This is a genomic window from Flavobacterium sp. MMLR14_040 (assembly GCF_033657265.1).
Taxonomy (GTDB): Bacteria; Bacteroidota; Bacteroidia; order Flavobacteriales; family Flavobacteriaceae; genus Flavobacterium.
On the sequence record NZ_JAWVWO010000003.1, the window covers coordinates 403,701 to 461,371 of the forward strand.

The 57,671-nt window shown below is 33.5% G+C and carries 53 protein-coding genes, 3 tRNA genes and 1 pseudogene (1 of these 57 only partly in view); 31 read left to right on the forward strand and 26 right to left on the reverse strand.

What is annotated here, in order from left to right:
- The 3 genes from SD960_RS06905 to SD960_RS06915 form a co-directional block, all read left to right on the forward strand.
- Positions 1 to 666, forward strand: the 3' portion of a protein-coding gene (locus SD960_RS06905) for a bifunctional UDP-N-acetylmuramoyl-tripeptide:D-alanyl-D-alanine ligase/alanine racemase (RefSeq protein ID WP_318801766.1). 1,803 nt of this gene lie to the left of the window's left edge; the window shows 666 of its 2,469 coding nt (coding positions 1,804-2,469); the start codon falls outside the window, past its left edge; the stop codon is at positions 664 to 666.
- 67 nt (positions 667 to 733) lie between these two features.
- Positions 734 to 1,117, forward strand: a complete 384-nt coding sequence (gene mscL / locus SD960_RS06910) for a large conductance mechanosensitive channel protein MscL (protein WP_318801767.1) — start codon at positions 734 to 736, stop codon at positions 1,115 to 1,117.
- Positions 1,118 to 1,291: 174 nt separating this feature from the next.
- Complete coding sequence (locus SD960_RS06915; protein WP_318801769.1) at positions 1,292 to 2,281, forward strand: aspartate-semialdehyde dehydrogenase; 990 nt, start codon at positions 1,292 to 1,294, stop codon at positions 2,279 to 2,281.
- A 171-nt stretch (positions 2,282 to 2,452) separates the two neighbouring features.
- Here SD960_RS06915 and SD960_RS06920 read toward each other — a convergent pair whose 3' ends face one another.
- The 4 genes from SD960_RS06920 to SD960_RS06935 all read right to left on the reverse strand — a co-directional run bounded on the left by SD960_RS06920 (position 2,453) and on the right by SD960_RS06935 (position 5,013).
- Positions 2,453 to 2,770, reverse strand: a complete 318-nt coding sequence (locus tag SD960_RS06920; protein WP_042563328.1) for a 2Fe-2S iron-sulfur cluster-binding protein — start codon at positions 2,768 to 2,770, stop codon at positions 2,453 to 2,455.
- Between the two features lie 62 nt (positions 2,771 to 2,832).
- Positions 2,833 to 3,318, reverse strand: a complete 486-nt coding sequence (locus tag SD960_RS06925; protein ID WP_318801770.1) for a hypothetical protein — start codon at positions 3,316 to 3,318, stop codon at positions 2,833 to 2,835.
- A 213-nt stretch (positions 3,319 to 3,531) separates the two neighbouring features.
- Positions 3,532 to 3,771, reverse strand: a complete 240-nt coding sequence (locus tag SD960_RS06930) for a NifU family protein (protein ID WP_026982674.1) — start codon at positions 3,769 to 3,771, stop codon at positions 3,532 to 3,534.
- Between the two features lie 111 nt (positions 3,772 to 3,882).
- Complete coding sequence (locus SD960_RS06935; RefSeq protein ID WP_318801771.1) at positions 3,883 to 5,013, reverse strand: Mrp/NBP35 family ATP-binding protein; 1,131 nt, start codon at positions 5,011 to 5,013, stop codon at positions 3,883 to 3,885.
- Positions 5,014 to 5,436: 423 nt separating this feature from the next.
- On the opposite strand from SD960_RS06935, the gene SD960_RS06940 reads away from it, so the two are divergent.
- Entirely contained in the window at positions 5,437 to 7,062 is a 1,626-nt protein-coding gene (locus SD960_RS06940; protein ID WP_318801772.1) for a L,D-transpeptidase family protein, read from the forward strand.
- Between the two features lie 278 nt (positions 7,063 to 7,340).
- On the opposite strand, the gene SD960_RS06945 is transcribed toward SD960_RS06940, so the two are convergent.
- The 3 genes from SD960_RS06945 to SD960_RS06955 all read right to left on the reverse strand — a co-directional run bounded on the left by SD960_RS06945 (position 7,341) and on the right by SD960_RS06955 (position 12,030).
- Complete coding sequence (locus SD960_RS06945) at positions 7,341 to 9,767, reverse strand: ABC transporter permease (protein ID WP_318801773.1); 2,427 nt, start codon at positions 9,765 to 9,767, stop codon at positions 7,341 to 7,343.
- A gap of 104 nt (positions 9,768 to 9,871) precedes the next feature.
- Positions 9,872 to 10,579 (reverse strand): ABC transporter ATP-binding protein, encoded by a 708-nt coding sequence (locus SD960_RS06950; protein ID WP_318801774.1) that lies wholly within the window; start codon positions 10,577 to 10,579, stop codon positions 9,872 to 9,874.
- Positions 10,580 to 10,782: 203 nt separating this feature from the next.
- Positions 10,783 to 12,030 (reverse strand): efflux RND transporter periplasmic adaptor subunit, encoded by a 1,248-nt coding sequence (locus tag SD960_RS06955; protein ID WP_318801775.1) that lies wholly within the window; start codon positions 12,028 to 12,030, stop codon positions 10,783 to 10,785.
- A 155-nt stretch (positions 12,031 to 12,185) separates the two neighbouring features.
- Between SD960_RS06955 and SD960_RS06960 the strand changes: the two genes are divergently transcribed.
- Entirely contained in the window at positions 12,186 to 13,529 is a 1,344-nt protein-coding gene (locus SD960_RS06960; RefSeq protein WP_318801776.1) for a sigma-54 dependent transcriptional regulator, read from the forward strand.
- A gap of 138 nt (positions 13,530 to 13,667) precedes the next feature.
- Complete coding sequence (locus SD960_RS06965) at positions 13,668 to 14,993, forward strand: HAMP domain-containing sensor histidine kinase (protein WP_318801777.1); 1,326 nt, start codon at positions 13,668 to 13,670, stop codon at positions 14,991 to 14,993.
- A gap of 176 nt (positions 14,994 to 15,169) precedes the next feature.
- Here SD960_RS06965 and SD960_RS06970 read toward each other — a convergent pair whose 3' ends face one another.
- From SD960_RS06970 to SD960_RS06990, 5 genes are all read right to left on the reverse strand, one after another.
- Positions 15,170 to 15,499 carry an MGMT family protein gene (locus SD960_RS06970; protein WP_115844119.1) on the reverse strand — a complete coding sequence of 110 codons (330 nt, stop codon included), beginning with the start codon at positions 15,497 to 15,499 and terminating at the stop codon, positions 15,170 to 15,172.
- Between the two features lie 157 nt (positions 15,500 to 15,656).
- On the reverse strand, positions 15,657 to 16,295 hold the full coding sequence (locus SD960_RS06975; RefSeq protein ID WP_073394716.1) for a LysE family transporter: 639 nt from the start codon (positions 16,293 to 16,295) through the stop codon (positions 15,657 to 15,659).
- Between the two features lie 41 nt (positions 16,296 to 16,336).
- The gene (gene trmB / locus SD960_RS06980) at positions 16,337 to 17,014 is read right to left on the reverse strand and encodes a tRNA (guanosine(46)-N7)-methyltransferase TrmB (RefSeq protein ID WP_318801860.1); all 678 of its coding nucleotides are present in this window, start codon (positions 17,012 to 17,014) and stop codon (positions 16,337 to 16,339) included.
- 165 nt (positions 17,015 to 17,179) lie between these two features.
- The gene (locus SD960_RS06985) at positions 17,180 to 18,562 is read right to left on the reverse strand and encodes an ammonium transporter (RefSeq protein WP_318801780.1); all 1,383 of its coding nucleotides are present in this window, start codon (positions 18,560 to 18,562) and stop codon (positions 17,180 to 17,182) included.
- A gap of 262 nt (positions 18,563 to 18,824) precedes the next feature.
- Positions 18,825 to 19,316: a nuclear transport factor 2 family protein gene (locus SD960_RS06990; RefSeq protein WP_318801782.1), complete on the reverse strand. Its 492-nt coding sequence runs from the start codon at positions 19,314 to 19,316 to the stop codon at positions 18,825 to 18,827.
- Positions 19,317 to 19,667: 351 nt separating this feature from the next.
- Here SD960_RS06990 and SD960_RS06995 point away from each other — a divergent pair, with 351 nt between their 5' ends.
- Positions 19,668 to 20,345 (forward strand): hypothetical protein, encoded by a 678-nt coding sequence (locus tag SD960_RS06995; protein WP_318801784.1) that lies wholly within the window; start codon positions 19,668 to 19,670, stop codon positions 20,343 to 20,345.
- A gap of 248 nt (positions 20,346 to 20,593) precedes the next feature.
- Here the strand turns inward: SD960_RS06995 and SD960_RS07000 are convergent, their stop codons facing one another.
- The 3 genes from SD960_RS07000 to SD960_RS07010 all read right to left on the reverse strand — a co-directional run bounded on the left by SD960_RS07000 (position 20,594) and on the right by SD960_RS07010 (position 21,758).
- A complete protein-coding gene (locus SD960_RS07000) occupies positions 20,594 to 20,908 on the reverse strand; it encodes an HPF/RaiA family ribosome-associated protein (RefSeq protein ID WP_115844109.1) in 315 nt (104 codons plus the stop codon).
- Between the two features lie 370 nt (positions 20,909 to 21,278).
- Positions 21,279 to 21,464: a hypothetical protein gene (locus tag SD960_RS07005; protein WP_318801787.1), complete on the reverse strand. Its 186-nt coding sequence runs from the start codon at positions 21,462 to 21,464 to the stop codon at positions 21,279 to 21,281.
- 24 nt (positions 21,465 to 21,488) lie between these two features.
- A complete protein-coding gene (locus SD960_RS07010; RefSeq protein ID WP_318801789.1) occupies positions 21,489 to 21,758 on the reverse strand; it encodes a hypothetical protein in 270 nt (89 codons plus the stop codon).
- Between the two features lie 80 nt (positions 21,759 to 21,838).
- On the opposite strand from SD960_RS07010, the gene SD960_RS07015 reads away from it, so the two are divergent.
- Entirely contained in the window at positions 21,839 to 22,045 is a 207-nt protein-coding gene (locus SD960_RS07015; RefSeq protein WP_078006399.1) for a helix-turn-helix domain-containing protein, read from the forward strand.
- Entirely contained in the window at positions 22,038 to 24,017 is a 1,980-nt protein-coding gene (locus SD960_RS07020) for a DUF2075 domain-containing protein (RefSeq protein WP_318801791.1), read from the forward strand. Before SD960_RS07015 ends, SD960_RS07020 begins: the two co-directional genes overlap by 8 nt.
- 79 nt (positions 24,018 to 24,096) lie before the next feature.
- On the opposite strand, the gene SD960_RS07025 is transcribed toward SD960_RS07020, so the two are convergent.
- Together SD960_RS07025 and SD960_RS07030 are read right to left on the reverse strand one after the other, a co-directional pair.
- Complete coding sequence (locus tag SD960_RS07025; RefSeq protein ID WP_318801792.1) at positions 24,097 to 24,567, reverse strand: hypothetical protein; 471 nt, start codon at positions 24,565 to 24,567, stop codon at positions 24,097 to 24,099.
- 247 nt (positions 24,568 to 24,814) lie between these two features.
- Entirely contained in the window at positions 24,815 to 27,274 is a 2,460-nt protein-coding gene (locus tag SD960_RS07030; RefSeq protein WP_318801793.1) for an AsmA-like C-terminal region-containing protein, read from the reverse strand.
- A 242-nt stretch (positions 27,275 to 27,516) separates the two neighbouring features.
- Here SD960_RS07030 and trxA point away from each other — a divergent pair, with 242 nt between their 5' ends.
- Positions 27,517 to 27,834 carry a thioredoxin gene (gene trxA, locus SD960_RS07035; protein ID WP_042563349.1) on the forward strand — a complete coding sequence of 106 codons (318 nt, stop codon included), beginning with the start codon at positions 27,517 to 27,519 and terminating at the stop codon, positions 27,832 to 27,834.
- Positions 27,835 to 28,184: 350 nt separating this feature from the next.
- On the opposite strand, the gene SD960_RS07040 is transcribed toward trxA, so the two are convergent.
- Both SD960_RS07040 and SD960_RS07045 read right to left on the reverse strand, forming a co-directional pair.
- Entirely contained in the window at positions 28,185 to 30,260 is a 2,076-nt protein-coding gene (locus SD960_RS07040) for a HAMP domain-containing sensor histidine kinase (RefSeq protein ID WP_318801794.1), read from the reverse strand.
- The gene (locus SD960_RS07045) at positions 30,257 to 30,964 is read right to left on the reverse strand and encodes a LytTR family DNA-binding domain-containing protein (RefSeq protein ID WP_318801795.1); all 708 of its coding nucleotides are present in this window, start codon (positions 30,962 to 30,964) and stop codon (positions 30,257 to 30,259) included. Before SD960_RS07045 ends, SD960_RS07040 begins: the two co-directional genes overlap by 4 nt.
- A 203-nt stretch (positions 30,965 to 31,167) precedes the next feature.
- Between SD960_RS07045 and SD960_RS07050 the strand changes: the two genes are divergently transcribed.
- The 12 genes and pseudogenes from SD960_RS07050 to SD960_RS07105 form a co-directional block, all read left to right on the forward strand.
- Complete coding sequence (locus tag SD960_RS07050) at positions 31,168 to 31,713, forward strand: hypothetical protein (RefSeq protein ID WP_318801797.1); 546 nt, start codon at positions 31,168 to 31,170, stop codon at positions 31,711 to 31,713.
- A 70-nt stretch (positions 31,714 to 31,783) separates the two neighbouring features.
- Entirely contained in the window at positions 31,784 to 32,377 is a 594-nt protein-coding gene (locus SD960_RS07055; protein WP_318801799.1) for a hypothetical protein, read from the forward strand.
- A gap of 299 nt (positions 32,378 to 32,676) precedes the next feature.
- Positions 32,677 to 35,247 carry a M1 family aminopeptidase gene (locus SD960_RS07060; protein ID WP_318801800.1) on the forward strand — a complete coding sequence of 857 codons (2,571 nt, stop codon included), beginning with the start codon at positions 32,677 to 32,679 and terminating at the stop codon, positions 35,245 to 35,247.
- Complete coding sequence (locus tag SD960_RS07065) at positions 35,244 to 36,170, forward strand: DUF58 domain-containing protein (protein WP_318801801.1); 927 nt, start codon at positions 35,244 to 35,246, stop codon at positions 36,168 to 36,170. The genes SD960_RS07060 and SD960_RS07065 overlap by 4 nt, the downstream gene beginning before the upstream one ends.
- An 86-nt stretch (positions 36,171 to 36,256) precedes the next feature.
- Positions 36,257 to 36,330: transfer RNA gene (locus tag SD960_RS07070), tRNA-Asp, on the forward strand.
- A gap of 525 nt (positions 36,331 to 36,855) precedes the next feature.
- Positions 36,856 to 36,929 (forward strand) — tRNA-Asp (locus SD960_RS07075).
- 66 nt (positions 36,930 to 36,995) lie between these two features.
- Positions 36,996 to 37,259 (forward strand): GIY-YIG nuclease family protein, encoded by a 264-nt coding sequence (locus SD960_RS07080; RefSeq protein WP_318801803.1) that lies wholly within the window; start codon positions 36,996 to 36,998, stop codon positions 37,257 to 37,259.
- 225 nt (positions 37,260 to 37,484) lie between these two features.
- The gene (locus SD960_RS07085) at positions 37,485 to 38,306 is read left to right on the forward strand and encodes an AraC family transcriptional regulator (protein ID WP_318801805.1); all 822 of its coding nucleotides are present in this window, start codon (positions 37,485 to 37,487) and stop codon (positions 38,304 to 38,306) included.
- Positions 38,307 to 38,572: 266 nt separating this feature from the next.
- Complete coding sequence (locus SD960_RS07090) at positions 38,573 to 39,928, forward strand: TolC family protein (RefSeq protein ID WP_318801806.1); 1,356 nt, start codon at positions 38,573 to 38,575, stop codon at positions 39,926 to 39,928.
- Between the two features lie 92 nt (positions 39,929 to 40,020).
- Positions 40,021 to 41,073: an HlyD family secretion protein gene (locus SD960_RS07095; protein ID WP_318801807.1), complete on the forward strand. Its 1,053-nt coding sequence runs from the start codon at positions 40,021 to 40,023 to the stop codon at positions 41,071 to 41,073.
- A gap of 1 nt (position 41,074) precedes the next feature.
- The gene (locus SD960_RS07100) at positions 41,075 to 42,658 is read left to right on the forward strand and encodes an MFS transporter (protein ID WP_318801808.1); all 1,584 of its coding nucleotides are present in this window, start codon (positions 41,075 to 41,077) and stop codon (positions 42,656 to 42,658) included.
- A 256-nt stretch (positions 42,659 to 42,914) separates the two neighbouring features.
- Positions 42,915 to 43,442, forward strand: a pseudogene (locus SD960_RS07105) (HAD family hydrolase); the annotation flags it as partial.
- A 255-nt stretch (positions 43,443 to 43,697) separates the two neighbouring features.
- Here SD960_RS07105 and SD960_RS07110 read toward each other — a convergent pair.
- A complete protein-coding gene (locus SD960_RS07110; protein WP_318801810.1) occupies positions 43,698 to 44,150 on the reverse strand; it encodes a hypothetical protein in 453 nt (150 codons plus the stop codon).
- 308 nt (positions 44,151 to 44,458) lie between these two features.
- Complete coding sequence (locus SD960_RS07115; protein ID WP_318801812.1) at positions 44,459 to 44,689, reverse strand: helix-turn-helix transcriptional regulator; 231 nt, start codon at positions 44,687 to 44,689, stop codon at positions 44,459 to 44,461.
- Between the two features lie 86 nt (positions 44,690 to 44,775).
- On the opposite strand from SD960_RS07115, the gene SD960_RS07120 reads away from it, so the two are divergent.
- Both SD960_RS07120 and SD960_RS07125 read left to right on the forward strand, forming a co-directional pair.
- The gene (locus SD960_RS07120) at positions 44,776 to 45,009 is read left to right on the forward strand and encodes a hypothetical protein (protein ID WP_318801814.1); all 234 of its coding nucleotides are present in this window, start codon (positions 44,776 to 44,778) and stop codon (positions 45,007 to 45,009) included.
- Positions 45,010 to 45,081: 72 nt separating this feature from the next.
- Entirely contained in the window at positions 45,082 to 45,348 is a 267-nt protein-coding gene (locus SD960_RS07125; RefSeq protein WP_318801817.1) for a hypothetical protein, read from the forward strand.
- A gap of 489 nt (positions 45,349 to 45,837) precedes the next feature.
- On the opposite strand, the gene SD960_RS07130 is transcribed toward SD960_RS07125, so the two are convergent.
- From SD960_RS07130 to SD960_RS07140, 3 genes are all read right to left on the reverse strand, one after another.
- Entirely contained in the window at positions 45,838 to 46,107 is a 270-nt protein-coding gene (locus SD960_RS07130; protein ID WP_318801818.1) for an STAS-like domain-containing protein, read from the reverse strand.
- Positions 46,108 to 46,189: 82 nt separating this feature from the next.
- Positions 46,190 to 47,092 carry a hypothetical protein gene (locus SD960_RS07135; protein WP_318801820.1) on the reverse strand — a complete coding sequence of 301 codons (903 nt, stop codon included), beginning with the start codon at positions 47,090 to 47,092 and terminating at the stop codon, positions 46,190 to 46,192.
- A gap of 130 nt (positions 47,093 to 47,222) precedes the next feature.
- A tRNA-Leu gene (locus SD960_RS07140) sits at positions 47,223 to 47,304 on the reverse strand.
- 109 nt (positions 47,305 to 47,413) lie between these two features.
- On the opposite strand from SD960_RS07140, the gene SD960_RS07145 reads away from it, so the two are divergent.
- From SD960_RS07145 to SD960_RS07165, 5 genes are all read left to right on the forward strand, one after another.
- Positions 47,414 to 48,802 carry a dipeptidase gene (locus SD960_RS07145; RefSeq protein ID WP_318801822.1) on the forward strand — a complete coding sequence of 463 codons (1,389 nt, stop codon included), beginning with the start codon at positions 47,414 to 47,416 and terminating at the stop codon, positions 48,800 to 48,802.
- Between the two features lie 491 nt (positions 48,803 to 49,293).
- The gene (locus tag SD960_RS07150; RefSeq protein ID WP_318801823.1) at positions 49,294 to 49,716 is read left to right on the forward strand and encodes a hypothetical protein; all 423 of its coding nucleotides are present in this window, start codon (positions 49,294 to 49,296) and stop codon (positions 49,714 to 49,716) included.
- Positions 49,717 to 49,736: 20 nt separating this feature from the next.
- Positions 49,737 to 50,702, forward strand: coding sequence for a DUF6624 domain-containing protein (locus SD960_RS07155; protein ID WP_318801824.1), 966 nt, complete (start codon positions 49,737 to 49,739; stop codon positions 50,700 to 50,702).
- An 89-nt stretch (positions 50,703 to 50,791) separates the two neighbouring features.
- Positions 50,792 to 51,163 (forward strand): BlaI/MecI/CopY family transcriptional regulator, encoded by a 372-nt coding sequence (locus SD960_RS07160; protein WP_318801825.1) that lies wholly within the window; start codon positions 50,792 to 50,794, stop codon positions 51,161 to 51,163.
- Positions 51,160 to 52,386, forward strand: a complete 1,227-nt coding sequence (locus tag SD960_RS07165; RefSeq protein WP_318801826.1) for a M56 family metallopeptidase — start codon at positions 51,160 to 51,162, stop codon at positions 52,384 to 52,386. Before SD960_RS07160 ends, SD960_RS07165 begins: the two co-directional genes overlap by 4 nt.
- A 182-nt stretch (positions 52,387 to 52,568) precedes the next feature.
- Here SD960_RS07165 and SD960_RS07170 read toward each other — a convergent pair whose 3' ends face one another.
- Positions 52,569 to 53,933, reverse strand: coding sequence for a saccharopine dehydrogenase family protein (locus SD960_RS07170; protein ID WP_318801828.1), 1,365 nt, complete (start codon positions 53,931 to 53,933; stop codon positions 52,569 to 52,571).
- 193 nt (positions 53,934 to 54,126) lie between these two features.
- On the opposite strand from SD960_RS07170, the gene SD960_RS07175 reads away from it, so the two are divergent.
- Both SD960_RS07175 and pckA read left to right on the forward strand, forming a co-directional pair.
- On the forward strand, positions 54,127 to 54,513 hold the full coding sequence (locus tag SD960_RS07175) for a DUF423 domain-containing protein (RefSeq protein ID WP_318801829.1): 387 nt from the start codon (positions 54,127 to 54,129) through the stop codon (positions 54,511 to 54,513).
- 204 nt (positions 54,514 to 54,717) lie between these two features.
- Positions 54,718 to 56,322 carry a phosphoenolpyruvate carboxykinase (ATP) gene (gene pckA / locus SD960_RS07180; RefSeq protein WP_318801830.1) on the forward strand — a complete coding sequence of 535 codons (1,605 nt, stop codon included), beginning with the start codon at positions 54,718 to 54,720 and terminating at the stop codon, positions 56,320 to 56,322.
- A 288-nt stretch (positions 56,323 to 56,610) separates the two neighbouring features.
- On the opposite strand, the gene SD960_RS07185 is transcribed toward pckA, so the two are convergent.
- Entirely contained in the window at positions 56,611 to 57,666 is a 1,056-nt protein-coding gene (locus SD960_RS07185) for a phytase (RefSeq protein ID WP_318801831.1), read from the reverse strand.
- Positions 57,667 to 57,671 lie beyond the last annotated feature (5 nt).

Sequence of the window (57,671 nt, forward strand, 5' to 3'; positions counted from 1 at the left end):
ATTGAAACCTTAAAAGGAAACACAACCGTTAAAGTGCAAAGTGTTTTATCACATTTGGCAACAAGTGACGATATGAATCATTATGATTTTGTGATTTCTCAAATTAAGTTATTCGAAAAATTATCATCAAAATTAATTTCAGAATTAAATATTAATCCCATTCGTCATATTTTGAATACCTCTGGAATTAGCAATTTTCCTGAAGCGCAATTTAATATGGTTCGTTTAGGAATTGGTTTATATGGAGTTTCAAACGATCCGGCAGAACAAAAATATCTGGAAAACGTGGGGACTTTAAAATCGATTATTTCTCAGGTTCGCACAATTCCTGCAGGCGATAGCGTAGGTTACGGGCGCCGTTTTATGGCGGATAAACCCACTAAAATCGCGACAATCCCAATTGGTTATGCAGACGGAATTTCACGTTTGTGGGGAAATGAAGTAGGTTATGTTGTTATTAAAAATCAAAAAGCCTCAATTGTAGGCAGTGTTTGTATGGATATGTTAATGGTGAATGTGACCGAAATTGATTGTAAAGAAGGAGATTCAGTTATTATTTTTGGCGAAAGCCCAACCGTAACAGAGATCGCAGCTGCGTTAAAAACAATTCCGTATGAAATTCTGACCAGTATTTCGCAACGCGTCAAAAGGGTATTTTTCAGATAATTTTGAGGGATTTTCAGGAATATTCCGTATTTTCGATATCTATTAATTACAAATAAAACGAACAGTTATGGGATTTTTTTCAGAATTTAAGGAATTTGCGACCAAAGGCAACGTAATTGACTTGGCTGTCGGTGTGATCATTGGAGCTGCTTTTAATAAAATTGTAGGTTCATTAATTGACAATGTAATAACGCCTTTAATATTGAAACCCGCTTTGGATGCCGCACATTTATCTTCTATAGAAGAGCTTACGGCTTTTGGAGGTGTAAAGTATGGAGTTTTTATTGCTGCAGTAATTAACTTTGTAATTGTTGCATTTGTTTTATTTTTAATTATTAAAGGAATTAATAGTATTAAAAAGAAAGATGTTCCGCCACCAGCTGCTCCGGTCGGACCAACGCAGGAAGAACTTCTTATTCAAATCAGGGATTTATTAAAAAATAAACAATAATATACTATACCGCTACACTAAGTCTAACTTAACCGCTTCGTAATGGAGGCGGTTTTTTTTGCTTTTGTTTAATTTGTAACATTTTGTTATTTTTTGTGAAGCGCCTTGTTTTGACTTTTATTATGTATACTTTTGCATTATAATTTAGATTTAATTCATACTAAAAATATAAAAATGAGAATAGCGGTTGTAGGTGCCACTGGTATGGTTGGCGAAGTAATGCTTAAAGTGTTGGCAGAAAGAAATTTTCCTGTTACAGAATTGATTCCTGTTGCATCTGAAAAATCAATAGGAAAAGAAATTGAATATAAAGGAACAAAATATAAAGTTGTAGGAATGCAAACCGCAGTAGATATGAAAGCAGATATTGCTGTTTTTTCTGCCGGTGGAGATACATCATTAGAGTGGGCTCCAAAATTTGCTGCAGCCGGAACAACCGTTATTGATAACTCATCGGCATGGAGAATGGATCCTACTAAAAAATTAGTAGTGCCGGAGATCAATGCTTCATCATTAACAAAAGAAGATAAAATTATTGCAAATCCAAACTGCTCTACTATTCAAATGGTTTTGGCATTGGCTCCTTTGCACAAAAAATACAATATTAAAAGAATCATTGTTTCTACTTACCAATCGATCACCGGAACGGGTGTAAAAGCGGTTAGACAGTTAGAAAATGAATACGCAGGAATTCAGGGAGAAATGGCTTATAAATATCCAATTCACAGAAATGCGATTCCACATTGTGATAGTTTTGAAGACAACGGGTACACTAAAGAAGAAATGAAATTAGTTCGCGAAACTCAAAAAATCCTGGACGATAAAACGATTAGAGTAACTGCAACAGCAGTTCGTGTGCCGGTTGTAGGCGGACATAGTGAAGCGGTAAATGTTGAGTTTACAAATGATTTTGATGTAAACGAAGTACGCGAAATTTTACATAATACTGATGGAGTAACGGTTCAGGATAATCTGGATACATTTACTTACCCAATGCCATTGTATGCAGAAGGAAAAAATGATGTTTTTGTGGGTAGAATTCGTCGTGACGAAAGCCAGGAAAACACATTAAACATGTGGATTGTTGCTGATAACTTAAGAAAAGGAGCTGCGACAAACACGATTCAAATTGCTGAATATTTAATTCAGGCAGGTTTGGTATAAGTTAGAGATTAAAGAAAATTGTTATAAAGAAAAGACCGTAATTGCAGCAATGTAATTACGGTTTTTTTGTTTAGAAATCCAGTGTTAACTACCAGAAATAAAAAATTCCAAATTACAATAGAACGACCAGCACTATTGGAATTTGGAATTAAAATATTGGAATTTTATTCTTTAATATTCAGGTGCCAGTTCTAATTCCAGACCTTCTAATTGCTCAGTAATTGGAATCTGACAGCCCAAACGGCTATTAGATTTAACATAAAATGCTTCCGAAAGCATGGCTTCTTCCTCATCTCCCATTTCAGGTAATGCAACATCATTTAGAACGTAACACTGGCAAGAAGCACACATGGCCATTCCTCCGCAGGTTCCCTCAACAGGAAGTTCGTATGCCTTGCATAACTCCATTATATTCATTGCCATATCAGTTGGAGCTTGTAACTCGTGTATAACTCCTTCTCGATCTTTAATCTTTATTAATACATCCATTTTTAATGTTGGAATTTTTCTGATTTAGGATTTAATAACGTGAAAAAATCCTTTTGTTTATTTTAACTGCCTGGTTTTGTACTAAACGCGTATTCTTTTTTGTTTCCTTCTTTTTGGCGCATTTTTACACCGAGAATATAACCGTTTTTTTCTAATAAAGTTACAACAGCTATCACTGAGTAATAATCTCTATCAGCCTGGAAAACTAGCGTTCCTTCATAAGTTGAGTTTACAACACCTTGTTTGTCGGTGCTAACAGAAACTTTTCTTGGATGTGAAAATTCTGCAGAGCTGTAAGTTGCTTTATTTGCAAATTTAGCTTTTCCATCGCAGAAATCATATAAAAAGTCATAATTACCAATTCTTAAAGTTCCTTCTTCTTCATTTGAATTTGTCGAGAACACAATTTTTCCTGAATAGGTAAAATCAGACCATTCTTCTGCTTCGTTCAGATAAGCTTTGTCAACAACAAGTGTTGTTACATTTTGTTGAGCATAACTCGCTGAAACAAAAAACATTAATAAAAGTAGAGCGTAAAAATTCTTCATATATTTCGGTTTAAGGGGTTACGCCACAAATTTAAGTTAAAAATGTAACAATACCTTGCTGAAATATCTTAAAACTTTACATACTTTTTTGATAAAATCGCAAAAACACGCATTTTTTTGAATGTTTTTTGAGTTTTTCGGAATCAAAATCATTAAAGGTCAAATATTCTTGTTAAATCAGAATTTTCTTAGCGACCCATAAAATTTTATTTATTACATGATATTTACCACAGTTTCTATTTGTGGGGCATATTTTTTTATAGTGGTTTCAACGCCTGCTTTTAGTGTCATTTGATTTACGCTACAGCTAATGCACGCACCTTCCAGACGAACTTTAACATGTTTGTCATCGTCTATAGATATAAGTGTAATGTCTCCCCCGTCAGAATTTAAAAAAGGTCTGATTTCGTCAAGAGCCAATAATACGTTGCTTGTTAATTCTTCTGTTGTCATAATTTTTATCAATTAGAAAATATGTCAATTAGATAATTAGAAAATTTACTTTGCGTAAAATTGTCTAATTATCTAATTATCAAATTATCTGATTAGTCTTATCTCGATTATCTAATTTTTCTTTACTGCTGAACAACCTGCCATTGTTGTAATTTTAATAGCTTCGGTAGCAGGTAAACTATCATTTCTGTTTACTGTTTCCTGTACAACATTACGGGTAATTTCTTCAAAAACAGTTTCAATTACTGATGCTGTTTGTAAAGCCGCCGGACGACCATAATCTCCCGCTTCACGAATTGATTGTACAATTGGCACTTCTCCTAAGAAAGGAACATCTAAATCTTCTGCAAGGTTTTTAGCTCCTTCCTGACCAAAAATATAATATTTATTGTCAGGTAATTCTTCTGGTGTAAAGTAAGCCATATTTTCTATAATTCCCAAAACAGGAACATTAATATTGTCCTGCATAAACATGGCAACTCCTTTTTTAGCATCGGCAAGAGCCACAGCCTGAGGTGTACTTACGACTACGGCACCCGTAATTGGCAATGACTGCATGATCGAAAGATGGATATCTCCTGTTCCCGGAGGCAAATCGATTAACATAAAATCTAATTCTCCCCAATCTGCATCAAAAATCATTTGGTTCAATGCTTTTGCTGCCATTGGTCCTCTCCAGATTACAGCCTGGCTTGGCGCTGTAAAAAATCCGATAGAAAGTATTTTGATCTCATAACTTTCGATAGGTTTCATTTTCGATTTTCCATCAACCATAATCGAAACCGGTTTTTCGTTTTCGACATCAAACATAATTGGCATCGATGGCCCGTAAATATCGGCATCAAGAACTCCAACAGAAAATCCCATTTTTGCTAATGTTACCGCTAAATTTGCCGTAACAGTAGATTTTCCAACTCCACCTTTACCAGAGGCAACGGCAATTATATTTTTGATTCCCGGAATGGCACGACCTTTAATTTCGTTTTTCTCAGGTGTTTCAATTTTAATGTTTACTTTAATTTTTGCTTCTGGATATACCAATTCATGAATTGTTTTTTTGATATCATCTTCAGCTCTTTTTTTAATGTGCATTGCAGGAGTGTGTAATACTAAATCGACTACAACTTCATCACCAAAAGTTAATACATTGGCAACAGCTCCACTTTCAACCATATTTTTTCCTTCTCCAGCTACGGTAATTGTTTCCAAAGCTTTAAGAATTTCTTTTCTGTCTAATTTCATTTTATTGTCGTGTTTGTATGGACTGAAATTAATTCAAATACTGTTTTTATTTAAACTCATTTCAGACTGCAAAGATAAATGATTCTGTTCGGATTTTGGCTTTTTTGTATTGGATTTGTTGATATTGAGATTATTCAAACTAATGAGAATTGTTTTTTGATTTTTTAGGTTTTGTGTTATAAAAAAAAGAAGAAGGCAACTTATTTTAATTTCAATTGAATAATTGGTATTAATAAATCTGAATTTTCGTATAATTTTATGTATTTCATTAAAATAACTTCCATTATAATTCCTTATCTTTGAGTACCCTAAATTTTGATTTCTACTATTTTTAAAGATAGACGAAGGCATGTTTTATGGTATCTGATAGAGTTTTCGCTATTTTTTAAATAAGATTTATTTCTAAAATTTAAAAAGAAAATTATGCGAAATTCTACTTTTTTATTTCTCTTTATCATTACAGGCTTTTTAATGTCTACTCTTGGTTTTGCCCATACCGAAAAACCATTTTTGTCTCACAAATCATTTTTAAACGGAAATATTATACTTCAGGAAAAATCAACTTCAGGGTTTTCAGTTGATAATGAAGCTATTATTAAATTTTTTACGACTTATCCGAAATTAAAAAAATACCAAAATGATGTTTTGGATCTCTACAAAAAAAGAGAATACAATACCATTTGGTACGATGAGAAAAGCATTAGTGAATTTGGTCATTTACTCTACGAAAAAGTCGATTTGCTAAAAGAGCAGGGGATAAATAAAAAAATGCCTTATAAAGATGTGATCGACGAAATTTTTAATGAAAGCGTTACCGAAAAACCGTCTCAAACAGATACAGAATTATTGCTGACAAGCATGTATGTGTTTTATGCCAGCAATGTTTACTCTGGAGAAGATGCGGCAACCTTAAAAAAAATAGGCTGGTATTTGCCTACCAAAAATATTTCTTATTCAAGAATATTAGATTCCCTTATTCAGGATCCAAATCGGCTTAATAAGGACAGTCATCTTTTGTATAGCCAATATTATAAACTTCAGGATGTTTTGAAGAAATACAGAACGATCGAAAAAAATAATTTATGGAAGAAAATCGATATTGACAGCACCACTTACAAAGAACTAAAACCTATGGACAGTTCAGCAATTGTGGGTCAAATCAGGGAACGTTTGTTTGTAGTGGGAGATTTAAAGCAGAACTCTAAGCGAAATGTGTATGATGAAGAAATGATGGCGGGCATATTAAATTATAAAAAAAGATATGGCCTTACACCAAATTATACCTTAACCAGAGAACATATTAACCAAATGAATGAACCTATTGCAAATAGAATCAGAACTATAATGATTAATATGGAACGTTGCCGCTGGATACCTACAAAATTGGCAAATGCAGACGAATTGGTTATGGTTAATATTCCTTCCTTCAGATTGTTTTATGTTAAAAATGGAAAGTATGAATTGGTATCTGATGTTTTTGTGGGAACCAGAATGACCGAAACTGTTATTTTTAGCGGAATGATAGACAGAATCGTTTTTAGCCCGTATTGGAATGTTCCGCAAAGTATTATCGATAATGAATTAAAACTCAAAATTGCTGCAGATAAAAATTATCTGGAAGAAAATAATATGGAGTGGAACGGAGGAAGAGTAAGACAAAAACCAGGTCCTAAAAACTCGTTAGGTCTGGTGAAATTTATGTTTCCAAATCCGAATGATATTTACTTGCATGATACGCCTGCCAAAACTTTATTTGGATTTGCAAAACGAACTTTTAGTCATGGCTGTATCAATGTGCAAGAAGCAAGACAATTGGCAATTTCTATTTTAAAAGATAATCCCGACTGGTCTGTAGAAAAAATAGATAAAGCAATGAGCGGTGAAAAAGAAACAACGTGTATGCTCAAAAATAAAATCCCGATTTATATCTGTTATTTTACCACTTGGGTAAATGATGAAACGGGCGAAATTAGCTTTTTTCCAGATGTATACGACAGAGACAAACAACTCGATAAATTGCTTTATTCTGATGATGTTGTGATGAAATAAAACAAAATTTAGTTTTAATAACCTTTTGAATGAAATGCATAAAAAATTTAATTAAACACATAGAAACATAGATTTTATGTTTAAAAAAGAATTAAAAAAGGAACTCTTTTCTCACACATAGCTATGTTTATTAATGCAAGTGAAACGTCTTTTTTTGGACTTTAATAATGCTATGTTTCTATGTGTTAAAAATAATTACACTCAACAGCTTTTTAATAATAAAAAATACCCGTTAGACTTTATATCTAGCGGGTATTCAAAAAAATGGTCTACAAGTATTATTCGTATTTTAAATACTTTAAAATATCTATTTTAGTTACCTGATAGGCTTTTGCCGAAACAATTAGTAAGGTCAGAACCAATAATGAAATAAGCGCAATAGTAAACGGAACTACTGAAATTCCAATCCTGAAAGCAAAATTCTCCAGCCATTTTTGCAATAAAATATAAGCAGGAACAACGCCAATTGCAAAACCAATTAAGCAGAAAATAATATATTGTTTTGATAATTCCTTGAGCAAAGCATCAGTTTCTGCACCAAGAGTTTTTCTGATGGCGATTTCTTTCAATCGTCTTTCCATAGAGAAAGAAGCCAAGGCAAATAGTCCAAAAATGGCAATAATAATCACAATCAGATTCAAAATAAAAAACAAATCTTTTTGTTTTACTTGTTCCTGATACGTTTTGGCAAATCCTTTATTTACAAATTCATAATCAAAAGGGTAATCAGGATTTACGTTTTTCTCCCAATAGGCTTTTAATTTAGCTAAAGTTTCGGTTAGGTTATTTGGCGAAACCTTTACATAAATATTCTGAAAATTATTCCATTTTAAAGTTTTCATATTGATAAAAACCATTGGAGGTACTTTACTTTGCAATCCCGTAATGTGAAAATCCTTTACAATTCCGACAACTTTGAATTTTAAATTCCCTTTTTCATTTCCCCAACCAGAACTTATTATAGTATTGATAGGGTTTTTTAACCCTAGTTTTTTAGCCAGAGTTTCGTTAATCAACCAGTTGTCAATAGTGTCTGAAGCGAATTTCGGTGACAAATTTCGACCTTCTACAATCTTAATTTTCATCATTTCCAAAAAGCCAAAGTCCATTTCAACATTTCTTGGCTGTACAAAAACACCGTTGTGTGTAAAACCAGAGCTGGAATTAGTACTGTTTCCAAAAGTGCCGGCAAAAGTAGAAGCGTCCTGAACTCCCGAAATCTTAAGGATTTCTTGTTTTGTAGTGTGGTACTTTTGCCCTTTTGTTTCATGATCCTGATAATTAAAAGGAATTCGTATCACCTGATCGCCACTAAAGCCAAGGTCTTTATTCATCATATAACTAACCTGATTATTGACAATCAAAGCGCCTATGATAAAAAACGCGGCAATGCCAAACTGAAAAATCAACATTGAGTTTCGAATCCAGATTCCGCTTTTACTTCTCGAAAAATTACCTTTAAGCACTTTTAAAGTTTCGAAATTTGAAATATAAATGGCAGGGAAAATACCCGCAAGAATAATTACTAATCCAAATATCCAAATAAGCTGCAGGTAAAATTCGCCGCCATTCATAGTCAAATTTTTCTTCAAGAAGTCATTATAATAAGGCAATGAAAACTCTACAATTGCCAAAGCAAATAAAATAGCCAGAGTTACAACAATGGCCGTTTCAAAAATAAATTGGTAGGTAATCTGATTTTTTGAAGCACCTACAATCTTCCGAACACCTACTTCTTTTGCACGTTTTATAGCGGAAGCTGTTGCTAAATTAATATAGTTTACTAATGACAAAACAAGGATTAAAGCAGATAATCCTGCCATGATATAAAGAAGCTGTAAGTTTCCTTTTCCTTCAGGAGTCGATTGTCCGGAAGTTTTTGTGCCATGCAGGCGTAACGTTTTTAGCTGATCGAGAATAATTTTAATTTCACCATTCTCTTTGATATATTGTTCCGGCGTCTGGCCGCTTTCTTTAGCATCTTTTAAAGTTCTGTTTACATAATTTACGTTATGCATTTTCTTTAAAACTACAGCGATGTCACTATCTTTTTTGGTTTTAATCATAAAACCATAATTAAAGTTTCCCCATTGGTTATTATCCTGTTCACGAACAACTCCTCCAAAAACATAATTAGGTTCAAAAGTAGATGGTTTTACAAGACGGTAAACCCCTTTTACAGTATAAGATTGATTTTCGTAGGTTATAGTTTTTCCAATAGGATTTTCATCATTGAAGAGTAATTTTGCCTGCTCTTCTGACATGGCAACGCTATTTTTCTCTCTTAAAATGTCTTTTTTCGAACCTTTTACTATTGGAAATGGAAAAAAATCAAAAAAGTTATTATCAGATACCGTGATCTTTTTATCTATTAATTTTTTATTTTGATATTTAATTACAGATTCATTGTACCAAATATTCAAAAAGCAAATCTGTTCGATTTCAGGAATTGTTGCTTTACAAGTGTTTCCAAAAGGAATAGAACTTGTTGCCCATGTATCACCGGTTGCACCTATCACATTAAGAACCTGATATACATTGTCTTTTTCAGGATTCCATTGGTCGTAGGCATTTTCATTATTCCAATATAAAATGGCAAAAATTACTCCGGCAATCCCAATGCTTAATCCAAAAACATTTAAAAACGAAAACAATTTGTTTTGCCTTAAATGATAAATAAATATTTTAAACCAGTTAAAAATCATAGTTTATTTTTTTACAAACGGTTAGTTAGATAATTGACAATACTTTGCAAACAAATCCCACCAGAATTACGATTGCGGTTACAATAAATTTGATCATTTTATAATTATTTAGCGTCCATAAAAACATCTACATTTCTCTGGTTTAGTTTTTCAGAGAATATTAGACCATCTTTCATATGAATTGTTTTCTGTGAAAACGAAGCATCATAATCAGAGTGCGTTACCATCAAAATTGTGGCACCTTTAGCGTGTAAATCGGTTAAAAGTTCCATTACCTCGTTACCATTTTTACTGTCCAGATTTCCCGTTGGTTCATCGGCCAGAATAATTTTCGGGTCGTTTACCAAAGCTCTTGCAACGGCAACACGTTGTTGCTGACCTCCTGAAAGCTGTTGCGGATAATGTTTCAATCGATGTGAGATATTCAGTTTCTCAGCAATCGCTTCGATTTTTTGTTTCCTGTCAGATGCTTTTACGTTATTATAAAGCAAAGGCAATTCGATATTATCGTAAACCGAAAGTTCATCGATTAGATTGAAATTCTGAAAAATGAATCCGATATTTTCTTTACGAACATTAGCTCTTCCTTTTTCTTTTAAACCCACCATTTCCTGGTCTAATAATTTATAACTTCCGTCAGTAGCACTGTCAAGAAGCCCAATGATATTTAATAAAGTAGATTTCCCGCAACCGGAAGGTCCCATGATCGTTAAAAAATCTCCTTTTTTAATTTCTAAAGAAATCCCGCTTAAAGCAGAAGTTTCTACTTCTTCGGTTCTAAAAACTTTGGTTAAATTTTGAATGGTTATCATATTTTTTAAGGTTTTAAGTATTGTTAATTATGTTTTTTGATTGATGATTGAAACTTTTTATTTTTTTTCGCCACTTAATTATTATCCGTTTTTTTGTCATTTCGACGAAGGAGAAATCTTCGCAAGTAGCTCCGCAACGAAAATCCAATCTTTGTCGAGTTTCTCGTGGAGATTTCTCCTTCGTCGAAATGACAAGATTGCGTTTACTGTGAGTTGTTAATCGACAACTCCTCAATATCTTTATAATCAGAATACGATGAAGTAATCACAGATTCGCCTTCTTTTAAACCTTCCAGAATTTCATAATACGAAGGATTTTCTCGTCCTAATTTTATATTTCTTCTTTCGGCTTTATTTCCTTTTACAACAAAAATCCATTTTCCAGCGGTTTCCTGATTAAAACTTCCTTTAGGAACAACCAGCGTTTTATTTTTCTCCGATAAAATCAACTTCACGCCAAAACTAAGTCCGTCCTGCAAAGTGATATTTTCTTTTGATGTAAAAGCAAGTTCCACTGTAAAATGACCGCTTTTTACTTCCGGAATTACTTTGGTAACCAAAACTTCAAGTATTTTTCCTTTAAATTCTACCTGACCTTTTAAGCCTTCTCTTAATTTTTCCAGATAAAATTCATCTACTTCTGCTATCAGTTTATAACCTTGTTTAGAGTCGATTTTCCCAATGCTTTCTCCCGCCTGGAATGTTTTTCCCAAAACAGGTTCAAATGATGTTAATCGGCCAGATTCAGGAGCAGTAATCAAAAAATTCTTTTTGTTATTTCTCAAAATATCCAGACTCATTTCCATTGTCTGAATAGAACGGTTGATTTGAGAAATTTGCAATTGATTAGATTGTTTTTCTTTTTGAATACTTTGTTGAATCGTTTTTTTGCGTTCTTCCTGAAAACGTAAACTTTCCTTAAACGTATTCCAGTCATTTTTCGAAATCACATCTTTAGCAAACAATTTCGAATTCATATCGTACAATCTTTTCGCGTCATTATAATCGTGTTCGATCAAAACCCAGTCTTTGGTTAAGTTCAGTTCCTGATTTCTAATGTTCAGTTTTCCGGTATTCAAGTTGTTGATTTGCTCGATAATAGCCGTTTCCTGAGTCAGGTAATTCAGTTCTGTATTCGGATTATACAACCGGGCGAGCGATTGTCCTTTCGTTACCGTGGCGCCATTTTCTACAAAAATCTCTTTTACAGAACCACCTTCTGTAACGTTGACAAGCATTACATTCAAAGGTTCTACTTTGGCCTGAAAAACCACAAAATCTTCAAAAAAATCTTTTTCAATTTTTTGAATGGTAAGTTCTTCTGCTTTTACATTTAAACTTCTTTTAGTGCTAAAAGAAAAAAAGACGATCACAGCCAAAACTAAAAAAACAGCAATTGCTATTGTCAGATACCTAAATTTTCTATTTTTACGAGGAATTACCTTGTCCATTTTTAAATAATTTACTGATAATCAATAGGTAAATATTGTGCCACAAAAAGTATTATTTGTAAAGTATTGATTTTAAAGAGGCTTTAAAAAACAATCAAAAAAAGAGTGTTCAATAATGAACAGTTGACCGTTCAAAATCGGACAAAAAAGACAACATGCGAAAAAAACAAGCCCAAATATTAGTCGTTGACGATCAGGAAGAAATTCTTTTTTCGGCAAAAATGATTCTCAAAAAACATTTTGAAACCATTTTTACAGCGAATAGCCCCAAAAAGATTATTTCTATTTTAAATGAAAATGAAATAAACGTGGTTTTGTTAGACATGAATTACCGAATTGGTTTTGAAGACGGGCGCGAAGGAATTCATTGGCTAAAAGAAATAAAAACACTTTCGCCGCAAACCATTGTGATTTTAATGACCGCTTTTGGTAAAATTGATACCGCAGTTGAAGGCATAAAAATTGGCGCTTTTGATTATGTTTTAAAACCTTGGCACAATGAAAAATTACTGGAAACTATTGATAAGGCTGTCGCCGAAAGCAGAAAGAATACAAAAAAGACAATAATTGAAAAAACAGAAAAACGTTATTTTACCGGAACTTCCACTAAAATAAAACAAGCGTATTCTATGGCAGAAAAAGTAGCCAAAACAGATGCCAATGTTTTGATTTTGGGTGAAAACGGAACAGGAAAATATGTTTTTGCTGAGTTTATTCATCAAAATTCAGAACGAAAAAGCCAGCCTTTTGTGCATGTTGATTTAGGTTCTTTGAGTGATAATTTATTCGAAAGCGAACTTTTTGGTTATGCCAAAGGCGCTTTTACAGATGCCAAAACTGATACGCCCGGAAGATTTGAAACCGCGCAAAACGGAACTATTTTCTTAGATGAAATTGGAAATATCCCTCTGCATTTGCAATCAAAACTATTGCATGTTTTGCAAACCAAAACCGTAACACGTTTAGGCGAAAGCAAAGCCAGACCTTTAAATGTTCGCATTATTGCGGCCACGAACAGTGATATTAAAGCTGAGGTAAAAAATAAAACCTTTCGGGAAGATTTGTTGTACCGAATTAATACAATGGAAATTCATTTGCCATCATTACGCGAGCGAAAAGATGATATTGTGCCAATGGCGCATTTTATATTAGGGCAAACGGCTGAAAAGTACAATCAGGAAAACTGGCATTTTGAAGAAAATGTTGCGCCATATTTAGAAAAATATCCATGGAAAGGGAATATTCGAGAAATGGAAAATAAGATCGAACGAGCTTTGATTTTGGCCGATAACAATACAATTTCTGTACACGATCTGGATATTCTCGATTTTGAAGAAATTCAGGAAAACGACGAAAATCCATTATCAGAAATGGAAAAAACCGCCATCGAAAAAGCATTATTCAAACACCACGGAAACATCAGCAAAACTGCCGAAGAATTAGGTTTGTCAAGAGCTGCTTTGTATAGAAGAATTGAGAAATACGATTTGAAAAATTAATTTTACCGCAAAGCACGCAAGGTATTTTTTAGGACTGTTTGCAATTGTCTTTATTAAGTTCGCAAAGCTATGTGTAGCGAACCTTGCGTAAAACCTTTGTGAACCTTGCGGTTAAGTTTAAGCATAAAAATTAAAACAATGAAAAATTGGAAGTTTTATAACGCCTTGTTTGTTAGAATCTTATTTGTTATGATTCTCTTTCTCATTTGCATTTTTCTGATTTATAAAATGTTTTATTACAATGCTGTTTTGGTTGGACTTTTTGCTGTAGTAATGCTTTTTGAAATGTATTTTTATGTCAAAAGTCAATTGCTTTTTTACGACAGAACATTACTCTCGATGCTTCAAAACGATTTTTCGACCAATTTTCCGGAAGAAAATAAAAACGAAAATTTTAAAAGCATGTATCTTTTATATGAAAGTTTAAAAGTGCAGCAACAGGAACAAACATCTAAAGAAATTGTTTACCAATCGATTTTAAATAATATCGAAACAGGCGTTTTAATTCTCGAAAAAGACAATGATGAATGGAATATTTTTTTGATGAACGACTGTTTTTCAGATCTATTCAAAGTTCCAAAAGTGAGTCATTGGAAATACCTTAAAAATTACCTTCCATCGCTTTGCAGCGAAATTGAAGAAACAGAATTTTCAGAACTAAAATCGGCGATTTCGATAAAAATTGAAGAACAGGATATGCAGACTTTTATTTTGCAAACCTCTCTGACAAAAACCTATAACAAAGAATATTTTATCATTTTATTGGATAGTATTCAGCGTGTAATCGAGAAAAAAGAAAAAGAAGCCTGGATCAATTTGATGAAAATTATTTCGCATGAATTAATGAATTCCTTGACGCCAATACGCGCACTTTCGCAGAATTTGCTCCAGATTGTAGATCAGGAGAAACTGGAAGAAGATGATTTTGATGATATTAAAAGCAGTATTTCGACCATAATAAACCGAAGCGATCATTTACAGGTTTTTGTAGAAAACTATCGTAAATTGGCCATGCTGCCAACGCCAACAAAAGTAATGACGCCAATAAATGCTCTTTTTGGAGATTGTTTACGAATAATGAATCCGATTCTGAAAGCAGAAAATATTGAATTGGTAAATGAAATTAATAGTTCGCGTTCTATTTTAATTGATAAAAACCAAATGGAACAGGTTATTATCAATTTGATTACCAATAGTATTTATGCCTTAAAAGAAAAAACTGAAAAAAAGATGTTTCTGTCAACTTATACAGAAAACAACCGTTTTTTCATCACCATCTCAGACAACGGAAAAGGAATCGATTCTGAAATTCGGGACAAAGTTTTTCTGCCCTTTTTTACCACCAGAAAAGACGGCGCAGGAATTGGTTTAACACTTTCTAAAAACATCATAGAAGCGCACGGCGGTTATTTAAGCTACCAAACCGATGAAGATAAAACGAGCTTTGTTATTTGTTTGATTTGATTTTTTTCTTTTTTCACCATATAAGTGATATAAGTTCATATTAAGCATTACGCATAAAACCTCTCGCAAAGACGCAGAGTCGCAAAGCAAAACTTAAAAAAGAAAACTTTGCGACTCTGCGTCTTTGCGAGATTAAATGATAAAGTAAATCAAAACTTAATATGAACTTATATCACTTATATGGTAGAAATTTCCGGCTGCCAAAAATGCTTCTCAAAATCTATAATTTGATTATCGACAACTTCAATACCTTCGTTTTCCAAAAGCTGCTGCATTAAATTAGTTCCGTCAAAATGATGTTTTCCGGTAAGAAGCCCTTTTCTGTTGACAACGCGGTGTGCCGGAACATCATCCATATTATGGCAGGCGTTCATGGCCCAGCCCACCATTCGGGCAGAGCGTGCGGTTCCTAAAGCTTTTGCGATAGCACCATAAGAAGTTACTTTTCCGTAGGGAATTTGTCTTGCAATAGCATAAACCTTTTCAAAAAAATTATCCTCAGCCATAAGTTTAAATTATTTACCATTAAGACATTAAGTTTCATTAAGGCGAAACCTAAATTTTGTCTAAAAGATAATTAAGAAAGCGAAGTTACAAAGCGAAACTTAATTTTTCTTAATCTCTTAATGGTTCAATTTTATAAAACCTAAATTTAAATTGTAGTTATCCGAAATAGTAATTCAAAATATTAAACAGCGTTACAACCGCAATTAAACCGGTAATGCTTCCAATAATTGTATTCATGTTGCGCATTAGATAATCGGTTTTCTTTTCGATTCTTCCAAAGAAAGCAACATAGCTGTAAAGAGCTGCGAAAGATCCTAAAACAGATCCTAAAACAAAAGTAAAAATAATGTTGTTTTCAAACACAAAAAGATGGTAAGAAGCCAAAGTAACGCTCACTACAACGTAATACGGAATCGGGAAAAAGTTCAATCCCGAAAGTAACATTCCTAAAAAGAAACGGCTTTTTTTGCTGCTTTTTTTAATCTTAGATTTCTTTTTGGTTTTTGGTTCTTTGGCAAGAAATAAAAAGTAAATCGTTAAAAAAGCAAAAATTACAAAACCAACCTCACGTAATAAAGTTACAACATCTGGTCGGTTATCAATTACCTGCGCAAATAAAACCGCTACAAAAACTTGAAAAAATATGACTAAAACAGCACCAATAACAAACCACAAGGCATTCTTTTTTCCTTCTTTCAAATTTATTTTGGCTGCCGTCATGTTAATCAAACCAGGCGGGATAATTCCAATGAAAGCTGCAATAAAACCTGAAAGTAATGGAGTAAGTAAGGCCATTCAGTTATTTGTGGGTTCGTAAATTTGTTTTCAAAACTAAATTAATCTTTAATTTTGAAGCGAATATACGTAATTGCCTTATTAATTTCTAAATATTGTTTCTCATAAAATGTTTGAAAAGCAGTAACTTCTTCCGGACTTCCTTCATTTTTATACACATTATGATTCGCATATAAAACCTCATGTCCTTCTCCGTGAAGCAATCCCAGTGTATAACCGTGCATAAATTCACTGTCGGTTTTAAGGTTTACAACACCATCTTTTTTAAGGATTTTTTTATACAATTTCAAAAATTCAGAATTCGTCATTCTGTGTTTTGTTCTCTTGTATTTAATTTGAGGATCCGGAAAAGTAATCCAGATTTCGTCTACTTCATTATCAGCAAAAATATGATTGATTAATTCGATTTGAGTTCGAACAAAAGCAACATTGTGTAGTCCGGTGTCAACAGCGGTTTTCGCACCTCTCCAGAAACGCGCGCCTTTAATGTCAATTCCGATAAAATTTTTGTTTGGATATCTTTCTGCCAATCCAACAGAATATTCTCCTTTTCCACACCCTAATTCTAAAACTAATGGATTATCATTTTTGAAGAAATCAGAGTTCCATTTTCCTTTTAAAGGCATTAAATCGCCTACAACTTCTTCTCTGGTTGGTTGAAAAACGTTTTGAAATGTTTCGTTTTCTCTGAATCTTTTTAGTTTATTTTTACTTCCCACTTTTACAAAAATTTTCAGCAAAATTAAGGAATATAAACGAATGAAAATAGCGCAATTGGGTTTTAAAGTTTTTTGCCACGAATTACACTAATTTTCGCGAATTAATTTTTATGTTTTGAGCGAAAAAAATTAGTGAAAATTAGTGTAATTCGTGGCAAACCTTTTTTACCCGTAATGCGCTTCCGTAATTGGTTTTAATTTTGGATCGAGCGTTTCATCGTGTTGCGATAAATCCAATCCGATATGTTCGTTTTCTTCAGAAACTCGAAGCGGAATAATAAAATTCGTTACTTTAAACAAGAAATAAGCGCCAAAGAAAGTAAATATCGAAACCAAAACCAACGCCATCATATGATGTGCAAATACGTTCCAGCCACCGTGAAGTAAACTCGCATCTTCGCCGTGAGCGAAAATCGCAGTTAAGATCATTCCCATAATTCCGCCAACACCGTGGCAGGCAAAAACGTCAAGCGTATCGTCAAATCTCTTTGATAAACGACAATTTACAACCGAGTTTGAAACTAAAGCAGTGATGAACCCGAAAAACATACTTTCTGGAACAGATACAAAACCTGCAGCGGGCGTTATGGCAACCAGACCCACAACAGCTCCAATACAAGCACCAAGGGCCGAAACTTTTCTGCCGTTCATTCGGTCAAAGAAAACCCAGGTTAACATGGCTGCAGCCGATGAAGTTGTAGTCGTTGCAAAAGCCATTGCAGCCGTTCCATTCGCGGCAAGCGCAGATCCGGCGTTGAAACCAAACCAGCCAAACCATAACATTCCGGTTCCTAATAATACAAACGGAATATTGGTTGGGATATGATCGCTGTTTTTTCTTTTTCCTAAAACCAGAACTCCTGCCAAAGCAGCAAATCCAGAACTCATGTGTACAACGGTTCCTCCGGCGAAATCTTTTACACCAAAATAACTTCCTAAAACGCCTGTTGGATACCAAACAGAGTGGCACAAAGGCGCGTATATGAAAATCGTGAATAAACTAATGAATAATAAATAGGAGATAAATCGAACACGTTCTGCAAACGAACCCGTAATAATAGCCGGAGCAATTATCGCAAATTTCATTTGGAACAAAGCAAAAAGCATAAACGGAATCGTGTTTGCCAATTGTTTATGAGGCAAAACGCCTACATAATCCATAAAAGCAAAAGTGGTTGGGTTTCCGAAGAAACTATAAAAATGATCTCCTGAACCAAAACCAACCGGTTCTCCAAAAGCCAGACTAAAAGCAACCACAACCCATAAAAGTGTAACAACGCCCAAACAAATGAAACTTTGCAACATGGTCGAAATCACATTTTTTCGGCCTACCATTCCGCCATAAAAAAACGATAATCCAGGCGTCATGATCAAAACCAGACAGCACGAAGTTAACATCCAGGCAACATCGGCAGGAACTATATGGTCTGTTGTTCCAAATTCTGAAAGAACATAATTATTTTCGGCAACAGTTGGCCAAAATGCACCTGTAATACAAACAATACTTATAATAATAAAGGAGATGACCCAGCGTTTTTCTATTTTCATTTTTCAAATACTTTATTGAACCCTATTTTTTTTGGGGTCAAAGTTAAAAAAAAATCAATATTTAGATTTTCAAGGCTGAAAAAATAGAGGTTTGGCTTTTATTTTAGTTGATTTTGTAAAATTCGATCTCTTTTTTTGAGACAATCTTATTTTGAACTTCTAATTTACAACTAAATTTGTCAATTATATTATAATTAATTTGATATCGTATTTTGTAAAACGCTAGAAAAGTTAGGATTATAATAAGAAACCCTAAAATTGTTTATTTTTTCTTAAGCTTGTCAATTAAAACATCTTCAACCGGAGATTTTAATTTCGTTACAGCATCCACTTCGTCATTCGGAATCGTCATGGATAAAACATAATGTTGAATTTTCCATTCTTTACCCTCTTTAACCAGAACGCCAGATCCGCGGCAGATTTTCATTTGTGTATTTAGCAATTCATCAAACCAGGCAATTTTTCCGGATTTGTCAAAAAAGATATGACGTTCTAGAGCCGTAAAATTCCAAGTTGTGCCTTTATCGAAAAAGGGTTTTGCCCAAATCTGAAATTCTTTTTTGGTCCAGTTTTCCGTAGCATCTGTCCCGATATAAATGGCGTCATCGCTTAATGCAGAAAAATAGGCGTCGAATTTTACATCGGCAGCGGCTTTGTGCCAAGCGTTAAGGGTCTGATTGATTTTGTCTTTTTCGGTGTTTTGTGCGTTGGCAAAAACGGTAACAAATAATAGGAGCAGGATTGATTTTTTCATATAAAGTTTGTTTTGGCTAAAGTTAGCAAATATTGTAATTTTTTTTCACCATATAAGTGATATAAGTTCATTTTAAAAAGTATCACATGCTTTGTCATCCCGAGGAACGAGGGATCACACTAGAAACTCCAATCAAAATCGACAATCTTTGTCGAGCCTCGTGTGTGATCCCTCGTTCCTCGGAATGACAAAAATGGGCAATCAACTAGGCGCAAACCTTTGTCAAAGTTTAAAACTTTGACAAAGGTTACAATGAACTTATATAACTTACATGGTGAAAATTTTACCACAATCATAAGTTCTCTTATATGGTTTAATTACTATATTTGAGAGCTTTTAAAATCTACAATCATGAATTCAAAAATACTTATCAGTTCGTTAGTTCTTACTTCAATACTTTTTACTTCTTGCAAAAAAGAATTAGAACCTCAGGAAAATACACCAACATCAGAATTGGTAAAATTGGGATTGATGAAAGATACTGCTAAAGTAAATTCGGTGGTTCAAAATCAAACTCCGGTTCAGACAAATCCAAATACAGTTTTGAGTTCAAATGCCGGACTAAATCCTGCACATGGACAACCCGGACACCGATGCGATATTGCAGTTGGCGCGCCACTAAATTCGGCTCCAACGCAAGGACAAACCGCAACGGCTCAGCCAGCGCAAACTGTTCAGGTAAACCCGACTCAGCAACAAAATGTGGTTACGACTACAACAACAACTGCAGCGCCTGTAAAAGTAGGAAAGGGAATGAATCCGTCGCACGGACAGCCCGGACACCGATGTGATATTCCGGTTGGAGCGCCTTTAAATTCTCCAGTTGCAGCAAAACAAACAACAACGACAAATACAGCACAAAGCGGAACGACTTCGAAAACTTTTACCGTTACGCCGCCAGCAAATACTAATGTCCCGGCTTTATTAAGCACCGAAACCCCAGCCGTAGCCGAAGGAATGAATCCTGCTCACGGACAACCCGGACACCGTTGCGATATTGCCGTAGGAGCGCCTTTGCCAAAATCTTAATTTTTTTTTCACCATATAAGTTATATAAGTACATATAAACTTTTTGGTAAGTTAGCTTTGCGCTAAGTTGTGCTAAAAAACAAACCATATAAGTCATGTAAGTTCAAATTAGCTTGCTTTTAAGCATTACTAAATTTAAATGAACTCATATGACTTATATGGTTTAAAAACTTACCGGTTTGTTATATAAGCAAACTTTAATATGTACTTATACAACTTATATGGTGAAAAAAAACGCTCAGTATATATTAGTGCGCCTTCATTTTTTCGAAAGTAGTAGTCAATGATTTTTTTGCTTTTGCCAAAGCGCCGCTAAAAGCTTTTTCTAAAGTATCAGCGTGTTCTGTAACCGTTAGAGGCTGTAAGTTAGCGATACGAACTTCGATTACACATTTTTTATCGTTAAGGCTGAATTTTTCTCCATTTTCATCTCCGAAATGTACTTCAACGCGGGTAATTTTTTCTTCAAAACGAGTTAGGCCTTTTTCTAATTCTTCAGAAAAATAAGTTGCTAATCTTTCGTGTCCTTCTATGTTTTTGTCTGTATTGATTTGAATTTTCATATTGGTTTATATTTAATGATTATTCTCAAAGCTATTTTATTTAAGATGAAAACCCAAGTGAGTTAATAAAACATTATGAATTTTTTTTCCGAAAAATTAATCGCATTTTTTGTTGGACTTAGCAGATGTCGAAATGTTATTATGGAACGCGGATTTAACGAATTAACTTCGTGAAAACGCGGATAAGGACGGATTTTTTTATTTTGTGATTTTTCCGCCTGCTTTGTCATCCTGACGGAGGAAGGATCACACACGGAACTCGACAAAGATTGACGATTTACTTTATGGAATTTCTAGTGTGATCCTTCCTCCGTCAGGATGACAAATAAGAATTATGTCTTTCTTTAATTGCGTTTTGAATTTCAAGAATTCAAATTCTTTTAATTTTTAATTTCGTTATGTGATCACAACTCTCACATTTTACAAAACTATTATCATCTACAAACATATCTATTTCAATTTCGTAATCACAAACAGGGCAATTGTAAATAACGTCTGTAATTTTTATAGGCGGATGAAGCACAGTTGGAATTTCTAAAATTGAATATTCTGTCATGTTTTTTCTCTTAATATTTTCAATTCAGCCAAATTGTATATAATCATATATAAAATCATTTATTTCTTCTCCTTCAGAATCAAATTTCAAAACAATTCGGGAGCACAAATTGTCTACCCAATTTTCAATTTCTTCTAAAGAATCAATTTTATTTAGAAAAGCTAAAAGTTCATTTTGATCTGTAAAATCATCTATGAACATTACAATATCTTCTTTAAAACTATCAGCATAATTTTCATTTGCTTGCGATAAGTAATTTTCTAAATACTGAATTTTTTCATTTAAGCTTAACATAGGAATTTTATTTCAAAGATAAACAAAACCCCGACTATACTCCGTTGTTTTAGAGTCTACATTTTGCAATTTTTGTTAACATGGATATTAAGCAAAAATTCGGACTTAAAATTAAGGAGCTTAGAAAACTCAAAGGACTGTCTCAAGAAAAGCTAGCCAATTTAGCAGAGATAGACCGAACTTATTTACCGACAATTGAAAAAGGAGAAAGAAATGTTTCTATTGAAGTTGTTGAACGATTAGCGAATGCTTTAGAAGTTAAAGTAAGAGACTTGTTCGATGAATAGGGCTTATTATGCCAATTCTATTTGCGATTTCTGTATCGAAGATGGAGATAATATTTACGGGAAAATCTCTGGTGGATATGATTTAAATAAATTGACAATTCAGCAAGCTAATGCATGGAAAAGTCAAATTAGAATTTTAAAACAAACAATCTTAAACTTTAATGGGAGAGTTTATTTTGAATTTACGATTCCTAGAATGGGTAAAAGAGTTGATAATATTTTAATTATTGACAATTGCATTTTTGTGTTGGAATTTAAAATTGGCTCAAGTTTATATGATAAATATGCAAAAGATCAGGCTTTTGATTATGGGCTAGATTTGAATAATTTCCACGAAGGAAGCCATAATAAAATTATTATCCCAATTTTAGTTGCCGATAAAGCAAGCAATTTTAATAATATCTACAAAAAGTCTTTTGATAACCTGTATGATACAATTGTAGCGAATGAAAATAATTTATCTGAAGTCATATCTGAAACTTTAGAAAACTTTAAAAACTTTGAAATTATAAGTGTTGAAAATTGGGAAAACTCAATATATAAGCCAACACCAACAATTATAGAAGCAGCTACAGCTTTGTATAAAAAACATAATGTTTCTGAAATATCTAGAAGTGATTCGGGTGCAGAAAATTTATCTGTTACTTCAGAATGTATTTCCGAAATTATAGATTATTCGAAGAAAAAAAGCAGAAAATCAATTTGTTTTATCACTGGAGTTCCGGGTGCAGGAAAAACATTAGCAGGATTAAATATTGCCAACTTACGTTCAAATTATGAAGAGGAAGAACATGCCGTTTTTCTTTCGGGAAATGGTCCTTTAGTAGATGTTTTAAGAGAAGCTTTAGCAAGAGATAAAGTTAAAACTGCTAGAGAGGAAAATTTAATTATTGCAAAATCTTCGGCAATATCTCATGTAAAATCTTTTATCCAAAATATTCATCATTTTAGAGATGCTTCTATAAGAGATGAAAAAGCTCCAATTGAAAAAGTAACCATTTTTGATGAAGCTCAAAGAGCATGGACGAAAGAACAAGCTTCAAGTTTTATGAAAAGAAATAAAGGGATTTCAGATTTTAATAAATCAGAGCCCGAATTTCTTATTGAAGTAATGAATAGACATGAAGATTGGTGTACAATTGTTTGTTTAATTGGAGGAGGACAAGAAATAAACACAGGAGAAGCAGGTTTAGAAGAATGGATTCGACCATTTTCAAATAAGTTTCAAGATTGGGATATTTATTATTCTTCAAAAATTGTTGAAGATGAAAATTACATTAAAGACAAAGAAGCTTTGGTAATTTTAAATGACAAGAAAGCTATAAAGAAAGATGAATTGCATTTATCAGTTTCTTTAAGATCATTTAGAAGCGCCCAATTATCAAGTTTTATTCAGGAAATAATAAATAATAATATCGAAAACGCTAAAGAAATCTATGAGTTATTTATTAAAGAATTTTATCCAATAAAAATAACACGTGATTTAGAGAAAGCTAGAAACTGGTTAAGAATTTCTGCTAAAGGATCTGAAAGAATTGGTGTTGTAGCTTCATCTGGAGGAATTCGTTTAAGACCTTTTGGATTAAATGTAAAAGCTAAAATAGATGCGCCAATTTGGTTTTTAAATGATAAAGATGATATTCGTTCATCTTATTTTCTTGAAGAGGTAGCTACCGAGTTTGACATACAAGGATTAGAATTAGATTGGACTTGCGTTGCTTGGGATGGAGATTTATTTTATGATCAAAATCAATGGAATTATAGAAAATTTAAAGGAACAAAGTGGCAAAATATAAATAGTCCAGAAATTACAAATTACTTAATTAATTCTTATAGAGTTTTGTTGACTAGAGCAAGACAAGGAATGGTAATTTATATTCCGTTTGGGAATAATGAAGATGTTACCAGGCAAGAATTTATGTATGATGGAACTTTTGAATTTTTTAAGCTATTAGGAATTGAAGAGATTTAATTATAAAACTATAATTGACTTAAAATGCCTCAAATAGTGTCTAACTTTTTGAGGCATTTTTGCGAAAGCAGTTTTTTATTTAAGAACTAAGATTTTCAGGATAAGCAATATTGAAATAATTTTCAAATGCCTTACAAAGTAATTCTTTATCTACTTCAAATAATCTATTTCTGATATTCCAATCTTTAATATATTCTTTATCACTTTCGCAAATTTCTTCACCTACAAGTTTTCTAGTTAATATATCACTTAGTAAAACATCATCACAATGAGAATATTTTGGATAGTATTTCTCAATGAAAGACCAATAATCAAATTTATCTTCGTCTTCTTTTTCTGGAGTTGTTTTTTCTTCGAATTCTTTGATTAATTCAAATTCACGCCAACCCATTGCTTCTCCAATTCCTTTATAAAATGCATTTCTTTCTGCCCTAGACTCAAAATTGTATTTTTTTAGATTGATGATTTTTTCACAATCATTTAAAGGTTCATTATTATGAAATTTTCTTACTTGATCTTTTCCAAATATTATTTCTGCTAAATATTTCATTTTTTTGATAATGGCTTTTTGTTACTATTCTGAAAATACTTTTAAATCATGATTAATTCAAATTTAGCTTTTAAACAATAATTGACCCGCGTACAATTGACCTCATTAAAAAAATAGTTTTAAACTTGGATTTTATCCATAAAAAAACGCCAACCATTTCTGATCAGCGTTTTTATAATCTTTGTCGATTTTGCGCGTGAGATTGCTTCGTTCCTCGCAATGACAATTGTGTGAAATGACTTTGTTATTATTTCTCTTTATCCTTCTTCCCCCACTTAATTTTCATTTTCCCTTCATCATCCACCGCAATCAAATGCAGCACAATTCCGCGATCGCGAACGGCGTCGCGTTCTTCCTGACTGGCAAGTTTGGCGTCGTTTTTAGAGTTTCGGAGTGGGATGGTGAGGGCGAGATTGGTGCCTCGGCCGAAGGAATAAATTCCATTAATGTCTAAGTTTAATACACTGGAGCTGATGATGAGGTTGTTCACATCGATTTGTTCTCCGCGCATGTTGAGGTTTCCGGACAAATCGCTGAAGGTTATGTTCTGGACATCGCGAAACGGAAAAGCAAATTTGCCCACTTTTACAATGGGTTCAAAATTGAGCAAAGCGCCCTGAGTGACATTAAAATCGAGTTTTCCGTGCATAGAATTGGTCAGTAATTCGCCCCGGCTGTTGATAAAACCGCTCACATTGGCGTGACTGCTCAATCTGCCTTTTATGTTTTTGGGATTAAAAGAAGTGATTCCGAAATTGTTGAACGACTTTAAAAAACTCGCAATATCAACACGGTTTACCTGTGCGTTGGAGACAAAATTATAGTTCTTGCCATTGGGCGAAATAGTGGTATTAAAAGTAATGCTTCCGCCAGAAGTTTGCAGTGAACCATTTTTAATTACAAGCCTTGAATCAATCATTTGTACCGTGGCTTTTGTGTTGGTGGCGGTCAGTTTATTGTAGTTTATTTTATTGGCTTTGATGTTGATGTCTACAACGCATTTTTCGATAGCGTTTCGCAATTGATCAGACATAGTGGCTTTTTTGGCTGTGATTTTCTTTTTTTGAGAACTTGCCAAAACACCCAAAAACTGTTTTAAGTCGATATTGGGGCAATAAATATCCCAGTTTACAATCATTTTTTCGGGAGCGTCGTAATATAAGTTTAGGAAATTATCGATTTTGCCTTCCAGATAAATGATGTTTTTATTGTGTTTGTAAGCAATTTTTTTAATCAGCAGCGCTTTTTCTGTAAAGTCAAGCTGAACGTTGACTTTTTCGGCGTGAAGATTCTTTGGAATAAAATGAAAAGAGACATTCTGCACATTTACATTGCCAATAAATCGGGGTTTTGTAATGTACAAATCGACAATATCAAACTGAAATTTTAAGTTGGCAGAAGCGTGACCTTCGGTAAAATGAATCCATTTTTCGGTGTTTTCTTCGTTAAGGTTTTCAATGTCGAAATCAGAATTTACGATTCCGGTTGCCAATGGTTTTTCAAGATTGTTGATTGCCAATTGCGGAATTTTTAGCGGAATATTTTTGTATTTACCTGAAAATCGGGTTAAAATAACGGCAGAATTTGCATCGTTATAACCTTCTTTTGGCTTGAAATTATTGGTAAAAATTCCTTTAAAATTACAATTGGTAATCAATCCGTCTGGAATACTGAGTTCGTTGTTTTGTACTTCTGCCTGAACCACAATTCTCGGGTCGCCTTCTGCATTAAAATCGCCTTTGATGTCGCAATTAACGTCTATTTCTTCTTTCAAATTAAATCGGTTCAGCTTCGAACTAATGTTTGCCGATAATAAATTGGATGCATTTTGCCATAAAATCGTTGTTGAAATGTTGATTCCGAAAAGAGCGTTTCCTTTGGCAAGATTAAAAAAAGCAACAATATCAAAGGAGTCGGTTCCTATTTTTAAGTTTTTGGTCACAACATCAATTTTTTCTTTTTCGGCAGAATAGGAAACAGCAAAAGTGCCTTCTAGAATTTTTTGTTCGGCAAAACTTCCGTGTACGGTATTAAATGCCAGACTTTTGATATCGGTTTTCAGGAAAACATCGGTTTGCCAGTCTTCATCGTCAAAATCAACTTTCGATTTTAAACTTGCAATATCAAAATCAAATAATTTGTGACCAATATGGTTATCCAAAATAAAATGAACATCGTTAAGGTCGATTTGGTCAATACTAGTTTCGGTTTCGGATTTATTCTTGGGAGATTTTTTCTTTTTGGGTTTAAAAATATCCGCGTTCGAATATCCGTTTTCGGCTTTATAAACATAAATTTCGGCGTCGTTAATCAGCATTTTATGAATGTTGATTTCGTTTTGCAGTAAACTCCAAACGTTTAAACGTGCCTCGATTTCTTTGGCTTTCAATAAAGTATGTTTGTGAATATGCCATTGGTTGTCTTTGATTTCGACATCTTTTAGCGCAAGCGTAAAATTCGGGAAACCGGTTAAAAACTTATATTGAAAATCACCAACATGAAATTTTCCGTTTATATTTTCATTGATCTTTGTATTTATTTTCGCAATAATTTCGGTTTTATTCCGATTAAAATAGAATGATAAGGCACCCGAAGCAATAATCACAAACGCAATGCATCCTAAAATAAAATAGCCAAACCATTTGGCATATATTTTAAAAGGAGAAGATTGTAAGAAGCTTTTTATGTGGTGTAAAATTGCTTTCATATAAATGAAGTTTCCGGAACATTAAAGATAGCATAAAAAACTGACCTTATTTTTAAAATACCTTATTCTGTACTTTAAGTTAAATCTCACAATTTTGAAACATGGGATTAATATAATAAATGACAATGCATTTATAATGAAAACTAATTTACTAATGGTGTTTGAATGGTTTTTAATTTTTAAATTTGTACTCTAGTTTGATACTTTAGTTAATCAGACGATAATTTTAAAAAACCGATATTATGGCATTAGCAATAACAGATGCTACTTTTGATGAAGTAGTTTTAAAATCAGATAAACCAGTAATGGTTGACTTTTGGGCAGCATGGTGCGGTCCTTGTAGAATGGTTGGTCCAATCATTGACCAAATCAGTGAAGAATATGCAGGTAAAGTAGTTGTTGGTAAAGTTGATGTAGATGCTAACCAGGAATTTGCTGCAAAATATGGTGTGCGTAACATACCTACCGTTTTGGTTTTTCATAACGGTGAAGTAGTAGGTAAACAAGTAGGAGTTGCTCCGAAACAAACTTACTCTGATAGCTTAGACGCTTTGTTGTAATCGTAAGATTATGATTTATATAAAAGAGGTTTGACGAAAGTCAAGCCTTTTTTATTGGGATAAATTCAGTTACATATTTTTTTAAACACATAGAGACATAGATTTTTGTAAGCTTGAAAAGGCATTTCATTTGTTTAAACAAACATAGCAGACTGAAAAGAAATTTCCTCTTTTATTCTTTAAAAACTTTCTGCCTGCTCTTTGTGCGATTTAAGTATACAAACATAGATTGCGTAAACAAAGAATTCATTGTCTTTTTACACAAACATAGCTATGTTTGTTTATGCAAGTGAAACGACTTTTTTAAAGATCCAGCATAACTATGTCTCTATGTGTTTAAAAAATTAAGTTTAGAATATTATTGTAAAAGTAGTTCCCAATTCAGGTTTTGAACTGACTTCGATTTTGCAATTTATGGCTGTAGCCAAATCCCGAATGAGATGTAATCCCAAACCTGATTTAATTCCGATCACTTGAGAATCGTCATAAAGCGCTTTAAATTGTTCCTGTGTTCCGCCATGACCATTGTCTGTAATCGAAAGAAAGGTTTGGTTGTTTTCCTGCCAGGCTTTCCAGATTATTTTTCCGTTTTGAGTTTTTTCTAATGCTTTTATGGCGTTTCCGGTTAAGTTTCGGATGATCGTTTTGAGGTAATTTTCATCAGTATTCAGAATTATATTTTCCGGATTTTCGAATGAAAGCTGAATGTTTTCGGCGCTTTCAAAGTGTTTCTGAGTTTCTTCGAATACATCAGCAATGGCAATTTTTTGAAGATGAGGTTTGAAGTTATCCATTTGGCCTTTGCTCCACAATAAAATATCTTCCATGGATGTTAATAGATTTTCTGCGCCTGAAATCACTTTTGTCTGCATTCTTAAAGCAGTCGCTTCGTCAATCAATTCCGGGTTTTCTTTTTGAAGATGTAAAAAGTGAATCAAATTCGAAACCGGACTTCGTAAATCATGATTTAAAATACCAAAAAAACGTGCTTTTACTTTATTGGCTTCGTCGAGTTCCTGATTTAAAAGCTGTAATTTTTGATTGGTTTTCTTTCTGTTTTGGTTTTGCCTGAAAAGCAATAATCCAATAATTCCAACCAAAATCATTCCTGAAATTAAATAGAAACGCTGTTTTTTCGCATCGGCAATCTGAATATTTTTAATGGTATTTTGAGCCGAAAGATTTTTAATTTCCTGACCTTTTGTTTTGTTTTGATAACGGGCTTCTGCATTCGCAATATTCTGTTTTGCCGATTCCTGCATCATTTCGTCATTAGCTTTGCTGTAAATTTCGTTGTATTGATAGGCTTTCTGCCAAAGTCCTAATGCAGCATAACTTTGCGATAGTTTTTTGTTGATATTTACAAACGATTCCTTATCATACGTTAAAGCATTTTTTGAAGCCAATGTCAGGATTTCGATTGCTTTTTTATAATCCCGTTTTTCATATAGAACCCTTCCCAAAACGGTATTGGCTTCCATAATTATATCATCGTCATTTGATTTTTTGCCCAATAAAACTGCTTTTTCAGCATAATTATGTGCTGTATTTAGCTCACGTTTATCTACGTAATACTCCGACATACTTCGGTTGGCAAAACTTAAATTAAGAAACAGGGAGTCTTTTTCTGAAGGATAAGTGTAAATTAATCTATAATATTTTTGAATGCTGTCTAATTTTTTTTCGGCTACAAAACACTGAATATAGTAATTGCTGCAAAAAGCCATTATATACGGAGAGGTTTTTATGTAAGGTTTAGAATAATTTAGATATTCAATTGCCTTATCAAATTGTTTCATTTTGATATAAGCACTTGCAATCTGACAGTAAGAAACTCCAATATTCTCATTGTTTGCAACGCTTTTTGGAATTTGTTTTTTGTAAACTATCGCTTTTAACTGATATCCGATAAAAGTTTCATATTGTGCATAATCCAAATAATATTCTCCCAGACTTCCATAAAGAACGGCTTTTGTATAAACGCTTTTTGTGGTGTCAACTACATTTTTGATATAAAGCATTAAAGATTTTCTTTTAGTGGTATCATTTAATGCATAATAAATATAGTTAAGTCGCATCAAAGCAGAAGTTTCGTTCTTGAGATGTCTCGCTTTTTTAGCATATTTCCAGGCCAATTCATAGTTAACCAATGCTTCCTGATATTGGTTGTTATTGAATTCATAAGCCATTCCTCTAAAAAAATAGAATTTACTTAAGTAAGCAGGATAGTTTTGAGAGAGATTAATGCCTTTTTCCGTGCTTTTTATAACTTTAGAATATTCATCTAAATTTAAGATATCACGCGTGTAATTTAATTGTGCCTGCAGCTTTTCGGCAGTAGTTTTATAGCGGGATAAATTAGGTTCTTGTTGTGCAAAAACAGAGAAAGTGATAAAACACAAAAACAAAATCCCTGTTCGTTTCATGCCAAAAGGTTTAGGTTGTCTTTGTAACTTCTGCCAACAGGAATTGTAATGTTATTATGAAGAAGAATTTCAGAAGAATTTATTTTTTGGATAAACTGTTTCTGAACTGCAAAACTTCTGTGAATTCTAATAAAAGATTGAAAATGGTTTTCCTTCAAAAGATTTCCGATACTCGATAAAACACAATGTCTTTTTTTATCGGTAATAATTAAGGTATAATCCTTTAAAGCTTCGAGATATAAAATTTCATGCAGTTTAACTTTTGTTTGTTCGTGACCTTCTTTAATATAGATCGTATCACCGCCAATGCTGGCTTCAAAAAGAGACGCTTTGAGTTTTATTTCCATAAACTCCTCAATTCTGCTTACGGTTTGTGCAAAGCGATCGAGTTTTAAAGGTTTTACGATAAAGTCGAGTGTTTCAATTTCAAAACTTTCTACAGCATGCTCAGGATGTGCGGTGATAAAAATACAAACCGGAATTTCAAGTGCTTTTTTTCTAAACTCAATACCGCTTAAACCCGGCATATCAATATCCAGAAACAAAACATCGATTTTTTCTTTTTCAATAATCGAAAGCGCTTCTTCTGCAGATTCAAAAACACCCAAAATATCCAGAACAGGAAATCTCTTGGCAAACGAAACCACCGTTAACCTGTCAATTTCGTCATCATCGATAATAATACACGTGTATTTGTTGGTCATTTAAATTGATTTTACGTCGTCTGTCTATTTAAAATGTCGTCTGTCTATTAGCTGTTTTCAGGCCTGTTTTAATCGCGCAAATTTGTCCTGTAAATAATTCATCAGCCAAAAATAAACAAATTTTTTACTTGGCTGACTTTTACAAAAATAATGTTATTGAACTAAATAAGAACCTTTTAATAAATTATTAAACCAAAATTATTATGAAAATTTTAAAAACCATTTTTACACTTTTACTAGTTTCTCTTTTTACAATTTCCTGCAGCAGCGATGACGGAACAAACGGAACAAACGGAGTTGATGGACAACCTGGAGCAACGGGCGCAACCGGAACCGCAAATGTTATTTACAGCGCATGGCTGACTGCTCCGGTAGCTGCCGCAGAAACAGTTGATGGAACTTCTGGAATGTCTACAAGTCTTGTTGTTCCTGAATTAACAGATGATATTCTTTCAAAAGGAACTGTATTAGTTTATGTGTCTTTTGGATCCGGTACATTTTCATTGCCTTATACATCAACAGCGGGTGGATTTGTCAATACAATTACAGCTGTTTCTACGCTAAAGAAAATCAAACTTTTTAGATTCAGACATGATCAGGGAGGAACAGTAAATCTTCCCACATCACTTAGCTGGCGTTACATTTTGATTCCCGGAGGCGTTGCCGCTGCGACATCAAAAACAGCAAAACTGGATTATTCTAAAATGAGTTACCAAGAAGTTTGTGCGCATTTTAATATTCAGCAATAACCAAAATAAGGCATCATTTAGCTTTTAAACCAATAAAAAACCAATCCAATACAATTTTAAATCCGATAGTATGAAAACTTTAAAAACCATTTTAACTCTTTTTACAATTTCAATTTTCGCAATTTCATGCAGTAGTGATAATGATAAACCAGATCCTGTAAAATATAACGAAGAAAACCCCCTTGAGGCTTATATGTCGACTTCAGGATTTTATCAAAAAGCAGTAGATCAAAAAAATGCAGGAATTTATGAATACGGTTTCAGCTTTAAACCAACTGTAACCGGAAAAATCAACGCTATTATTGTAAAAATTCCGGATGTAAATTCAGCGTTGAGAGTGACTTTGTGGGATGCAGCGACTAAAACAGTAATCAAGTCTGAAATTGTAAATGCAGCTACAGCGAATGTTACAGTCGAAAAAACGATTACAGCAATCCCGCTGACCAAAGACAAAGAGTACTTTTTTACGGTAAACAGCGATGACTGGATCAACAGAACAAAAGCCGACGGATCTGCCGCAACTTATCCTATCGTAGCTGGAAATATTACCATTACAGGTTATGCTTTCATTTCAAGCACTGCTGCAGAAACACTTTTTCCAACGAATGCACGTAACACGTATTATGCTGGAGACATGACATTTAAATTTCAACAAACAGAATAATTTTGGAATAGTTTGATTTAGTATGTTTGAAAAGGTTTGGCGATAGTCAGGCCTTTTTTGTTTTTTCGCCACGAATTCCACGAATTTTCACTAATTATTGTTTCACGCAGATTTGGCAGATCTTGCAGATAAAACGAATTTAATTAATCTGCTCAATCTGCCAAATCTGCGTGAGAATTAGACAAAGTAAAGAAATCATTTTAATCCTTTAATGTGTGGCAAAAAAAAATTAATTCGCGAAAATTAGTGAAATTCGTGGCAAACTTTTTTATTTTTACGAATCAAACATTCTTCGAAAAATGAAAATCTTCTACAGCTTTCTTTGCATTTTTACGATTGTAACAATTGGTTTTTCTCAAAAACAAAAAGAAAGCGTTGTCTTAGAAAATGGAGTTTCTGAACAACTGGCTATTTTTAGAAAACAGCAAATCTCTGATGTTTCTTATGATTTATTATTCGAAATTCCATATCAAAAAAATGAAGATATTCAAGCGGAAATGAAACTGCATTTGACTTTGTCAGATATAAGTCAGCCTTTGTATTTGGATTTTAAAGAGAAAACGCAGAACATAAAATCAATTGAAGCAAACGGAAAAAAAATTCCCATTTTACACGAAAAAGGACATATTATTATTGCTAAAAATTTGATTTTAGGAAAAAATAAAATTGAAATTTCATTCATCGCCGGTAATTTATCCTTAAACCGAAACGATGATTATTTATACACTTTATTAGTTCCGGATCGTGCGAGTACTTTATTTCCATGTTTAGATCAGCCGGATATTAAGGCCACTTATAATATGACTTTGCAAGTTCCCAAAGATTGGTCAGTTTTGGCTGGAGCCGATGTAAAAAACAAATCTGAAAAAGGTGATTTTGTTAATTACACTTTTAAAGAATCAGATAAAATGAGTACCTATTTGTTCTCCTTTGTTGCCGGAGAATTTAAAACGGCTACGCAAAAGCCTAGCAATCGTGAAATGACAATGTTATATCGAGAAAATAATCCCGAAAAACTTCAGACAAGTACCGATACCATTTTTAAACTGCACCAACAATCTTTAGAATTCTTAGAAAAATATACTAATTATCCGTTTCCGTTTCAAAAGCTGGATTTTGCTTCGATTCCTGAATTTCAATATGGTGGAATGGAGCATGTTGGGGCGATTCAGTACAAAGAATCGGCTTTATTTTTAGACAATACCGCAACTGATGAATTAAAATTAAGCCGGGCCAAATTAATCGCGCACGAAACTTCGCATATGTGGTTTGGCGATTTGGTTACCATGAAATGGTTTGATGATGTCTGGATGAAAGAAGTGTTTGCGAATTTTATGGCAGACAAAATTATGAATCCGATTTTTCCGAAAATCAATCATAATCTGCAATTTTTTACCACGCATTATTTCGGGGCTTTCGCCGAAGATCGATCGTTGGGCACACATCCTATAAGACAACATTTAGCCAATTTAAAAGACGCCGGATCACTTTACGGAAGCATTATTTACAACAAAGCCCCAATTATGATGCGTCAGTTGGAAGCAACAATGGGCAAGGAAGCTTTTCAAAAAGGAATTGAAAAATACATTCAAAAATACGCCAACGATAACGCCGACTGGAATAATCTCGTAGAAATCCTGGATGCTGAAACGCCGCTCGACATGAAAAAATGGAGCGAAGTCTGGGTGAATAAATCGGGGAGAGCCATTTTCTCAGATAAAATTAAATACGATACTAAAAACAGAATTACAGCCTTTGAAATTAATCAACAAGCCGAAGATAAATCAAATAATATCTGGCCTCAGGTTTTTCAAATAGGTTTGGTTTATGCTGATAATATCAAAGTTATTGATGTTGCTGTAAACGACAGAAAAACAGTCTTAAAGGAAGTAATCGGGCTTGAAAAACCATTGAATATTATTTACAATTATAACGGTTTTGGATACGGCGTTTTTCCGCTTGACGGAAATAATTTAAATACTATTTCAAGTTTAAAAGATGAGGTTGCAAGAGCATCGAGTTATAGTAATCTTTATGAAAATACCTTAACGGGAAATATTAGACCAATAAAAGCTTTTGATTGTTTTTTAAAAGGAATTCAACTCGAAGAAAACGAACTGGTTTTAAAAATACTGACCAATAATGCAAGCAGTGTTTTTTGGAAATTTCTAACCGAAAAACAACAAAACGCCACTCAAAAACAATTTGAAGACATTGTTTACAATCGTTTGCAGGCAAATTTGCCGGGAAACATTAAAAAAACTTTATTTAATTTATTCAGTTCAATCGCTTATTCTGATTCGGCGAAAGCCAAATTATATCAGATCTGGAATAAGGAGATTGTGATTGCAAATTTAAAATTAAACGAAGATGATTTTACCAATATCGCTATGAATTTGGCTATCTTTAAACATGAAAAAGCAGATGAAATTTTAGATAAAGCACAAAAAGCGATCACAAATCCGGACAGACAAAAGCGTTTTGAGTTTTTATTACCTTCATTATCAAAAGAAGAATGGGTTCGTGATGCTTTTATTCAATCATTAAAAGAAGAGAAAAACAGAGAAAAAGAATCCTGGGTTTCGTCGGCTTTGGGAAATGTTTTCCATCCGCTGCGTCAGGAAAGTGCGCAAAAACATTTGAGATTTTGTTTAGATTTGACCGATGAAATTCAGCGAACCGGAGATATATTTTTTCCGAAAGACTGGCTAAGCGGAACAATCGGGCGTTATACTTCGAAATATGCTTTTGATGAAGTGCAGCAATTCTTAAAAGAAAACCCTAATTTTAGTCCGATATTAAAACGAAAATTATTTCAGGCGACAGATGCTTTGTATCGCGCCCAAAATATTAAAAAAGAAACCGAATGAAAATTGAAACGGAAATAGAGAAAGTCTCGAGTTTTCAGCATCTCGAAATGTTGGCAAATCAGGTTGTGGAAGGTTTTATATCCGGAATGCATAAAAGTCCGTTTCATGGATTTTCTGCCGAATTTGCTGAGCATAAAGTCTATAATGCCGGAGAAAGTACCAAACACATCGACTGGAAATTGTTTGCCAAAACCGATCGTTTGTACACCAAACGTTTTGAGGAAGAAACCAATATGCGCTGTCATATTATTGTCGATAATTCGTCGTCGATGCATTATCCCGAACTAAAATCGAATCAGCCTTTTTATGAAAAAAAGATTGGTTTTGCCGTTTTGGCTTCGGCAGTTTTGATGAATATTTTAAAGAAACAGCGTGATGCAGTTGGTTTAAGCGTTTTCTCGGACAATTACGAATATTATGCTCCCGAAAAAGGAAGCGATCGTCACCATAGAATGCTGCTCAATAAATTAGAGCAATTATTAGAACAGCCAAAAGTGAAGAAAACAACCGATACGATTACGTATTTGCATCAAATTGCAGAAAAAATGCACCGTCGATCGATGATTATTTTGTTTACAGATATGTTTCAGTCTGAAGATGATGAGAAATTGTTTAATGCTTTGCAGCATTTAAAACACAACAAACACAGGGTGATTTTGTTTCATGTGGTTGATAATGAAACGGAACTAAAATTTGATTTTGACAATACACCAAGAAAGTTCATCGACTTAGAATCTGGAGAAGAAGTATCGATTTTTGCCGATAATGTAAAAGCAGAATATGAAAAAAGGGCAGAAAGTTATTTTAAAGAACTTGCTTTAACCTGCGCAAAAAACCAAATTAAGTACGTTCCGGTAAATGTGGGCGACAATTTTGAAAAAATATTGACTACATATTTAGTTGAAAAACAAAACTTTGGCTAAGGAATTAAAAATATATTTAATTTTTTTTATCAAAACACTTGCAGAAATGAAATTCTGTACTATCTTTGCAACCGCAATAACGCAGAGGTTTGGTAGTTCAGTTGGTTAGAATACATGCCTGTCACGCATGGGGTCGCGGGTTCGAGTCCCGTCCAGACCGCAATATTGGGAAAAGCCTTTCTTAACGGAAAGGCTTTTTTGCCCAAATACGGTATCTAAGATTAGTTGTGTTGTTTTGCTACGAATTTGTAACTCGTAGCTGGTTTAGTAGTTAGACCAATGAAAAGCTTTCCACTTTTGTGGATGGCTTTTTTGATTTATAGCCATTCGGCAAATTCCAAATTTTTAAAAAATTCCAGTTTTATATTCTAATGATTTATTGAATTGGATTTTAAACATAGCACGTGGTTTCAACCACGGGTACGCAATCATGATCACAATCTGTATCCCCATGGTTGAAACCACGGGCTATGTTTGACAAGAAAATACATATTTATGTACGAAAAACCTTTGTCAAAGTTCTGAACTTTGACAAAGGTGAAGACCATCAATCGGAATTTTAAATTTTAAAAGGATTGGAATTTCTTTAAAATCAGTTGATTAAATTTTTTTCAATTTTTATTCGCAAAAACCCTTGCAGAATCCAAGTTCTATTGTATTTTTGCACTCACAATAACGCGCAATTGGTTTGGTAGTTCAGTTGGTTAGAATACATGCCTGTCACGCATGGGGTCGCGGGTTCGAGTCCCGTCCAGACCGCAATATTGGGAGAAGCCTTTCTTAACGGAAAGGCTTTTTTTATGATTCATATTTAAGTTTAATTTTATGTTTTACGTTTATATCATTTATTCTAAAGAATTTGATGTGTATTATAAAGGCTTTAGCGAAAATGTTGCTCAAAGATTAATTTATCACAATGAAAACAGAAGTAAGTATACTTCTAATAAAGGTCCTTGGGTATTAGTTTATTCAAAAGCATTTGAAACTAAAAAAGAAGCATTAGTAGAAGAATTACGACTTAAAAAGCTTAATAGAACGTCCATTGAGATTCTAATCCAAAATTTTAAAGATAATATTTCAGTTGTTTAGAATACATGTCTCTCATCTCGTCTATTGACGAGACGGGTTCGAGTCCTCTCGTTTCAATAACGAGACAATATTGGAAGAAGCCTTTCTTAACGGAAAGGCTTTTTTGTTTTTAACCGCAAAGAGCGCCAAGATTTACGCAAAGTTCGCAAAGTTTTTTTAAGCTTTGCGAACTTTGCGTTTTTAACCCTGTGAACTTTGCGGTTAAATTTCTCCTATCTTTATATTATGGAACAATCAACTTTTAAAGTAGACAAGTATTACATCAAAAAAGTAGATACCGATAAAAAGAGTATTTACTGTCATCATGATTTGATGGGAGAATTGCTTGTTCCGACACATAAACATGATAAAGCACAAATGCTATATGCCGAAGGTGACGTTGTTTTTGTTACCACAGAAACCAAAACCTATTTCTTGCCGGCACGACATTTTATCTGGATTCCGGCAAATGTTGCGCACAGCATTCATCCAAAATCTGAAAATGTGATGATGCGAAACCTGTATTTTCCGGTTGAGAAAAATGAAGATGAATTTTATCAAAACGAAGGTATTTATCCGGTGAATAATTTACTGCTTCAAATGATGCTTTTTACCAATCAATGGAATGGTGATTTAAAAAAAGGAAGTCCAAATTTTGTAATTGCAAAAGCGATTAAAGCCATTCTTCCGCAAATATGCCTGACCAATTTACCGCTTGAATTGCCTTTGCCAAAAGATCCGCGTTTGGGTAAAATCCTGCGATATATTGAAAATAATCTCGGAGAAACAATTCTGTTTGCTGATGTAGCGCATGAATTTGGGTATAGCGAACGCTCTTTGTATCGCTTGTTTCAAAAAGACCTCAAAATGTCCTTTATTCAATATTATACTATTCGCAGAATTTTAAAAGCGATTGAACTTTTGCTTGACAGAAAACTTTCGGTCAAAGAAGTTGCTCAGGAAGTAGGTTACAGCAGTGTTCCGACATTTAGTAATACTTTCTTTAAAATCTTGGGACAAAGACCTTCGGATTATTTAAATGGGGAGGATGTTTTGAGGAAAAAATAGAAAGTGAATAATGGTACACGGATTTGACGGGTTTGAACGGATCTACACAGGTTTTGTTTAAAAATCTTGCAATTATGTGAAGACCAAATCTACTAGATAACTTTATTTACTAAAAAATAATCCGTGTACATCTGTCTAAATCCGTAAAATCTGTGGGCAATCAAAATAAAATATTCTTGTCCGAAATGAATATGTTATTGACTTTTTAGAATTATCAGTCAACAGAAAAATGAAGGAACTTTGCAGTATCAAATATTTATATATTCATGTTCCTTAAAACAACAAATTCTACAGAAGATTGTTTTCTCAAAATCGCATTACTATTTCTAATTGTATTGACATTTAATAGTTTGCAGGCTCAGGAAATTCATTCGGTTTCTTTACAAGAGGCTATGAAACTGGCGAAAGAAAACAATAAAAAAATCCTTAGATCTCAATTAGAGACGACGCTTTCTGAACAAAATATCAAAGAAAGAAAAGAACTCCGTTTGCCGGATATCGAATTAAACGGCGAGTATTCCAGAATTACTAATATTACCGAATTTAAAGGCAATGGTTTTTTGAATGGTAAAGAAGTCACCAAGGCAATTCCTGAAATTTATCAGGTCAATTCAAGTTTTAAAATGCCAATTTATGCTGGAAATAAAATCAATAACGCCATCAAAATTGCCAATCAGGAAAACGAAATTGCTAAAATAAAAACAGAAAAAACTGAAAATGATATCGAGCTTGAAGTGGTCGCCAATTATTTGGCGATTTATAAAATGATGGAACTTCAAAAGATTTTCGAAGAAAACATTAAAGAAGAAAAAAGCCGATTAAAAGAAGTTCAGTCACTTCAAAAACACGGAACAATAACTAAAAACGAAGTTATTAGAGCCGAATTACAGCTTTCTGACCGTGAATTAAGTGCGCTTACAAATTCTAAAAACATAAAAATCGCACTTCACGATTTAAAAACTTTGATCCAGCTTCCGGAAAACGAAGAAATTGCGATCGATACAACGGCGAATATGGATGAAATGAACGGTTTGGATCCGTATGATTTTTATCTGGAAAAAGCTTTTCAGAATGAAGAAATGCGAATGGCAAGCCAGGAATTAAACATCAAAAAAACGGAACTAAAGCTGGTGAAAGGGAATTATTTGCCAACGTTAAACTTTTTCGGAAATTATGGTTTCTATTATCCAAACTATAAATTTTTTCCGCCAAATCCGTATTTGTACACTTTAGGCCAAATCGGTATTGAAGCGCATTATGATATTTCGGCTTTGTATAAAAACAAAACCAAAGTACAACAAGCCAGTACAGAAATCGAATGGCAGCAAATGCAGTCTGAAATTATAAAAGATGAAATTCAGGATAAGCTGTTTAAAGAGCATACACAATATCAGGAAATCCTTGAAAAATTTGTGGTTGTTGATAAAGCTTTGGATTTGGCCAACGAAAATTACCGAATCGTAAAACTGAAATACCTAAACCAATTGGTTTTAATTACCGAAATGGTAGATGCGGATAATGCACTGCTTCAGGCGAAATACAACAAAATTTCTACACGACTTGATGCGATTTTGAAACATTACGAACTGCTTCATACCGCTGGAATTCTTCCGCAGAGTTAGATTTTAGAGGCATGAGGTTAGAAGAAAGAGGCAAGAGAATAGAATATAGAGAATAGAAAAAAGAGGTTTAGACAACAAAAGATATAGAGTTTATGGTTAAGATAAAGAATGAAACTAGAAGTAACAGAACGTTTCATATATTAATAACGATTATTGCGAGTGCACTTGTAATAAGTGGAATCACTTTGGGAATTTGGTTTTATGTGTTCAATAGCAACCACGAAGAAACCAATGATGCGCAGGTAGAACAATATGTAACGCCAATTATGTCGCGAATTACAGGTTATGTACAGGAAGTTCGTTTTGAAGAAAATCAGTTTGTGCACAAAGGCGATACGTTGGTTGTGATTGACAATCGAGAATATAAATCAAAATTGAATGTGGCTCTTGCCGATGTTCAAAGTGCGAAACAAAGCAGCGTTGTGGCGCAGAAAAATGTGGCGACAACGGCAATTTCAACCGTTATTGGCGAATCGCAATTGGCTGGAGCCAAAACCAATCTTTGGAAAACAAAATTAGAATACGAACGTTACCAGGCTTTGGTAAAAGACGAAGCAGCAACTTCTCAGCAATTAGAAAAAGTAAAAGCAGATTACGAATCGGCACAAGCGCATTATAAAGAAATGCAGGATAGAATTCAATCTTCCAATTTAAGTACTTCGCAAGCGCAGGCCAATGTTCCTACGGCGCAAACTATTATAGAATCGAAACAGGCTGTGGCAGATAATGCGGCATTATTTCTCTCCTACACCATAATTACCGCACCTTACGACGGCTGGGTTGGAAAAAGAATTCTGCAGCCGGGACAAATGGTAAAAGAAGGCCAATCGCTGCTTTCTATTGTAAGTAAAGAAAAATGGATTACGGCCAATTTTAAAGAAACACAATTGCAATATTTAACCGTGGGTCAGGAAGTTAAAATCGAGGCCGATGCTGTAAATAATAAAGAATTTACGGGTGTTATCAAATCATTGTCTCCTGCAAGCGGCGCCCGATTTTCGTTATTGCCTCCGGATAACGCAACAGGAAATTTCGTGAAAATCGAACAAAGAATTCCGGTTAGAATTCAGTTGAAAGAAACTGATAAACAAGCCGACTTTTTAAGAGCCGGAATGAACATCACGGTTATCGCAGAACACCAATAAAATGGAAGATAAAAGTATTTTTAAATCCTGGGTTCCAAAATGGGCAATCATTATTATTTTGTTTGTCTGTTTATTGCATTCCATGATTTTATTGGGAGTTTATACTTCAAACGTAACGTACGCGGCTAGTTTTCTGGATATTGAGCCCGAAGATTTGCAGTTTGCGATGTGCGTAACTTACGGAACTTTGCTGGCCACGATTTTAATCGAAAGCCGATTTTCGAGTTTTTTCCCTGCAAAAAATTATCTGATGGCGGTTTATTCCTTAATCGGAATCACGATTGTTTCGTCGGCCTATATTACCAATTTTTACGTCTTTTTATTGTTGCGCGTTCTCGAAGGAATTTTAATGGCGCTTCCGGTAATTACGATTAGACAATTGTTGATTGAGCAGTTTCATTCTAAAAATGCCATTATAATTGGTTTCTCCTTTTATTACGGTTCACTGTTATTGTCAACGCCTTTTATCATGAATATTGCGGTTTGGTTTCTGGATCATTACGATTGGAAATACATGCTGTATGTTTCGGGCGGACTTCAGGTTTTGAATGTTTTTTTGATTTTGGTTACTTTTCGCGGGCACAGAATTACAAAGAAAATTCCGCTGTACCAAATCGACTGGATGAGTTATATTTTGGTTCTAACGGCCATTCTCTGCGGTGCATACTTTTTTGTTTATGCCGAAAAAAAATATTGGTTTGAATCTTCTCAAATGGTTATAATGTTGATGATTGCTCTGATTACCGGAGGATTATTTATCTTTAAAGAGCTCTTGGTAAAAAGACCAACCTTTGATTTTGAAGTTTTTAAATACGCCAATCTGCGTATTGGGTTTTTATTGTTTTTTCTCTTTTACATCAGCAGAGCAACGCTAAGCCTTTGCCATTCGGCGATGTTTTCGATTTGGAATTGGGATCCGTCGCGCGTTGCGGGCGTACAATACATTAACGGATTAGGAAATGTAATTGGTTTAATTCTGGCCGCTTATTTCCTGATGAAATCGGTATCGACCAAAATTATTTTCATCATTGGTTTTTCGTTAATTGCGTTGTTTCACTTTTGGTTTACGTTTCTTTTTGTGCCCGATGTCGCTTTGTCAGATATTATCATTCCGTATGTTTTACAAGGCATTGGAGTTGGTTTTTTATTCGTTCCGTTGATTTTGTTTACCACATCGTCCGTTCCTGCAAAAATGGCGGTTTCATCTGGAATTGTTGGTGTTTCAGGACGTTTTTGGGGAAGCACAATCGGATTTTGTGTGATGCAGAATGCCATGGTATTTTTAAACAAAAAACACTTTTTAAAATTAAGTCAGTTTGTAACCGGCGAAAATCCACAAGCGCAGGAAACGATTGCTAAAACCGCCCAAAGTTTTGCGGCAAAAGGTTATTCGCTTGACGAATCAAATACATTAGCGTTAAAAAAGATTTTCAGCACCGTTGCCAAACAATCGACTTTATTGGCCGATATGGAAATTTATACGATTGTAGGTTATGGTTTAGTGGTTTTGATTATTCTGATCGCGTGTAATCAGCATTTAAGACAAACCATGACTTTGGTTAAGAGTAAGATTTGGATTGGGTAAGTTTTTTGTTTCAAGTTTCAGGTTTCAAGTTGCTATCGCATTTTATGTCATCCTGACGGAGGAAGGATCACACACGGAACTCTTACAAAGATTGGCGAATTTCTGTGCGGAGTTTCTAGTGTGATCCTTCGTTCCTCAGGATGACAAACTAGTCGCTTAGCGAGATTCAAAAATAAATCTTAGCGAATCTCCGTGAAAACCTCCGCGAAACTCTGTGGAATAAACTATCTTGCAACCGTTAAAAACAAAATATACAATGAAACAGCAATGTGTTATTTTTGATATGGATGGCGTGATTTGTCATACGAATCCCCATCATGTAAAGGCTTTCGAGGCATTTTTTAATAAATATGAAGTTCCGTATACAAACGAAGAGTTTGAAGAACATATGTACGGAAAACATAACGGTTATATTATGACGCATTTCTTTAAACGTCAAATTGCCGGAGAAGAACTTACAACGTTGGAAGACGAAAAAGAAGCCATGTTTCGTGAAGTGTATAAAGACAAAGTCGAAACGATTCCACATTATTTAGAGTTTTTAAGTGAATTGAAATCTCGTGGTTTTAAAACGGCTGTTGCAACATCGGCGCCGCGTGCGAATCTGGATTTGATTATAAATGCATTAAAAATAAGCGATAAAATGGATTCTATGATGTCAAGCGAAGACGTGAAAGCTCATAAACCCAATCCCGAAGTTTATCTAAAATCGGCAGAACGTGTTGGCGTTTCTCCAGCTGATTGTATTGTTTTCGAAGATTCTTTTTCGGGCGTTACAGCGGGCTTAAATGCCGGAATGAAAGTGGTTGGCGTTTTGAGTACGCATACAAAAGAACAGCTTCCGCCATGTAGTTTTTATATTAATGATTATAGTGAAGTTAATGTGGATAAGGTTTTGGAGCTATTAAACAGCTAAAATTTTTAAACCATGTAAGTAATATAAGTTCATTTAAATAAAGGAATAATTTGAATAGCCTCTAGTTTTAACTAGAGGTTTTTTTATGCTTTGGCGGAAAAAAGGCTTTAGCCGAATAAGTCCCTATCTTATCCATCCTTCAATTTTATAATTTTTAGAAAATAATTTTCTTTCTACTTTTCCGTTTTCAGGTTTAAACCAAACTTCAAATCTGGCAGCGTATGGTTGTCCCCAATCCCCCTCGTAAATTGTAAAATCATCTTTTAAGCTAAATTTTTTTATACTGTCTGAAGGGTTAAATACTTTGATTGAACTTTTCCGTATTATATCTTTACTCGAGAGTTGTTCATTTTGAGTGATTTCAAAAGCTTTTAAATAGATAGTGCCGCTTTCAATTTTTCCTGTCCAAAAATCAAATTCATAAAGTCCTGGTTGAAACGAATTGTATAGTTGAAATTCTGTATTTTCTACAAGTTTATTCGTTATACTGTCAGGCTTTTTAGAGTTAAAATTATCATCAAAATCCATATTAACAGGATTTTCAATTTTAATATTTTTTGGAATTGTTAAATTCAAAGCAAAGGTATCTGGTGTAATCTGATCAATGAAAAAAGAAATTAAAATGTAAAATATAAATGAAAATATTGATCCGCCAAATAGAACGAAAATAACCAGACTTTTAAACCATTTTCTTTGTGATATGTGATAAATTCCTGAAATGAATAAAACTAATAGCCCTAATCCAAATAACGAAATACTAATGTCTTGAAAGGTTGGGCTTTTTACATAATTTGAAAGAATTAAAAGTAAAATCGTTAAAAACCAAAAATATATTGGCTTTTTCCAATGTTCAGAAAAATTAGAAAAAAAATTTCGCATAATTTTTATTTCAAAGAAAAATCAAACAATTCTTTAGGTTCAATATCTAAAGCATTGGCAATTTTCACAAGGGTCTTTACAGTAGTATTTATTTCAGATCTTTCTATTCTGCCAACTTGATTTTGTGTCATACCACAATCATCAGCTAAGTCTTGTTGAGACATACCTTTCTTTTCGCGTAATTGCCGAATGTGAATTCCAAGATTTGCAATAAAGGTTTCTTCTGAAATATTCATATTTCAAAAGTGATAAGATTTATTTTTCAATTACACCCATATATGGGTGTAATTTAGTATATTTGGTGCATCAAAAAAATAAGACAATGACTACGGAAAACCTCTCAAAAGAAACCGAAACCAGATTAATAGAATTTTTCAGAAAGACAATTGATTCTGAAGATATGGCAAAAACAATTCGACAAGTAAATTATGTTCTTTCTTTATGCGCCATGAGAAGCTGCGAAACCGTAGAAACTGAATTCAACAATCTCGAAGATAATTTTTATTGGTTGAATAAATTGGCTGAGGTTTTAGATCCTTATTTGGACGTGGAGTGAAGTATAAGGAAATATGGAAAACCATAAAATAGAATCATTTCTATAAACTACTTTTGGGTTAAAATAAAAAAAATGAAAAAACTACTATTAATTTTTTTACTGTTTAATTTCTTTGCCTTTGGACAAAAAAAGATAGATATTAAATTATCTATGAAAAAATCAATTTTAAAATATAATAAAGAACATTTAAAAGACCCTTCTCGTTATCAGCTAATGACTTTAACTGTCTTATCTACCGAAACTCTTGGAGATATGAGCGCAAAATTATTAGAAGAAATTCCTGGAGCTTTAAATTCAATAAATAAAGAAATTGAAAAAAATAATTCTGTGATACTTTAGCGTAAGGAAAAAATAAAAGAATTTAAAGAAATAGGAGGTAAAGAAGTTGAAATTGAAGATTGCCTAGAAACTATCAGAGTTTATGAAGCAGATAATATCAAACAAAATGATATAAAAAATGAATGGGAATTAACTCGTAAAAAAACTGAAAAAGACTTGCGAAATAAATACATTGCTTATTACTATGTAGAACATAAATATAGGGCGAAAAACAGTTATGGAGGGTTGGATATTCAAATCGATATAATAAAATTTGATTCTTCATTTAATATTAAAGAAGTGGAATAATAGGAAGAATAAATTTAACTTGTTAAATAATCATTTGTGTGTTGTTTATCGATTAAACGAAAACAATGTCATGAAATTGGATTTTTTTCCGCATAGAAAAGGAAATTTTTGTTTGTTTATATTCCAAATATATAGTGGTAATACAAGAATTAATAAAAAAAGCCACTAAATAGTGGCTTTTCATTTTTGTTTTCAGATTTTTTATAAAGCAGAAATAATCACTCTTTGTACAAAATCATTCGTATTTAAAAAAGTTATTTTAGATTTAAATACATCTAAAGTAATAATGTCTTTTAGTTTGCTAAAACATTCATTTGCAAAAGAATTAGTAACAACGTCTACTCCTTCAAAATCTAAATATACTTTTTCATTAGTTTCTATTTTGTCAATAATTGATACACGTATTTTTGCCCCTAAATCTCTTGTCCCAAGACTTGGGCTAATGTCTTTAAAAAGGATTGTATGTGTCATTTTGATAGTATTTGTTATGTAAAGTTAGAGCTTTTTTGTTGATAACTATGTTTAGTTTTTGTTATTCTTTTTGCAAAAGTAATCAATTATCGAATAGATCTTCAAAAACTTGCTTTTTATAATCATAAAATTGACTTGTAAATTCTTTGTAATCAACATCAACATTCGTATTGATTCTAATATAAACACAAGTACCTTGCCAATTTTGAATATCTTTTACTACTGTTTTCTTTTCGCTTACGTTAAGTTTTTTCTTTCCAGATATTAGGCTTAACCAGCCTTTATTAAGTCTTATAAAAGAAGCTGTAGCAAATAATCCATGTCCTTGACCTTTACCATTTGTTATTCCGCTTTCAATGCATTTCGTTATGGCTTCTTCTTCAGTAAAATTATGTTTTTGATTTAAAGATTGATGTATTCCCATTCCAAAATCACAAACAATTAAACGAATCGAATTTAGATTTTCAAAATATTGTGCAACAACCCAACCCACTTTTTCATCAGTATGATTTAATACATTGTCTAATATTTCATTAAAACAGTAATCCAAACTCGCATATACATTGTCATGCATTGAGCTTTTTTCTCTTAAAACCTTAAGAATGCTGTTTAAAACTTCAATCTGATTATCTGAAGTATACTTTTGTATTTGAACAGCATTATTATGATCAAATTTTGGAATTGAAATAGGAAGCTCAACATTTAAATGTTCAAAAAAATTCATTTTTGCTAAATAAGTAATAATTGCTTTGTTAGCGTCTAATTTAATTGTTCCAATAACTTTATATCCTAAATATTCAAGGTACTTGATAGTACATAATAAAAGAATTGCATAATCAGGATAAATAAAGTCACAATCAGAAAAATCAATAATTAATTTGGTATCTGGCTCATTTTCATATTGCTTTATTAATGCATCACATACCAAAATAGTTTGATTATGAGATTTTGCAACATCTTTTATTTGTAAAGTATATAAACTCATTTGCTTATTTATTTTTCAAAAATATGAAAAAGAAAACATAAACTTTAAATTTAAAGAAATTATCTGTTAAAATAAAAATAGAAATACATCAAAAACAAAAAAGCTTCTGATTTCTCAGAAGCTTTTTCAGTGCGGATAATAGGACTCGAACCTACACGCCTTGCGGCACCAGATCCTAAGTCTGGCATGTCTACCAATTTCACCATATCCGCTCAATTGTGGGTGCAAAGATAATCATAACTTCTAAATTTCAAAGCATTTTTTGAAAAAAAATATTAAATCTCTTTTTTGTATTTTTGAATTTCTATAAAAATAATTTAAATGGAAAACATTAAGTCGTACGTTCAACAACATAAAGATCGGTTTATCAACGAATTGATCGAATTATTAAAAATTCCGTCGGTAAGTGCCGACACTGCATATTCACAAGATGTTATCGATACTGCCGAGGCTGTAAAAGAAAGTTTATCAAAAGCAGGCTGCGATTTAGTCGAAATTTGCGATACTCCGGGCTATCCAATTATTTATGGAGAGAAAATAATCGACCCAAATTTACCAACCGTTCTTGTTTACGGTCATTATGATGTTCAACCGCCAGATCCAATGGAATTATGGACATCGCCACCATTCGAACCAGTTATTAAAAAGACAGATATTCACCCGGAAGGAGCGATTTTTGCGCGTGGTGCCTGCGACGACAAAGGTCAAATGTACATGCACGTAAAAGCGCTAGAATATATGGTGCAAACCAATAATTTGCCTTGTAACGTAAAATTCATGATCGAAGGAGAAGAAGAGGTAGGTTCGGCAAGTTTAGCCTGGTTTGTAGAACGCAATCAGGAAAAACTGAAAAACGATGTTATTTTAATTTCAGATACCGGAATGATTTCTAACCAACAACCTTCGATTACGACAGGTTTACGCGGGTTGAGTTATGTTGAGGTTGAAGTTACAGGTCCAAACCGTGATTTACATTCAGGTTTATACGGTGGAGCAGTGGCGAACCCAATTAATGTTTTGGCAAAAATGATCGCTTCACTTCACGACGAAGACAATCATATTACAATTCCCGGATTCTACGACAAAGTTCAGGAATTATCAACAGAAGAAAGAGCCGAAATGGCAAAAGCGCCTTTTAGCTTAGAAAAATATAAAAATGCCTTAAACCTAAACGATGTTTACGGCGAAAAAGGCTATGTAACCAACGAACGCAACTCGATTCGTCCAACATTAGACATAAACGGAATCTGGGGCGGATATCAGGGCGAAGGAGCAAAAACGGTTATTGCGAGCAAAGCATTTGCTAAAATCTCCATGCGTTTGGTTCCAAACCAGGATTGGCATGAAATCACAGAACTCTTCACGAAACATTTCACAAACATTGCACCGGCCGGAGTTACCGTAAAAGTAACGCCACATCACGGAGGTCAGGGTTATGTAACGCCAATTGACAGCATTGGATATCAGGCGGCAAACAAAGCATATACAGAAACTTTCGGAGTTCCTGCAATTCCGGTTCGTTCAGGAGGAAGTATTCCGATTGTGGCTTTGTTCGAAAAAGAACTGAAAAGCAAAACCATCTTAATGGGCTTTGGTTTAGATTCTGATGCAATTCACTCCCCAAACGAACATTTCGGAATCTTCAATTACTTAAAAGGAATTGAGACTATTCCGTTGTTTTACAAGTATTTTGTGGAATTAAGTAAGTAAGATTTTGCCACAAAGGCGCTAGGGCGCAAAGTTTTAAGTTTATAATCTTTGTCAAAGAATATTCAATATTAATCCGTTCAGAAATGAGCGGATTTTTTTTTGGGCGTTTCCCTCCGGGCCGGGCTTTCGGCTATATCTTTTATTCCGTTCCACTTCATAAAAGGATACCGCCTCAATCCCTAACGCGCAAGAGAGGTTCAGAGATTCAAAGCAACAAAGGGTTTTAGAATCGAAATTGAATAGCCCTTAGCTTTAGCTAGGGGTTTATTTATAGAAAAGCGATTGGCTTTAGCCGAAATTTCATCCTCAAAAACATAATTATTTGGCTTAAGCCATTTCTTTTCTATTTATTGTAGCCCCAGCTAATACTGAGGACAATTCAAAAATAACTTTGCGTCTTAGTGCCTTTGCGGCAAAAAAAACTTGCATATTAAAAATTAATCTCTACATTTGTAGAGCAACATCTATAATTGTAGAGTTAAAATATTCAAATGAAACAATTTCTAATCCTGTTATTTTTTGGAATAATGCTTTCAAGCTGCAAAAGCAAACCCATCAATCAAAAGGTTGACAAGAAAAAAGAAGGCGTTTGGATTGACAATTACGAACAAGATAATACGGTCTATAAATCATTCGAATATTACAAAAAAGATCAGCCGGTTAAAAAATGGAAATCCTACATCAACGGAAAAATTTATAAAACCGAAAAATACAAAAACGGAATTTGCACAGTAAAATATTATTATGAAAACGGAAAAGTACAATCTAAAGGAAAAACAAAACTAGAATCTAATTCAGTAGAAATACATTGGTTTTATTTTGGAGACTGGAAATTCTATTCGGATAAAGGAAAACTAACCGAAACCAAAAAATATAATAATGGAGAATTAATCTCGGAACAAAAAATCAAATAATCACTAACTAACTTAAACCTATGAAAAAACGAATTGTTACCTTTTTTATTTTAATAAATTGCTTTTTTATACAAGCTCAAACTTATAATGAATATGTTCAAAAAGGAGATTCTTGTTACAAAGCACAAGACTATAAATTGTCTGTTTTCTATTTCGAAAAAGCATTTAAAATAGAACATAAAATATCAGATGATTTATATAATGGTGCATGCGCTGCGGCTTTAAGTAATGATCATAAAAAAGCATTTGAATGGTTAAATCTTACCATTGACAATGGTTACGAAAACATTGCTTATTTGCAAAAAGATCAGGATTTTGAATCCCTGCGTGCTAAAAAAGAATGGAGAAAACTAATTAGTAAATTTCAAAAAAAGCTGAACATTCTGGAAGCAAATTATGATAAGCCTTTGCAAAAAGAGCTTTTGGCAATTTATGCAGAAGATCAGGATATTCGGGAAATTCTTATGAAAATTTACAAAGAAAAAGGAATTGGAAATAAATCTTTTGACAGCATAAATAAATTGATGGGTTATAAAGACAGTGTGAATTTAAAAAAAGTTGTAAAAATTTTAGATGAAAAAGGTTGGGTTGGAAAAAATGTTGTGGGATCGCAGGCTAATAAAACCCTATTTTTAGTTATTCAGCACTCTGATTTAAAATATCAACAAAAATATTTGCCAATGATGAGAGATGCGGTAAAAAAAGGCAATGCAAGCGCGAATTCGCTTGCGTTGCTGGAAGATAGAGTAGCATTACGAGAAAGACATAAACAAATTTATGGAAGTCAAATTTCGATGATTCCAGGAGCGAAAGCTTTTGTTTTGCCACTTGAAGATCCTGATAATGTAGATAAAAGACGGGCAGAAGTAGGTTTGGGGCCAATAGCAGATTATGTTAAAAAATGGAATATAGTTTGGGATGTCGAAGCCTACAAAAAAGAACTCCCGGAACTTGAAAGAATAAGCCAGGAAAGAAAAACAAAATAATCAAATTGCCTTTTTGACTATAATTAATGTTTGTAAAAAAACTCAAAACCTTAGAATCTTAGCAACTTAGAACCTTAGCACCTAAAAAAATGCAATTATCAAACTCAGAAGAACAATTAATGGAGCATCTTTGGAAGCTTGAAAAAGCTTTTATGAAAGATTTACTCGAAGCGTATCCGGAACCAAAACCGGCAACAACAACCGTCGCAACGCTCTTAAAACGAATGATCGACAAGAAATTTGTAGCGTATAACGAATTCGGAAATTCTCGGGAATACTATCCGTTAGTTAAAAAAACGGTCTATTTCTCCAAACATGTAAACGGTTTAATTAGCAATTTCTTTAATAATTCGGCATCACAATTTGCTTCGTTTTTTACGACCGAAACCAATTTGTCCACTTCAGAATTAGAAGAGCTTAAGAAAATAATCGATTCGCAAATTCAAAAAAAGAAAAAATGATAAACTACCTTTTAAAATCAGGAATACTGCTTTTGGTTTTTTATGCAGTATATAAATTATGGCTTGAAAACGAAAAAATGTTTCGTTTTAATCGTGCTTATTTGTTGTTGAGTTTGGTTTTTAGTTTTGTAATTCCATTGCAATTAATTTCAGTTAGACCTTTGTTAGGTAATACATTAAGTGTAATTCAACTAAACGGAGTTGTGATTAGAACCAGTAATGTAGTTTTAAATAAAGATAACTCAGCACAAATTATAACTTCTGTTTTTAGTATAATTTATCTCATTGTTGCATGTTTATTTATGGTTCGGTTTATTGTGAATTTATATTCGTTTTATAAGAAAATAAAAAGCAATAACAGAAAAGTACTAGATAATGTAAAAGTGGTTTTAATTGAAGAAGCTACATTACCACATTCATTTTGGAAATCTATTTTTATCAATAAAGAAGAATTTGAAACAGGTAAAATTCCATTAGAATTAATAGCGCACGAAAAAGCCCATTTACAGCAAAAACACACTTTGGACATTCTTTTTATAGAAGTTTTACAAATTGTTTTTTGGTTTAATCCGCTTCTGGTTTTGTTTAAAAAGGCAATAAAATTAAATCATGAATTTTTAGCTGATGAAGCTGTAAATAAACAATTTGATTCGGTTACAGCTTATCAAAAGCTACTGTTGAATTTTGCTTCCCATAAAAACACTATAGCATTAGCGAGTAATCTTAATTATTTAATAACCAAAAAACGCCTTATTATGATGACCAAGAAAGAATCCCGATTTAAAATGATTTTCAAAGTATTGATGGTAAGTTTTGTTTGTGTAATGTCTTTATTCGTTTTTAGTTCAGAAACGATTGCTCAGAAAGTAAAAGACAAATCAGATTATGACAAAATGATAATGAACGACATAAACGATTCGATTGAAAAACAACCTGAATATCCAGGAGGAATCGATGAGTTTTATAAACTTGTAGGGATGAATTTTAAAATACCTGCAGCAGCTTCAAAACAAAAATTAGAAGGCAAAGCCATAATTGAATTTATGGTAGAAAGAGATGGAAGTTTATCTGAATTTAAAATCGTAAAAGATTTGGGTTACGGTATAGGAAATGAGGCAATTCGTACCATAAAACTTTCTCCAAAATGGATTCCGGGGACTAAAGATGGAAAGCCAGCGCGTGTTTTGTACACTTTGCCAATAACAGTTCAGACAGAGAAATAGATTTTTTTAAAGGTGCAAAGGTTCATAGTACCAAAGGTTCAAAGGTTTCATGAAATAGCCAAAAATTTTGCTGCTCTGCACCTTTGAACCGTTGCATCTTTATAAAAAAAATCCGCTCCTAAATTTTAGAAGCGGATCAATTAAAAACTAAAAAAAATTCTCAAAAAAAAACTAAGCCATCACTAAAATAGATCAGGATTATAGCCAAAATAAGGCATGGTTTGTTCGTTAAAAATAACGCCATACTCTTCTAATTCTTTTAAAATAGGCAAATACACTTCTTTATTTATAGGAAGCTGTACGCCTGGAGTTGTGATTTTTCCATTTAAAATTAATAAAGTTGCCATTGCAACAGGCAATCCAACCGTTTTTGCCATTGCCGTATAGGTTTGATCGTCGCCAATGCAAACCATTTTTGAGTCGATTTGCTTGTTTTTATCATTCAATTCATAACCAAATTTGTGGTACATCACAATCATATCTTTATCATCTGGTTCAAGTGTCCAGCTGTCTGAAAGTATTTTTTCTAAAATTTGAGCCGGAGTTGCATTAGGAAGATTTACTTTTTTGTTGGGATTGAATAAATCAAGTTCCAACAGTTTATCCCACATAATATCATCCTGATCGATTTTTAAAATCAATCTAGTTTTAATTTCGACAGAATCTGTTGGGTGATACGGCAAAAATGAATTTGTAAACTGACGATAACTCATGTTTTCAGAATCTTCCATGATATAACTATCGTCTGTCATGCCTAATTGTACAAACATATTCCAGGCTTTCGAGAAACCAACTCTTCTGATGGTTCCTCTGTATAAAGTCAGAATGTCATCTAAACCGTAAATTGATCTGTATTTTAAGGAATCACGATTTGAGTAAGCCTCAAATTTTCCATAACCTTCAACTTCGAGAAATTCAGTTCTGCGAAATAAAGTTCCATACGGAATGTATTTATAAGTACCTTCCTGAACAAATTTAGCCGCGCCGCCTTGTCCTGCTAAAACCACATTTCTTGGCGCCCAGGTAAATTTGTAATTCCACAGATTGTTATCACTTTCCGGAGCAACCAACCCTCCACAAAAAGATTCAAAAAGCAGCATTTTACCGCCTTTTGCTCTAATTTCGTCAATGACTTTCATGGCGCTCATGTGGTCGATTCCCGGATCAAGACCAATTTCGTTCATGAAAATCAAATTGTTTTTTATAGCTTCTTCGTTTAACGATTGCATGGCATCACTAATGTATGATGCTGTTACAAGATGTTTTTTAAACTCTAAACAATCTTTTGCAATTTCGATATGTAAATGAGCCGGCAACATCGAAATAACAATTGAGGCTTTTTCTATGGCAGCTTTTCTTTCTTCTGTCTCAAAAATATTTAAAGCAATTGGAGTTGCATTGGGATGATTTTGTGTCTTTTTTTCGGCCAAAGCCAAAGATAAATCCGCCACAACCAAATGAAGGTTTTCACTTTCTGATTTTGATAACAAATACCGTATCAATGAAGAGGCTGACCTTCCGGCTCCAAAAATTAAAATGCTTCTCATATTTTATATTTATAACACAAATATATTAAATTGTTATAAATATAACAATCAAATTAATTCAAAAAAATCAAATCTTTTTTATTTCAGATAAAATACTAAAGAATTCTTTTTCGTGAAAACATTTTGATAAAGTAGAAAAGCTTTTCCAATAGTTTGAAGTATTTTTGTATTCAAATTGAAAGTTATAGAAAATATGAAAAGAAAAATTATCCTTACTGGTGCTTTTATAGGAATGTTGGCTATTATTTTAGGGGCTTTTGGAGCGCATTTGCTTAAGAAATATTTATCTGTCGAGCAATTGGTGACTTTCGAAACCGGCGTTCGTTACCAAATGTATCATGCTTTCTTTTTATTTTTTCTTTCTACAAGAAAAGAGCTTTCTCAAAAAACGGTAAAAACCATATATAATTTAGCAGTTGCCGGTGTAATTTTATTTAGCGGATCGATCTATTTATTAGCTACAAAAAATCTTACAGTTTTCGATTCAAAAATTATCGTATTCGCAACACCTTTGGGTGGATTTTTATTAATTCTCGCTTGGTTGGGATTATTTGTTAGTATTTTGAGGCAAAAATCATAAAATACCGAATAAAAAATTCTATCTAAAAATTAATCTTTAATTTTGTCTCATAAATAACATAAAACATTACTTATGTGAGTTTTTATTGCTTTTTATCAATATTGATAAAAAATATAACAATTCAATATCTTTATGCTAACTGCTTAAAGTTCAAAGTAAAATATGTTTGTGCAATAAAAAAATAATATACACAACTACAAATTTATGGACACTAACACACTTTTCACGCAATCGATTTCGCTTTCTGAATTAGGAATTGAAAATGCCAAGATTCACTATCAATTATCTGCAGACGAATTGCATGCAATTACAGTGCAATCAGGACAAGGTGTTGAGAACTCTACAGGAGCGCTGGCAATTAATACAGGTGAATTTACAGGACGATCTCCACAAGATCGTTTTATAGTAAGAGACAGAATAACAGAAGATAAAGTTTGGTGGGGAAATGTAAATATTCCGTTTTCATCAGAAGCTTTTGAAAAATTATATAATAAGGTAACTCAGTTTTTATCGAATAAAGAAGTATTTGTTCGTGATGCCTATGTTTGTGCAGATCCAAATTATAGATTGAATGTTCGTGTGGTTACAGAAACAGCTTGGTCTAATTTGTTTTGTTACAATATGTTTTTAAGACCGGAAGATTCTGAATTAGCCAACTTTACACCAGAATGGACAGTCATTTGTGCACCAAGTTTTATGGCAGATCCTGCTGTAGACGGAACACGTCAGTCAAATTTTGCTATTTTAGATTTTACTAAAAAAGTGGCCTTAATTGGCGGAACGGGTTACACAGGAGAAATGAAAAAAGGAATTTTTTCTGCTTTGAACTTCATTTTACCGGTTTTCGAAAATACATTACCAATGCACTGCAGCGCCAATGTTGGTGAAGCTGGAGATACTGCGATTTTCTTCGGATTATCAGGAACAGGAAAAACAACTTTATCTGCAGATCCTGATCGTAAATTAATAGGTGACGACGAACACGGCTGGACGGCTGAAAATACTGTTTTCAATTTTGAAGGTGGTTGCTACGCAAAAGTAATTAACTTATCTGAAGAAAATGAACCGGATATTTTTAGAGCGATCAAAAAAGGAGCGCTTTTAGAAAATGTGGTTTTCAAAGCGGGAACAAACGAAGTAGATTACGATGATATTTCTATCACTCAAAATACACGTGTAAGTTATCCAATAACTCATATTGATAATATTCAACCGGGATCTATTGGGCATAATCCTAAAAATATATTTTTCTTAACGGCAGATTCTTTCGGGATTTTGCCTCCAATCTCAAAATTGACTCCAGGTCAGGCAGCTTACCATTTTATTTCTGGATATACTGCAAAAGTTGCCGGAACCGAAGCGGGAGTTACAGAACCACAACCTAACTTTTCGGCTTGTTTTGGAGCGCCATTTATGCCTTTGCACCCAACTCGTTATGCTGAAATGCTGACTAAAAAAATGAAAGATGCCGATGTAAAAGTTTGGTTGATCAACACTGGCTGGACAGGCGGAGCATACGGAACAGGAACGCGTATGAAGCTAAAATACACCCGTGCCATGATTACCGCTGCATTAAACGGAGAATTAGACAACGTTGAATTTAAAAATCATGAAGTATTTGGAATTGCAAAACCACAATCTTGCCCGAATGTACCAAGTGAAATTTTAAATCCAAGAAATACTTGGGAAGATCCTGAGTTATACGATAAAAAAGCAATCGAATTGGCTCAGAAATTCAAAGCGAATTTTGCCAAATTTGAAGAGTTTGCCAACGCTGAAATTTTAGCGGGTGCGCCTAAAACAGAATAAGGAAGATTACTAATTCAAATTTAAAAAGCTGTTCAGTGATGAACAGCTTTTTTTTGGGTTTTCAGTTTTTTTAGTCTCAGTCTCAGTGGCAGTTTTCAGTCTTAGTTACAGTTTTTAGTCACGTTTGGTTTTGTTTGTCCGGCTGAGCGGAGTCGAAGCCCACGCAAAGCACTTCGACATCGATTTTCAAGTATTGTAATGTTATTTAGTTTGTGGCTAATCGTTGCGGGGCTTCGACTCCGCTCAGCCTGACAAACCAGACTGAAAACTGCGACTGAAAACTGAAAACTATTTCTTAGAATCTATACGTTTCTGCATTAAATCCCAGGCATAATAATGAAAAGTCATTCCGTTGCTCATGGCTACGAAAAGTCCGTTTTGGTATTTTCCTCCTAAGTTTACGCTGGTTACATCGGCACCATCGCATTCTATAGTTGAAGTTGGAATTTCTGCCAGTAAAGGATATTCGTTCGGATTTCCTTTTGTGCCTTCTCTCGGGTAAACCATAAAAGTATTGGCTTGTTGGTTGGATACTAAAATATATCCCGTAGAATCTGTTTTTTTATAAATCGCGATTCCTTCGTTGTCTGCTTTAAAACCAGTTTTCCCAAAAAGAGCCAATTCTTTATTATCGTTTAAAGCAGGATCAGCTTTGTATTTTCTGATTCCGAATTGTTCGTCGCAGTACAAAACAGTTCCCAATTCATTATCCACTGCAATGGCTTCGATTTCTTTTTTTCCGCTATAAGCACCAAATTTTCTAACCACTTTTGCAGTTGCAAATTTCCCTGCGCCAGAAAGTTCATATTGCCATAAATAACTTCCAGAAGGTCCTGATTTTCTTCCTACAACAGCAAAAATCTTCTTGTCGCTTGGACGCGTGTACAAAGCAATTCCCATTGGATCGCGCAATTCTTCGCCTTCAAAAACCGGGATTCCGCCATTGTCAATTGGGTTTAAATCAGGTAAACTAAAAATTCTGATTTTATTGCTTTCGCGTTCTGTTGTAACGGCAACATCTACTTTTTTTCCATCAATTAATAAACCGTAAGCGATATCAACATTATTTGGACGCTTTAAAGGAATCGATTTTTTAAGGATTTTTCCATTCAAATCAAAAGCATACAAACCGCCGTCTGTATCTTTATCTGTTCCCACAATAATACTTTTTGAAGCATCTGTTGGGTGAATCCAGATGGATGGATCGTCAGTATCATGAGGTAAAACTTGGGTAATCGCTGTTGGTTTTACAGCATTTGTGGCAACGGGAGCTAATTTATCGTCTTTACAGGCTGTTAATAAAGCGCTTAAAAGTAAAAAAGCGAGTATAGATTTATGTTTCATTATGA

Bases quoted from the DNA above. Each gene is read 5' to 3' on its own strand.
- SD960_RS06915 (WP_318801769.1), top strand. From the start codon at position 1,292: ATGAGAATAGCGGTTGTAGGTGCCACTGGTATGGTTGGCGAAGTAATG.
- SD960_RS07095 (WP_318801807.1), top strand. From the start codon at position 40,021: ATGGTTAAGATAAAGAATGAAACTAGAAGTAACAGAACGTTTCATATA.
- mscL (WP_318801767.1), top strand. From the start codon at position 734: ATGGGATTTTTTTCAGAATTTAAGGAATTTGCGACCAAAGGCAACGTA.
- SD960_RS07040 (WP_318801794.1), bottom strand. From the start codon at position 30,260: ATGAAACGAACAGGGATTTTGTTTTTGTGTTTTATCACTTTCTCTGTT.
- SD960_RS07150 (WP_318801823.1), top strand. From the start codon at position 49,294: ATGAAACAATTTCTAATCCTGTTATTTTTTGGAATAATGCTTTCAAGC.
- SD960_RS07130 (WP_318801818.1), bottom strand. From the start codon at position 46,107: ATGACACATACAATCCTTTTTAAAGACATTAGCCCAAGTCTTGGGACA.
- SD960_RS07100 (WP_318801808.1), top strand. From the start codon at position 41,075: ATGGAAGATAAAAGTATTTTTAAATCCTGGGTTCCAAAATGGGCAATC.
- pckA (WP_318801830.1), top strand. From the start codon at position 54,718: ATGGACACTAACACACTTTTCACGCAATCGATTTCGCTTTCTGAATTA.
- SD960_RS07135 (WP_318801820.1), bottom strand. From the start codon at position 47,092: ATGAGTTTATATACTTTACAAATAAAAGATGTTGCAAAATCTCATAAT.
- SD960_RS06985 (WP_318801780.1), bottom strand. From the start codon at position 18,562: ATGAAAATAGAAAAACGCTGGGTCATCTCCTTTATTATTATAAGTATT.
- SD960_RS07085 (WP_318801805.1), top strand. From the start codon at position 37,485: ATGGAACAATCAACTTTTAAAGTAGACAAGTATTACATCAAAAAAGTA.
- SD960_RS07015 (WP_078006399.1), top strand. From the start codon at position 21,839: ATGGATATTAAGCAAAAATTCGGACTTAAAATTAAGGAGCTTAGAAAA.
- SD960_RS06995 (WP_318801784.1), top strand. From the start codon at position 19,668: ATGAATTCAAAAATACTTATCAGTTCGTTAGTTCTTACTTCAATACTT.
- SD960_RS07165 (WP_318801826.1), top strand. From the start codon at position 51,160: ATGATAAACTACCTTTTAAAATCAGGAATACTGCTTTTGGTTTTTTAT.
- SD960_RS07010 (WP_318801789.1), bottom strand. From the start codon at position 21,758: ATGTTAAGCTTAAATGAAAAAATTCAGTATTTAGAAAATTACTTATCG.
- SD960_RS07025 (WP_318801792.1), bottom strand. From the start codon at position 24,567: ATGAAATATTTAGCAGAAATAATATTTGGAAAAGATCAAGTAAGAAAA.
- SD960_RS07000 (WP_115844109.1), bottom strand. From the start codon at position 20,908: ATGAAAATTCAAATCAATACAGACAAAAACATAGAAGGACACGAAAGA.
- SD960_RS06950 (WP_318801774.1), bottom strand. From the start codon at position 10,579: ATGATAACCATTCAAAATTTAACCAAAGTTTTTAGAACCGAAGAAGTA.
- SD960_RS07155 (WP_318801824.1), top strand. From the start codon at position 49,737: ATGAAAAAACGAATTGTTACCTTTTTTATTTTAATAAATTGCTTTTTT.
- SD960_RS07045 (WP_318801795.1), bottom strand. From the start codon at position 30,964: ATGACCAACAAATACACGTGTATTATTATCGATGATGACGAAATTGAC.
- SD960_RS07125 (WP_318801817.1), top strand. From the start codon at position 45,082: ATGAAAAAACTACTATTAATTTTTTTACTGTTTAATTTCTTTGCCTTT.
- SD960_RS06920 (WP_042563328.1), bottom strand. From the start codon at position 2,770: ATGGATGTATTAATAAAGATTAAAGATCGAGAAGGAGTTATACACGAG.
- SD960_RS07060 (WP_318801800.1), top strand. From the start codon at position 32,677: ATGAAAATCTTCTACAGCTTTCTTTGCATTTTTACGATTGTAACAATT.
- trxA (WP_042563349.1), top strand. From the start codon at position 27,517: ATGGCATTAGCAATAACAGATGCTACTTTTGATGAAGTAGTTTTAAAA.
- SD960_RS07170 (WP_318801828.1), bottom strand. From the start codon at position 53,933: ATGAGAAGCATTTTAATTTTTGGAGCCGGAAGGTCAGCCTCTTCATTG.
- SD960_RS06955 (WP_318801775.1), bottom strand. From the start codon at position 12,030: ATGGACAAGGTAATTCCTCGTAAAAATAGAAAATTTAGGTATCTGACA.
- SD960_RS06930 (WP_026982674.1), bottom strand. From the start codon at position 3,771: ATGACAACAGAAGAATTAACAAGCAACGTATTATTGGCTCTTGACGAA.
- SD960_RS07090 (WP_318801806.1), top strand. From the start codon at position 38,573: ATGTTCCTTAAAACAACAAATTCTACAGAAGATTGTTTTCTCAAAATC.
- SD960_RS06945 (WP_318801773.1), bottom strand. From the start codon at position 9,767: ATGATTTTTAACTGGTTTAAAATATTTATTTATCATTTAAGGCAAAAC.
- SD960_RS06990 (WP_318801782.1), bottom strand. From the start codon at position 19,316: ATGAAAAAATCAATCCTGCTCCTATTATTTGTTACCGTTTTTGCCAAC.
- SD960_RS07160 (WP_318801825.1), top strand. From the start codon at position 50,792: ATGCAATTATCAAACTCAGAAGAACAATTAATGGAGCATCTTTGGAAG.
- SD960_RS07145 (WP_318801822.1), top strand. From the start codon at position 47,414: ATGGAAAACATTAAGTCGTACGTTCAACAACATAAAGATCGGTTTATC.
- SD960_RS07055 (WP_318801799.1), top strand. From the start codon at position 31,784: ATGAAAACTTTAAAAACCATTTTAACTCTTTTTACAATTTCAATTTTC.
- SD960_RS07005 (WP_318801787.1), bottom strand. From the start codon at position 21,464: ATGACAGAATATTCAATTTTAGAAATTCCAACTGTGCTTCATCCGCCT.
- SD960_RS07030 (WP_318801793.1), bottom strand. From the start codon at position 27,274: ATGAAAGCAATTTTACACCACATAAAAAGCTTCTTACAATCTTCTCCT.
- SD960_RS07080 (WP_318801803.1), top strand. From the start codon at position 36,996: ATGTTTTACGTTTATATCATTTATTCTAAAGAATTTGATGTGTATTAT.
- SD960_RS06975 (WP_073394716.1), bottom strand. From the start codon at position 16,295: ATGGCCTTACTTACTCCATTACTTTCAGGTTTTATTGCAGCTTTCATT.
- SD960_RS07120 (WP_318801814.1), top strand. From the start codon at position 44,776: ATGACTACGGAAAACCTCTCAAAAGAAACCGAAACCAGATTAATAGAA.
- SD960_RS06970 (WP_115844119.1), bottom strand. From the start codon at position 15,499: ATGGCTGAGGATAATTTTTTTGAAAAGGTTTATGCTATTGCAAGACAA.
- SD960_RS06965 (WP_318801777.1), top strand. From the start codon at position 13,668: ATGAAAAATTGGAAGTTTTATAACGCCTTGTTTGTTAGAATCTTATTT.
- SD960_RS07185 (WP_318801831.1), bottom strand. From the start codon at position 57,666: ATGAAACATAAATCTATACTCGCTTTTTTACTTTTAAGCGCTTTATTA.
- SD960_RS06940 (WP_318801772.1), top strand. From the start codon at position 5,437: ATGCGAAATTCTACTTTTTTATTTCTCTTTATCATTACAGGCTTTTTA.
- SD960_RS06935 (WP_318801771.1), bottom strand. From the start codon at position 5,013: ATGAAATTAGACAGAAAAGAAATTCTTAAAGCTTTGGAAACAATTACC.
- SD960_RS07115 (WP_318801812.1), bottom strand. From the start codon at position 44,689: ATGAATATTTCAGAAGAAACCTTTATTGCAAATCTTGGAATTCACATT.
- SD960_RS06925 (WP_318801770.1), bottom strand. From the start codon at position 3,318: ATGAAGAATTTTTACGCTCTACTTTTATTAATGTTTTTTGTTTCAGCG.
- SD960_RS07175 (WP_318801829.1), top strand. From the start codon at position 54,127: ATGAAAAGAAAAATTATCCTTACTGGTGCTTTTATAGGAATGTTGGCT.
- SD960_RS06960 (WP_318801776.1), top strand. From the start codon at position 12,186: ATGCGAAAAAAACAAGCCCAAATATTAGTCGTTGACGATCAGGAAGAA.
- SD960_RS07020 (WP_318801791.1), top strand. From the start codon at position 22,038: ATGAATAGGGCTTATTATGCCAATTCTATTTGCGATTTCTGTATCGAA.
- SD960_RS07050 (WP_318801797.1), top strand. From the start codon at position 31,168: ATGAAAATTTTAAAAACCATTTTTACACTTTTACTAGTTTCTCTTTTT.
- SD960_RS07065 (WP_318801801.1), top strand. From the start codon at position 35,244: ATGAAAATTGAAACGGAAATAGAGAAAGTCTCGAGTTTTCAGCATCTC.